Below are 57,142 nucleotides of genomic sequence, written 5' to 3'. Positions count from 1 at the left end.
TCGTGGCGAATGAACAGCAACTCATACACGGTAATCGGACGAGCTTCACGCGGAACCTCAATGCCCTGACGCGCATATTCGTAGAGCTTTTTGCCCTGATATTTCAGCGCCGAATACATCGACGGCACCTGTAGCGTATCACCACGGAAGCTGTCCAGCGCCGCATCAAGTTGCTCCGCGCTGAAGGTCACCGGGCGCTCTTCCACCACCAGGCCATCTGCATCAGAGGTATCCGTGCGCTGGCCCAGTTTGGCAATCACGCGGTAGCGCTTATCCGAATCCAGCAGGTACTGGGAAAACTTTGTCGCTTCCCCCAGGCAGATCGGCAGCATGCCGGTTGCCAGCGGATCCAGCGCGCCAGTGTGCCCTGCACGGTTGGCGTTATAAATACGCTTCACTTTTTGCAGTACGTCGTTGCTGGATGCGCCCTGTGGTTTATCCAGCAACAGCACGCCATGCACGTCACGACCGCGACGACGAGGACGACTCATCAGTCCTCCTTGCTGTCGTCCGCCGGGTTAACACGACGCTCATCGTCATGTTTCACCACGCTGGTCACCAGGTTGGACATACGCATACCTTCAACCAGCGAGTTGTCGTAGAAGAAGGTCAGCTCTGGCACGATACGCAGGCGCATTGCTTTGCCAAGCAGAGAGCGGATGAAACCAGAGGCTTCCTGCAACGCTTTAATGCCGTTCTTCACGGCGTCTTCATCCTGGTCATTCAGGAAAGTAACAAACACTTTGGCGTACGCCAGGTCGCGGGACATTTCCACGCCCGACACGGTGGTCATCATACCCACGCGTGGATCTTTGATTTCACGTTGCAGAATGAGAGCGATCTCTTTCTGCATCTCCTGCGCGACGCGCTGTGGGCGACCAAATTCTTTCGCCATAATAAATTCTCCAGACAAAAAAGGGGCTTAAGCCCCTTTTTAAAATTACTGCCGGGTGGCGCTTCGCTTACCCGGCCTACGCTAATTAATCTTCAGTTGACGAAGATTACGCGATGGTACGCTGAATTTCGATGATCTCGAACACTTCGATCATATCGCCAACGCGAACGTCGTTGTAGTTCTTCACGCCGATACCACATTCCATGCCGTTACGGACTTCGTTAACGTCATCTTTGAAGCGGCGCAGGGATTCCAGCTCACCTTCGTAGATAACCACGTTGTCACGCAGTACGCGGATTGGGTTGTGACGCTTGATGGTCCCTTCGGTAACCATACAGCCCGCGATCGCACCGAATTTCGGTGATTTGAACACGTCACGTACTTCAGCCAGACCGATGATCTGCTGTTTCAGCTCAGGAGACAGCATGCCGCTCATCGCTGCTTTCACTTCGTCAATCAGGTTATAGATGACGGAGTAGTAACGCAGATCCAGGCTTTCAGCATCAATCACTTTACGCGCAGATGCGTCAGCACGAACGTTGAAGCCAACCAGGATCGCGTTGGACGCTGCTGCCAGGGTTGCGTCGGTTTCGGTGATACCACCTACGCCAGAACCGATGATCTTCACTTTCACTTCGTCGGTAGACAGTTTCAGCAAGGAGTCGGAGATCGCTTCCACAGAACCCTGAACGTCCGCTTTCAGAACGATGTTCACTTCGTGAACTTCGCCTTCGGTCATGTTGGCGAACATGTTCTCGAGTTTAGATTTCTGCTGACGAGCCAGCTTCACTTCACGGAATTTACCCTGACGATACAGAGCGACTTCACGCGCTTTCTTCTCGTCACGTACCACGGTGACTTCGTCACCGGCAGCCGGAACACCGGACAGGCCGAGAATTTCCACTGGAATGGACGGACCCGCTTCCAGCACTTCCTGACCCAGTTCGTTACGCATCGCACGAACGCGACCGTATTCGAAACCACACAGAACGATGTCGCCCTTGTGCAGAGTACCTTCGCGAACCAGAACGGTTGCAACCGGACCACGACCTTTATCCAGGAAGGATTCGATTACCGCGCCGCTCGCCATACCTTTACGAACCGCTTTCAGCTCCAGAACTTCAGCCTGAAGCAGGATAGCGTTCAGCAGGTCGTCGATACCGGTACCTGCTTTTGCAGATACAGGGATGAACTGCGCTTCACCGCCCCACTCTTCCGGCATAACGCCGTACTGGGACAGTTCGTTCTTCACGCGATCCATATCGGCTTCTGGCTTATCGATTTTGTTAACTGCGACAACCAGAGGCACCTGCGCCGCTTTCGCGTGCTGGATAGCTTCAATGGTCTGTGGCATCACGCCATCGTCGGCAGCAACAACCAGAACAACGATATCCGTTGCCTGAGCACCACGAGCACGCATTGAGGTAAACGCTGCGTGGCCTGGGGTATCCAGGAAGGTGATCATGCCGTTTTCGGTTTCTACGTGGTAAGCACCGATGTGCTGGGTAATACCACCCGCTTCGCCGGAGGCAACCTTAGTAGAACGAATGTAGTCAAGCAGAGAGGTTTTACCGTGGTCAACGTGACCCATGATGGTCACGACCGGTGCGCGCGGTTCAGCCGCTGCGCCCGTATCACGGTCGCTCATTACTGCTTCTTCCAGCTCGTTTTCACGACGCAGGATAACTTTGTGGCCCATCTCTTCGGCAACCAGCTGTGCGGTTTCCTGGTCGATGACCTGGTTGATGGTGGCCATTGCGCCCAGTTTCATCATCGCTTTGATGACCTGAGAGCCTTTCACCGCCATCTTGTTAGCCAGTTCGCCAACGGTGATGGTTTCGCCGATCACAACGTCACGGTTAACGGCCTGAGCAGGCTTCTGGAAGCCCTGCTGGAGAGCGGAACCTTTACGCTTGCCGCCTTTACCGCCGCGAACCGCTGCACGCGCTTCTTCACGGTCAGCTTTTGATTCAGCGTGTTTGTTACCTTTTTTCGCAGGACGCGCAGCTTTTGCACTGCGAGTACGGCCACGACCACCTTCAACTTCGCGGTCGTTGTCGTCTTCTGCCTGACGCGCATGCTGAGACGTGGTGACGTGATAATCGCTGGTATCTTCAGTTGGTTCAGCGGTATTCACACCGTTCTTCTCGTTTTCTTCTGCCATGCGACGCGCTTCTTCGGCGACGCGGCGAGCTTCTTCTTCAAGCTTGCGGCGGGCTTCTTCTTCCGCTTTACGCTTCAGCTCGGCAGCTTCATTTTCACGGCGGGCTTTTTCAGCCTGGGCAGTTTTGGTCATTTCGTCGGTCTGTTGATTGCTCACTTTGTCTTTTTCCGCAGCGTCACGCTTCGCTTTTTCACCGGCGTCGCGTTTCGCTTTTTCTGCGGCCTCACGTTCAGCTTTTAATTCTGCTTCACGTTTGGCAGTGGCTTCTGCCTCACGCTGAGCTTGTTCTTCCGCTTCACGCTGTGCCTGCTCTTCCGCGGCAAGGCGTTCTGCCTCTTGCGGATCACGTTTTACAAAGGTGCGCGTCTTGCGGACTTCAATTTGTACCGACTTGCTTTTGCCACCGGTACCAGGGATGTTCAACGTGCTACGCGTTTTACGCTGTAGCGTTAACTTGTCAGGCGTAGAGCCGTGTTCACGGTTCAGGTGCGCTAACAAGGTTTGTTTTTCTTGCGCGGTCACCGAGTCATCAGCGGACTTCGGGATCCCTGCATCAGCAAATTGCTGTACCAGGCGGTCCACGGAGGTCTGAATCTCAGCAGCCAGCGATTTTACAGTTACATCAGTCATGCTGTTCCTTCCTGCTACAGTTTATTACGCTTCGTCGCCGAACCAGCAAATATTACGTGCGGCCATGATGAGTTCGCCGGCTTTCTCGTCGGTTAAACCTTCGATATCGGCCAGGTCATCAACGCCTTGCTCAGCGAGATCTTCCAGCGTACAAACACCACGGGCAGCCAGCTTGAACGCAATCGCACGATCAAGACCTTCCAGATTCAGCAGGTCATCAGCCGGCTTCTTATCGCCAAGGCTTTCTTCCTGAGCCAGCGCCAGGGTGGTCAGTGCGTTTTTAGCGCGTTCACGCAGGGCTTCAACGGTTGGTTCATCCAGACCGTCAATTTCCAGCAGCTCTTTCATTGGCACGTAGGCCAGTTCTTCCAGCGTAGAGAAACCTTCTTCAACCAGCACAGTGGCGAAGTCTTCGTCAATGTCCAGGTATTTGGTGAAGGTATCGATCGCCGCGTGGGCTTCAGCCTGATGCTTGGCCTGAAGGTCATCAACGGTCATCACGTTGAGTTCCCAGCCGCTCAGCTGTGACGCCAGACGTACGTTCTGACCGTTACGGCCAATCGCCTGCGCCAGGTTGCCCGCTTCTACAGCGATATCCATGGTGTGTTTGTCTTCGTCAACAACGATAGACGCCACATCAGCCGGTGCCATTGCGTTGATCACGAACTGCGCCGGGTTATCGTCCCACAGAACGATATCAATGCGCTCGCCGCCCAGTTCGGTAGAAACCGCCTGAACACGTGCGCCACGCATACCGACGCAAGCACCGACCGGGTCGATACGCTTGTCGTTGGTTTTCACCGCAATTTTCGCACGGGAACCCGGATCGCGGGCCGCCGCTTTGATTTCGATAACTTCTTCGCCGATTTCCGGCACTTCGATACGGAACAGTTCAACCAGCATTTCTGGTTTAGAACGCGTCACGAACAGCTGTGCACCACGCGCTTCAGGACGTACGGCATACAGCACACCACGAATACGGTCGCCTGGGCGGAAGTTTTCACGCGGCAGCATGTCTTCACGCAGGATCACGGCTTCAGCGTTACCCGGCAGCCCTTCGGATTTGATCTCCAGAGAGATGTTGTCGCGGTTCACTTTCTTCACCACACCAGTGATGATTTCGCCTTCCTGATCGCGGAACTGATCGACAACCAGCGCGCGCTCGGCTTCGCGCACTTTCTGCACAATAACCTGCTTCGCGGTCTGGGTGGTGATACGGTCGAAGGTAACAGATTCAATCTGATCTTCAACGTAGTCACCCACGTTCAGACTTTCGTCTTCAAAACGTGCCGCTTCCAGCGTGATCTCTTTGGTCGGTTGGGTCACTTCTTCAACGATTACCCAACGACGGAATGTATCGAAGTCACCGCTTTTACGATCGATTTCTACGCGAACATCGATCTCTTGTTCGTATTTTTTCTTGGTTGCTGTAGCCAGTGCACTTTCCAGCGCTTCGAAAATCTTCTCACGCGGCAGTGATTTCTCGTTGGAGACGGCTTCAACAACAGCCAAAATTTCTTTGTTCATCGCGGGCTTTTCACCTCAATCCAGACTGTTAAAAGTGGGGAACCAGGTTCGCCTTCTGGATATTACTCAGCGCGAACACTTCATCTTTGCCTTCGACTGTCACCGTGATCATTTCACCATCAACGGCTTTGATAATTCCCTGCCATTTACGGCGGTTCTGTACGGCCATACGCAGAACGAGAGCCACTTCTTCACCGGTAAAGCGCACGTAGTGCTCGGCCGTGAACATCGGACGATCGAGGCCAGGTGAGGAAACTTCCAGGTTGTACGCAACGGTAATCGGATCTTCAACATCAAGAACCGCACTCACCTGGTGGCTGACATCAGCACAATCATCAACATTGATGCCATCTTCACTATCAATATAGATGCGCAGTGTGGATGTACGGCCGCGAACGAATTCGATGCCGACCAGTTCGTAGCCCAGTGCTTCGACCGGCGCAGTAATCATCTCTGTTAATTTTTGCTCTAATGTGGACAAGCCCACCCCCAAGACATAAAAAAAGGGCGTAAAGCCCAGTTATTCTGTAGTCAGATAACAAAAAACCCCGATAAATCGGGGCTTTAGATAACTGAACCCTATAGCCACAACTGTGGCCTGGAGCACTCTCCGAAAGCATTTTTTCAAATCCAGCTACGAAGGCTCTAAGTCTTCACAGTATATTTGAAAAAGAACTTTATGGGAAAGTGGTTGCGGGGGCCGGATTTGAACCGACGACCTTCGGGTTATGAGCCCGACGAGCTACCAGGCTGCTCCACCCCGCGCCTGAAACGTGGCAAATTCTACGCGTTTTGGACAGAATTTGCAAATAATGCTGGGATTTGGTACCGAAGACGGGACGTAAAATCGGCGTTCAGTATATTGATAGTTGACCCCACCTGTCAACCCAACTTCAGCCAGGGCAATAAAAGGGAAATTTTTACAAAAAACGCACACGTCTCTTTCGGTCGTCGATAAAAGATGATTAAATGAATACTCACTTATTTTGCATAAACATGCATCGAGAGCGAAAGCGGTCTCTAATCAGTCAATCAAGCAGGGTTTTATTATATGACGACGATTCTCAAGCATCTCCCGGTAGGACAACGTATTGGCATCGCTTTTTCTGGCGGCCTGGATACCAGCGCTGCACTGCTGTGGATGCGCCAGAAGGGAGCGGTTCCTTATGCATATACTGCGAACCTGGGTCAGCCGGACGAGGAAGATTATGACGCGATCCCTCGTCGTGCCATGGAATATGGCGCAGAGAACGCACGTCTGATCGACTGCCGTAAGCAGCTGGTTGCCGAAGGGATTGCCGCAATCCAGTGCGGTGCTTTCCATAATACGACCGGCGGCCTGACCTATTTCAATACCACCCCGCTGGGTCGTGCCGTCACCGGCACTATGCTGGTTGCCGCCATGAAAGAAGATGGCGTGAACATCTGGGGGGACGGTAGCACCTATAAAGGCAACGATATTGAACGTTTCTATCGTTATGGCCTGCTGACCAACGCCGAGTTGCAGATCTACAAACCGTGGCTGGATACCGACTTCATCGACGAGCTGGGTGGCCGTCATGAAATGTCTGAGTTTATGATTGCCTGCGGCTTTGACTACAAGATGTCCGTTGAGAAAGCCTACTCAACCGACTCCAACATGCTGGGTGCGACGCACGAAGCGAAAGACCTGGAATTCCTGAACTCCAGCGTAAAAATTGTTAACCCGATCATGGGCGTGAAGTTCTGGGATGAGAACGTGAAGATCCCGGCGGAAGAAGTGACCGTGCGTTTCGAACGTGGTCATCCGGTTGCCCTGAACGGTAAAACCTTCTCCGACGATGTTGAACTGATGCTGGAAGCAAACCGCATCGGCGGTCGTCACGGGCTGGGTATGAGCGATCAGATCGAAAACCGTATCATCGAAGCGAAAAGCCGCGGCATTTACGAAGCTCCGGGGATGGCGCTGCTGCACATCGCTTACGAGCGTCTGCTGACCGGTATTCACAACGAAGACACCATTGAGCAGTATCACTCTCATGGCCGTCAGCTGGGCAAACTGCTGTATCAGGGTCGCTGGTTTGATCCACAGGCGCTGATGCTGCGTGACGCCCTGCAACGTTGGGTGGCAAGCGCAATCACCGGCGAAGTGACCCTGGAACTGCGTCGCGGCAATGATTACTCCATCCTCAATACCGTGTCTGACAACCTGACCTATAAAGCAGAGCGTCTGACCATGGAGAAAGGTGAGTCAGTGTTCTCTCCGGACGATCGTATTGGCCAGCTGACCATGCGTAACCTGGACATCACCGATACCCGTGAGAAGCTGTTCAACTATGTTGAGAATGGCCTGCTCTCCGCCAGTTCCGGTAATGGCCTCCCTCAGGTTGAGAACCTGGAACACAGCGATAAGAAATAATCGACAGCAAGTCATGCAAAAGGCGCCCATTGGGCGCCTTTTTTGTGGTCTTCGTAGGCCCGGTAAGCGCAGCGCCACCGGGCAAAACGGCGGGTGGCGCTGCGCTTACCCGCCCTACAAAAGATCGGATACACAGAATGTACAGACGAAAAAAAAGACGTCTTGCGACGTCTTTCTTCTGGAATATTGGTACCGAGGATGGGACTCGAACCCACAAGCCCGTTAGGGCACTACCACCTCAAGGTAGCGTGTCTACCAATTCCACCACCTCGGTACGGAATACTTACTGCGGGATATCGCTGGTTGGCTTAGCCGGTGCAGCTGGCTGAGTTTGCTCAGTTTTTGCTGGCGCGCTCAGATTTTCCCACTCGCTTCCTTTACTGGTCTTGTTGCTGTTGATATTGCCCAGCACCAGACTGATGATGAAGAACAGCGTAGCCAGAATCGCCGTCGTACGGGTCATGAAGTTCGCAGAACCACTTGAACCGAACAGCGTACCGGAAGCGCCTGCTCCGAAGGAGGCTCCCATATCAGCGCCTTTACCTTGCTGTAGCATAATCAGCGCTACGAGAGCGATGGCTACAATAAGGAAAATAACTAAAAGAGCTTCGTACATAATCAACCTGTTCCTTGCGGATTTGCCGCATACCAATGCTTCGACCAATTAGCAGGATTTTGTTTCCCACTGAAGCGGGTGTGAATACTAACCAAAGCGAATCACCTTCGCAAGGGCATTTTCGAGGCATTGTATCAACTGCGGAAAAAAACAGCAAAAAGCTATTCATTGCTTAAAACAAAGGCGGCAAACGCCGCCTTTTTAAACACTTATTCTGAAAGATTATGCAGCTTTGACTGCATCCGCAATGCGGTGCGCAAATTCAGTTACCTGCGCTTCGTCTTCGCCTTCCACCATCACGCGGATCAGCGGCTCGGTACCCGACTTACGCAGCAGGACGCGCCCACGGCTGCCAAGAGTCGCTTCCACCTCTGCCATCACCGCTTTCACGTTATCATTTTCCAGCGGGTCGCCTTTACCCGCGGTGAAACGCACATTGACCAGAATCTGCGGGAACATTTTCATGCCGCTGCACAGATCGTGCAGGCTCATATGGTTACGCGCCATCGCGGCAACAACCTGAAGCGCCGCCACAATACCGTCACCGGTGGTGGTTTTATCGAGCAGGATCACGTGGCCGGAGTTTTCCGCGCCAATACGCCAGCCTTTCTCCTGGAGTTTTTCCAACACGTAGCGGTCACCCACTTTCGCACGAACAAACGGGATGCCCAGCTGTTTCAACGCCAGTTCCAGGCCCATATTGCTCATCAGCGTGCCCACCGCGCCACCGCGCAGTTGCCCCTGACGCAGGCCTTCACGGGCAATGATGTAGAGGATCTGATCGCCATCGACCTTGTTACCTTCGTGGTCAACCATGATCACACGGTCACCATCGCCATCCAGGGCAATACCCAGATCGGCCTTTTCAGCCAGCACACGCGCCTGCAACGCACGCACGTCTGTCGCGCCGACTTCTTCGTTGATGTTCAGACCATCCGGCTCGCAGCCGATAGTGATCACTTTGGCACCCAGCTCGCGGAACACATTCGGCGCAATGTGGTAAGTCGCACCGTTGGCACAGTCCACCACAATTTTGAGGTGTGCCAGGCTCAGCTCATTCGGGAAAGTGCCTTTGCAGAATTCAATGTAGCGGCCTGCGGCATCGACAATACGGTTTGCTTTACCCAGCTCAGCGGAGTCAACACAGGTGATCTCTTTTTCCATTTCCGCTTCAATCGCCTCTTCCACGTCATCCGGCAGTTTGGTGCCGTCGATGGAGAAGAATTTGATACCGTTGTCATAGAACGGATTATGGGAAGCTGAAATGACGATGCCCGCTTCCGCACGGAAGGTGCGGGTCAGATAGGCAACAGCAGGGGTCGGCATTGGCCCCGTAAAGGAAGCTGAAAGCCCCGCCGCCGCCAGCCCGGCTTCCAGCGCGGACTCCAGCATATAACCCGAAATACGGGTATCTTTCCCAATAATGATCTTACGGGAGCCATGACGCGCCAGCACTTTCCCCGCTGCCCAGCCCAGCTTCAGGACAAAGTCAGGGGTAATTGGCGCATCGCCTACGCGCCCACGGATGCCATCGGTACCAAAATATTTACGATTACTCATAGCGTTTGTTTTCCTTCGCTGCCAGTGTGGCTTCCACCACACGCATGGCTTCTACTGTTTCTTTTACGTCATGGACGCGAATGATGTGTGCACCTTGCATCGCGGCAATCACCGCGCAGGCCAGACTGCCGCTCAGACGTTCGCTCGGCCCGACATTCAACAACTGACCAATCATCGATTTTCTCGACATTCCCACCAGCAGTGGCAGGCCGAACTGATGAAACTCTGATAAGCGCGCAAGCAACGCGTAATTGTGTGAGAGATTTTTACCGAAACCGAAGCCCGGGTCGAGCAGCAATTTCTCTTTTGCGATACCCGCACGTTCACAGCGTTCGATATGCTCAATAAAGAAGCGGGTGACGTCGGCAAACACATCTTCATATTTTGGCGCCTCCTGCATTGTCTTAGGCTGACCCTGCATATGCATCAGACACACCGGTAGCCCGGTTTCTGCGGCGGCTTCAATCGCGCCCGGCTCGGTCAGCGAGCGGATATCATTGATAATGTGAGCGCCCACTCTCGCCACTTCACGGATCACTTCGGGTTTGGAGGTATCAACGGAGATCCACACTTCAAAGCGCCGGGCGATAGCCTCCACCACCGGCACCACGCGCGCCAGCTCTTCTTCCACCGAAACCTCCGCCGCGCCAGGCCGCGTTGACTCCCCTCCAACGTCAATGATGGTGGCACCCGCGTTAATCATTAAATTCGCGTGTTTAACCGCGTCGATAAGCGAATTATGCGTGCCGCCGTCAGAGAAGGAATCAGGCGTGACATTCAGGATCCCCATCACATGGGGATGTGAAAGGTCGAGATGCGAGTCCTGGGCGAATAGTTTCATGGTGAAGTCCCTGGGGTTAATGTGGTTAAACAGATAAGAAAAACCCCGGAGCAAGCTCCAGGGTTTGAGATACAGACAAACGCTTCAACAGCAGTGACTTACTTGTCGCCCAACTGCTCTGACATGGTGTTGCCCGGGTTTGGCGTACGCGGTTCATCGACCGGACGCGGCGCACGCGGGGTGCCATTGTTGTCAGAATTGTTAGACGCGCCTGGGTCTTCCCAGCCTGCCGGCGGACGCACTTCGCGGCGCGCCATCAGGTCGTCAATCTGCGGTGCATCGATGGTCTCATATTTCATGAGCGCATCTTTCATCGAATGCAGGATGTCCATATTGTCGTTCAGGATCTGACGGGCGCGAGCGTAGTTACGTTCAATCAGCGCTTTCACTTCCTGGTCGATGATACGTGCCGTTTCATCGGACATATGTTTCGCTTTTGCCACAGAGCGGCCCAGGAATACTTCGCCCTCTTCCTCTGCATACAGCAGCGGACCGAGTTTGTCGGAGAAGCCCCACTGAGTCACCATGTTACGCGCCAGGTTTGTCGCCACTTTAATATCGTTCGACGCACCGGTGGAAACATGTTCCGCACCGTAGATAATCTCTTCAGCCAGACGACCGCCGTACAGGGTTGAAATCTGGCTTTCCAGCTTCTGACGGCTGGCGCTGATCGCGTCGCCTTCAGGCAGGAAGAAGGTCACACCCAGCGCACGACCGCGCGGAATAATCGTCACCTTGTGTACGGGATCGTGTTCCGGCACCAGACGACCGATAATCGCGTGGCCCGCTTCGTGATATGCCGTGGACTCTTTCTGCGCTTCCGTCATCACCATGGAGCGACGTTCCGCACCCATCATGATTTTGTCTTTCGCTTTCTCGAATTCCACCATGGACACCACGCGCTTGTTACCGCGAGCGGCAAACAGTGCTGCTTCGTTGACCAGGTTAGCCAGATCCGCACCGGAGAAGCCTGGAGTACCACGCGCGATGATTGCCGCGTCGATATCTGGCGCCAGCGGTACGCGTCGCATATGCACTTTCAGAATCTGTTCACGACCGCGAACATCCGGCAGACCGACCACAACCTGACGGTCAAAACGGCCTGGACGCAGCAGCGCAGGGTCGAGTACGTCCGGACGGTTAGTTGCCGCGATAACGATGATACCTTCGTTACCTTCGAAGCCGTCCATCTCAACCAGCATCTGGTTCAGCGTCTGCTCACGTTCATCGTGACCACCACCCAGGCCTGCGCCACGCTGGCGGCCTACGGCGTCGATTTCATCGATGAAGATGATGCACGGTGCTGCCTTCTTAGCCTGCTCGAACATGTCACGCACACGAGATGCACCGACACCCACGAACATTTCAACGAAGTCAGAACCTGAAATAGTAAAGAACGGCACCTTCGCTTCACCCGCGATGGCTTTTGCCAGCAGGGTTTTACCGGTACCCGGAGGGCCGACCATCAGGACGCCTTTCGGGATCTTACCGCCCAGTTTCTGGAAACGGCTCGGCTCGCGCAGGTATTCAACCAGTTCACCCACCTCTTCTTTTGCTTCGTCACAACCTGCTACGTCAGCAAACGTGGTCTTGATCTGGTCTTCCGTCAGCATACGCGCCTTGCTCTTACCGAACGACATGGCACCTTTGCCACCACCGCCCTGCATCTGGCGCATAAAGAAGATCCAGACGCCGATAAGAAGCAGCATCGGGAACCAGGAAATGAAGATAGAAGCCAGCAGGCTTGGTTCTTCCGGCGGCTCGCCTACCACTTTGACGTTTTTGGTCAGAAGGTTATCAAGCAGCTTAGGATCGTTCACCGGGATGTAAGTCGTGTAACGGTTACTATCTTTCTTGGTAACGTTGATCTCACGTCCGTTGATACGCGCTTCGCGAACCTGGTCCTGATTGACCTCTTGCAGGAAGGTAGAATAATCCACCTTGCGGCCATTCGACTCGCTGGGCCCAAAGCTCTGGAATACTGACATCAGCACAACGGCAATGACCAGCCAGAGTATTAGGTTTTTCGCCATGTCACTCAAGGGATTAACCTCATATTACAACTGTGTTAAAAACAGCGTCAGGATACTCTATATCCAGTTTCATTCAAACTTTCGCCTGAAATCTACCGGTTATCATTTTCGCCCGGTCGCTACAATATACACTTCACGGGAACGGGCCCGGGAAGAGTCCGGCTTACGAACTTTGACCTTCGCAAACAGGGAGCGAATTTCCTTAAGATACTCCTCGAAACCTTCGCCCTGAAACACCTTCACAACAAAACTACCACCAGGCGCTAGTACATCACGACACATTTCTAACGCTAGTTCCACCAGATACATGGCGCGGGGGATATCCACCGCCGGTGTTCCACACATATTTGGCGCCATATCCGACATGACAACCTGGACCTTACTGTCACCTACACGATCAAGTAGTGCTTTAAGCACTAATTCATCACGAAAGTCGCCCTGAAGGAAGTCGACACCGACGATGGGATCCATTGGTAAAAGATCGCATGCGATGATTCGGCCCGTTCCGCCGATCTGCGTAACCGCATACTGGGACCATCCGCCAGGTGCCGCACCGAGGTCGACAACCGTCATTCCCGGTTTAAAAAGTTTGTCACTTTGCTGTATTTCATCAAGTTTAAACCAGGCGCGGGAACGCAACCCCTTTTTCTGCGCCTGTTGAACATATTTATCGCTAAAGTGTTCCTGAAGCCAGCGGCTGGAGCTGGCAGAACGCTTTTTACCTGTCATTTAACATTTCCGTCCTGGTTCATCGTTGCTTGCCTGTGACGTAAATTTCTACGCAGCTATTTGGCGATATTAGGGAGATGGCGGTAGAATGAACCGTTTTCAATCCCAACGTAAGCAAAAATATACGATGAATCTGAGTACTAAACAAAAACAGCACCTTAAAGGTCTGGCACATCCGCTCAAGCCTGTAGTGATGCTTGGCAACAATGGTTTGACCGAAGGGGTGCTTGCCGAGATTGAACAAGCGCTGGAACACCACGAGCTGATCAAGGTGAAAATCGCCTCTGAAGACAGAGACACTAAAAACCTGATCGTGGAAGCCATCGTGCGCGAAACCGGCGCCTGTAATGTACAGGTCATCGGTAAAACGCTGGTGCTCTATCGCCCATCAAAAGAGCGCAAAATCTCGCTGCCACGTTAAGGATATCCTGAATCGAACACATTTTCTGTGTGAAACGAGGGATTTCTTTCAGCAGGCGAGCAAAATGCCATGCTCCTTGAGTTGATAAAAGGCCGCTATGCGGCCTTTTTCTTTTCTTTACAATGTATCAACATCTTAGTAGAGAAGCGAATTACAGGTATTCAACCTTAATAATTTCGTATTCCACTTCACCACCAGGGGTGCGGATGGTGACCACATCGTCCTGCTCTTTGCCAATCAGGCCACGAGCAATCGGCGAGTTCACCGAAATCAGGTTCTGTTTGAAGTCCGCTTCATCATCACCCACGATGCGATAGGTCTGCTCTTCGTCGTTGTCCAGATTCAGGACGCTGACGGTAGAGCCGAAGATCACACGGCCATTATTTGGCATTTTGGTGATATCGATAACCTGCGCGTTAGACAGTTTCGCCTCGATATCTTTAATGCGCCCCTCACAGAAACCCTGCTGCTCACGCGCCGCGTGGTATTCAGCATTCTCTTTCAGGTCGCCATGCTCACGCGCTTCCGCGATAGCGGCGATGATTTCAGGGCGACGCACGGATTTGAGAAAATCCAGCTCTTCGCGCAGTTTTTCGGCACCACGTAAGGTCATCGGAATAGCTTGCATTTGTTATACCTCTTAAACATTCCTGTTGGGAGCAGTGTTCCCTGCTCCAGCCCACCTGAACAGGCCAGAAGCAAAAAGAAAACCGACCCGGGAGCAACGCCCCAGGTCAGCAGCAATTTTTCAATTTGATACGCATTTTACCGCGAAGTTCACTATGGGTCATCGTTTACTTTACAGTGCCATGCACCGTAGTATGACGGTTTGTTTTCGGGTTGTTAGCGCGAGATTATGCGATTTTCCAGTTTTATCATCGGATTGACTACCAGTATAACGTTCACCGTTCAGGCCGCGAATGTTGATGAGTACATTAATCAACTGCCCGCCGGCGCGAACCTTGCCCTGATGGTGCAGAAGGTTGGCGCGCAGGCTCCCGAGATTGACTATCACAGTCAACAGATGGCGCTGCCTGCCAGTACCCAGAAGGTGATCACTGCCCTCGCCGCCCTGCTCCAGCTCGGGCCTGACTTCCGTTTTACTACCACCCTTGAAACCAGAGGTAACGTTGAGGGTGGCGAACTGAAAGGCGATCTTATCGCCCGTTTTGGTGGCGATCCCACCTTTAAGCGCCAGGATGTCCGCAATATGGTGGCGGTACTGAAAAAATCCGGCGTAACAAAAATTGATGGCAACGTGCTGATCGACACCTCCATTTTCGCCAGCCACGATAAAGCGCCTGGCTGGCCGTGGAACGACATGACGCAGTGCTTTAGCGCCCCGCCAGCCGCCGCCATCGTTGACCGTAACTGCTTCTCCGTATCGCTTTACAGCGCGCCAAAACCAAATGACTTAGCTTTTATCCGCGTGGCCTCATACTACCCGGTCACGATGTTCAGCCAGGTGCGGACGCTGGCGAAAGGCTCCCCGGAGGCGCAGTATTGCGAGCTGGACGTGGTACCGGGCGATCTCAATCGCTATACGCTCACCGGCTGCCTGACCCAGCGGTCCGATCCCCTCCCGCTGGCCTTCGCCATTCAGGATGGCGCGGGCTATGCCGGTGCCATTTTTAAAGATGAACTGAAGCAGGCGGGCATAACCTACACCGGAACGCTGCTGCGCCAGACGCAGGTGAATGAGCCAGGCACGGTGATCGCCAGCAAACAGTCCGCGCCACTGCATGATTTGCTTAAGATTATGCTGAAAAAGTCGGATAACATGATTGCCGACACGGTGTTCCGCATGATTGGGCACGCGCGATTTGGTGTGCCGGGCACCTGGCGGGCCGGTTCTGATGCCGTACGTCAGATCCTGCGCCAGCAGGCGGGTATCGATCTGGGCAATACGATCGCCGTTGATGGTTCCGGTTTATCGCGTCATAACCTGATCTCGCCGGCCACCATGATGCAGGTGTTGCAGTACATTGCTCAGCATGACGCTGAGCTAAACTTTATTACGATGCTGCCGCTTGCCGGACACGACGGCTCTCTTCAGTACCGCGCGGGCCTTCACGCTGCGGGCGTGGATGGCAAAGTGTCAGCCAAAACGGGTTCCCTGCAAGGCGTTTACAACCTTGCCGGTTTTATCACTACCGCCAGCGGACAACGCATGGCATTTGTGCAGTATCTTTCCGGCTATGCCGTCGAACCGGCTGACCAGCGCAATCGCCGTATTCCACTGGTGCGTTTCGAAAGCAGGCTCTATAAGGACATCTACCAGAATAACTAGCGATGAAACTACTGATAGTTGAAGACGATCTGTTATTGCAGGAAGGGTTAGCGCTGGCGCTGGGGAATGAAGGCTACGCCCTGGATTGTGCCACCACGGCCGCTGAAGCAGATGCCCTGATCCAGAGCGGTGAATACAGCCTCGTGATCCTGGATTTAGGGCTGCCGGATAAAGACGGCGCGACGCTGCTCTGCCAGTGGCGTCGTCGCGGGGTTGAGAATCCCGTCTTGATTCTCACCGCCCGCGATGCCATTGAAGACAGAATTAACGGGCTGGATTCTGGCGCTGACGATTATCTGGTAAAACCCTTCGCCCTTGCCGAGCTACAGGCTCGCGTACGGGCGTTGATCCGCCGCTATCAGGGCCACAGCGACAACCTGCTGACGGACGGAGATATCACCCTCAATCTGCAAACTCAGCAGGTGCTGCGCCAGTCTCAGCCTGTGGAAGTGACGCCAAAAGAGTTCGCTCTGCTGACGCGCCTGATCATGCGCAGCGGGCAGACCGTGCACCGTGAAACGCTGCAACAGGACATCTACTCCTGGCAGGACGATCCGGGATCAAACACGCTTGAAGTTCACATTCATAATCTGCGGCGCAAGCTCGGTAAAGATCGCATCAAAACCGTACGCGGCGTGGGTTACCGTCTGGAGAGCCAGAAATGAACAGTATGCGCCGGCGATTAATGGTGTTGCTGGCGGTTATTCTGCTATTTTTTCAACTCATTAGCGTAGTCTGGCTGTGGCATGAGAGCCGCGAGCAGATCGGTTTTCTGGTGAACGAAACATTGTCCGCCAAAGCGCGCAACAACCATGTCGAAAAAGAGATCCGCGAAGCCATTGCCTCCCTGTTGGTCCCTTCTCTGGTGATGGTCGGTTTTACCTTGCTCTTCTCATTCTGGGCAGTCACCTGGATCACCCGACCACTCAACAAACTTCGCGCCAGCCTTGCGAACCGTTCGGCGGATAATCTGACTCCCCTGCCGATGTATTCCGATATGGAAGAGATAGGCGCTGTGACCACCTCGCTCAATCAACTCCTCGCCCGGCTGGACCACACTATTCAACAGGAACGCCTGTTTACCGCCGATGCGGCACACGAGTTACGTACGCCGCTTGCGGGGATCAGGCTCCATCTGGAACTGATGGCTCAGTCCGGTTCCCCGCAGGCCACGCCACTGATAAGCCGTATCGATCAGTTGATGCACACGGTGGAACAGCTGCTGATGCTGGCGCGTGCCGGGCAGGCGATGGCCAGCGGCCATTACGATACCGTGAACTGGACGGAGACGATCATTGCTCCGCTCAGCCTGGAGCATGAAGCCAAAGAGCATACGGTAATATGGCCGGCCCACAGCGTGCTGACGGTTCAGGGGGACGCCGTCCTGTTACGTCTGATGCTAAGGAACCTTCTGGAGAATGCCGCCCGCTACAGCCCGGCAGGCACAACCATTGAAGTGGCATTAACAGCGACGGAGGGCGGTACCCGGGTGAGCGTTACCGATCAGGGGCCGGGTATTGATGAGGCGCACCGCCAGTCGATCACCGAACCTTTCCGACGTCTCGACCAGCGCTACGGCGGCAGCGGCCTTGGGCTGAGCATCGTACAGCGTATCGTACAGCTCCATCATGGCCATTTAACGCTGGAGAACGGCGCTGAGGGCGGCCTCATCGCCAGCTGTTGGTTACCGGCGAAAATAGGATAAAAAAAAGCCCCGTTAAGGGGCTTTATACAGGGGTTAGTGCTTGTAGATGAACTCGACGCCTTCTTCGTCGTCTTCATCCCAGTCATCGTCCCAGTCTTCATCATCTTCTTCCGCTTCCAGCTCTTCGAGCTGCTGGCGGTGGTAGTCATCCCACATGAATTCGACTTTTTCAGGCTGTTTCGCCTCTTCTGCCTGAACAACCGGATTCTCGATGATAAAGGTCATCACATCCCAGCAGAGATCTTTCACGCCAACCTGGCTGGCGGCAGAGATCAGATAGTACTTATCTTCCCAACCCATCGCGTCGGCAATCGCTTTAGCTTTCGCTTCAGCTTCCGCTTTATCCATCAGGTCGATCTTGTTAAATACCAGCCAGCGCGGTTTTTGCGCCAGTTTTTCACTGTATTTCTCCAGCTCGCCGATAATAATACGGGCGTTTTCAACCGGATCGGAACCGTCGATTGGATCGATGTCGATGAGGTGCAACAGTACGCGACAACGCTCAAGGTGCTTCAGGAAGCGAATACCCAGACCGGCGCCTTCTGCTGCCCCTTCAATCAGACCCGGGATGTCAGCGACCACAAAGCTCTTCTCGTTATCCATACGGACAACGCCCAGGCTCGGCACCAGCGTCGTAAACGGATAATCCGCTACTTTGGGTTTCGCCGCAGAGACCGCACGGATAAACGTCGATTTACCGGCGTTTGGCATACCCAGCATCCCCACATCCGCCAGCAGCATCAGTTCCAGTTGCAGGTCGCGCTTATCACCCGGGGTACCCATGGTTTTCTGACGCGGGGTACGGTTAACGGAAGATTTGAAACGGCTGTTACCCAGACCATGCCAGCCGCCTTTCGCCACCATCAGGCGCTGACCGTGTTTGGTCATATCACCCATGGTTTCGCCCGTGCCCTGATCGATGACACGCGTACCCACCGGCACTTTGATCGTCACGTCTTTACCGCGTTTACCGGTACAGTCGCGGCTCTGGCCGTTCTGGCCACGCTCGGCGCGGAAAGATTTTTCGAAACGGTAGTCGATCAGCGTGTTGAGGTTTTCATCCGCCTCCAGCCACACGTCGCCACCGTCCCCACCGTCACCGCCGTCAGGACCGCCACGAGGAATATATTTTTCACGGCGGAAGCTTACACAACCGTTACCGCCATCACCTGCCACGACCAGAATCGTCGCTTCATCAACAAACTTCATTTTACTCTCCGTAACTCATTCGCCTGAGCGGGGGACTATTACAACCGCTTCATTTTTGCGCCAACGCCCCCAGAGACGATGACCAATGGCGGAATACATCGCGCCCGCAACCACGACAAACGCACCGAGATAACCCAACAGGTTGAGCATCGGCTTGACGAAGACATCGGGCCAGGCCATTGATAACAAATCTGAAAATAACAGCGTAAACAGCGGGGTAAGCGTGATTAAGGCGCTCACCTGTGCTGCCTGCCAGCGCGCCATGGCTTCAGCCAGAGCGCCATAACCGACCAGCGTATTCAGCCCACAAAAAATGAGGCACGCCAGTTGCCAGTCGCTGAGCTGGGTAATTACGCCCGGCTTCGCTAAAGGCAATAATGCCAGTGTACACAAAGTGTACAGCAAAAAGAGGATCTGCTGTGAGGCAAGACGGCGCAATAACACCTTTTGCGCGACGCCATAACTCACCCAGACCGTTGCTGCGCCCACCCCAAAAATGACACCCCAGGTGTAATCCGTCAGGCGGGTAAAAATCTCAATCAGGCTGGTGTTAAAGAACATCACCAGCCCGCAAAGCAGCATGCTTGCCCCGATGATCTGCGTGCCGCGCATCTTCTCCTTGAGGATGAATACGCTGGCGACCATCATGCCGACCGGTGAAAGCTGACCAATCACCTGCGACGCTGTAGGGCTAAGATATTGCAGGGAAGAGCTGAACAGAATGAAGTTACCGAACAGACCGCCCGTCGCGATAGCCAGTAACACCAGCCAACGCGGTTTTCGGAAGATGCGCAGCGGTGGCAGCTGACCTTTGACGGCCAGAATGGCGCCCAGGCCTATGCTTGCCATCAGGAAGCGATAAAACACCACCGTCGGTGGCTCCATGACTTCCAGTACCTGCTTCATTGCAATTGGCAGCGCACCCCAGCACATTGCGGTAGTGAGCGCCAAAAGAATACCCATGCCGGCCTGCTGCTTCATGCCCGTTTTCCCTACAGAAAATTTTCCGGGTTTCCAATGTAAAAAGCCCCGCAACACGTTGCGGGGCTTTAATCCGTTACCGGACCGAGAAAACCTTACTCAGCAACGATGCTGATGTATTTACGGTTGTTCGGGCCTTTAACTTCAAATTTCACTTTACCGTCTGCTTTAGCAAACAGAGTGTGGTCACGACCGCAACCTACGTTGGTACCCGCGTGGAACTTGGTGCCACGCTGACGAACGATGATGCTACCCGCCAGAACGGATTCGCCACCGAAACGCTTAACGCCCAGGCGTTTAGCTTCTGAATCGCGACCGTTACGTGTGGAGCCGCCAGCCTTTTTATGTGCCATTTAAATCTCTCCTCAGGTCTTAGGCGCTGATGCCAGTAATTTTCACATCAGTGAACCACTGACGGTGGCCCTGCTGCTTACGATAGTGTTTACGACGACGAAACTTAACGATTTTAACTTTCTCGCCACGACCGTGAGCAACAACTTCAGCTTTGATAACGCCGCCATCAACGAAAGGAACGCCGATTTTGACTTCTTCACCGTTTGCGATCATCAGAACTTCAGCGAACTCAACAGATTCGCCAGTTGCGATGTCCAGCTTTTCCAGGCGAACGGTCTGACCTTCGCTTACTCGGTGTTGTTTACCACCACTTTGGAAAACCGCGTACATATAAACTCCGCTTCCGCGCACATCCTCGTATGATTCAGAGTGCGCTATAAATATTCACAATAGGGCGCGAATATTACGCAAAACGCGAGCCTTTGACAAGTGCTACCATCAATACATGAAGAAAAAAAACACAACACGTACGGTAACGTTTATCTGAGCCGTTTTTTCAGTACAATCAGCAATACTATTTATAAACCGAAACCCTTTGTGTACCCATCTCGTGTGGGATAAACAGGATAAAAAGCCCGGCTTTTGCGATGAATTTAGAAAAAATCAATGAGTTAACCGCGCAAGATATGGCGGGTGTGAATGCAGCAATCCTGGAGCAACTCAACTCTGACGTTCAGCTGATCAATCAGTTGGGCTATTACATCGTCAGCGGCGGCGGTAAACGTATTCGTCCGATGATTGCCATTCTGGCCGCACGCGCGGTTGGCTATCAGGGAAATGCCCACATCACGATCGCGGCGCTGATCGAATTTATCCACACCGCCACCCTGCTTCACGACGATGTTGTGGATGAATCAGACATGCGTCGTGGTAAAGCCACCGCCAACGCCGCGTTTGGTAATGCGGCAAGCGTTCTGGTAGGCGATTTTATCTATACCCGAGCCTTCCAGATGATGACCAGCCTTGGCTCGCTGAAGGTGCTGGAAGTGATGTCAGAAGCCGTGAACGTTATCGCTGAAGGTGAAGTCCTACAGCTGATGAACGTCAACGACCCGGACATCACCGAAGAAAACTATATGCGGGTGATTTACAGCAAGACCGCACGTCTGTTCGAAGCCGCCGCGCAATGCTCCGGCATTCTGGCAGGCTGTAGCGAAGCTCAGGAAAAGGGCCTTCAGGACTATGGCCGTTACCTCGGCACCGCGTTCCAGCTGATTGATGATTTGCTGGACTACAGCGCGGATGGCGAAACGCTCGGTAAAAACGTCGGCGATGACCTGAACGAAGGCAAGCCAACGCTGCCGCTGCTCCACGCGATGCGCAATGGCACACCAGAGCAGGCGAAAATGATCCGGGAGGCTATCGAGCAGGGAAATGGACGCCATCTTCTGGAACCGGTACTGGAAACAATGGCTATCTGCGGCTCCCTAGAATGGACGCGTCAGCGCGCTGAAGAAGAAGCGGACAAAGCCATCGCCGCCATTCAGGTCATTCCCGACAGCCCATGGCGTGATGCGCTAATCGGCCTCGCGCACATCGCCGTCCAGCGCGACCGATAATCCCCTCCTCATCTCCCTGCGCCCACGCAGGGAGATTCCAGTACACACCAATAAATTACATTTCCGCGTAAGCCCATCGGGTTACAGGCCGCATGTATAAAGCCGTGCCTTATTCTGAATATTGCTTCTCGTAACATGAACTTTTTAGAACACATGTTCGAAGTGAGTATAGTAATGCTGTCTTTTCACACGAAACGACGTGGACGATAACGAACACAAGGACAGCATTATGGATACAAAATTCATCGACTGGCATTCTGCTGACATTATTGCGGCACTGCGTAAAAAAGGAACATCGCTGGCTGCCGAATCACGTCGTCATGGGCTAAGCTCGTCGACGCTGGCAAACGCCCTGACCCGCCCATGGCCGAAGGGGGAACTGATTATCGCGACGGCGCTGGATACGCATCCGTGGGTGATATGGCCGTCACGCTACCACGATCCTATTACCCATGAATTTATCGACAGAACGCGCATGATGCGCCAGGGCAAAACGAAGAAAGCACATCAGGACTGATGCACCAGGATTGACAGGAACAGCAATCCCCCGGCCTGTTATGGCAGGGGGGTGCCGGAACGATTACTCGCCCTTCACACGCTCGATATTTGCACCCAGCGCGCGCAGTTTGTCCTCAATACGCTCGTAACCACGATCGATGTGGTAGATACGATCGACAACGGTAGTCCCTTCCGCAATACAACCTGCCAGCACGAGGCTCGCAGACGCGCGCAGATCGGTCGCCATCACCTGCGCACCGGACAGTTTTTCAACGCCGTGGCAAATTACCGTGTTGCTTTCAATCTCAGCATGCGCACCCATACGGATCAGTTCCGGTACGTGCATGAAACGGTTTTCGAAGATAGTTTCCGTGATGAAGCCCGTGCCTTCGGCCACCAGGTTCAACAGCGTGAACTGTGCCTGCATATCCGTCGGGAATGCCGGATGTGGCGCAGTACGCACGTTAACGGCTTTAGGACGCTGCCCGTGCATATCGAGGCTGATCCAGTCTTCACCGATTTCGATATCCGCACCCGCATCGCGCAGTTTCGCCAGCACCGCATCCAGGGTATCTGGCTGGGCGTTACGGCAGACAATCTTACCGCCAGAAATGGCCGCGGCCACCAGGAAAGTACCGGTTTCGATACGATCTGGCAGTACGCGATACACACCACCACCCAGACGTTCAACGCCTTCGATGGTGATACGGTCTGTGCCCTGCCCGCTGATCTTCGCCCCCAGCGCGACCAGGAAGTTCGCGGTATCCACGATCTCCGGCTCACGGGCGGCGTTTTCGATGATGGTAGTGCCTTCTGCCAGCGTAGCAGCCGACATGATGGTGACCGTTGCGCCCACGCTCACTTTGTCCATGACAATGTGCGCGCCTTTCAGACGACCATTGACGGACGCTTTAACGTAACCCTCTTCCAGCTTGATCTCCGCGCCGAGTTTTTCCAGGCCGAAGATATGCAGGTCAACGGGACGCGCGCCGATAGCGCATCCGCCCGGCAGTGAAACCTGTCCCTGACCGAAACGCGCCACCAGCGGACCAAGCGCCCAGATGGAAGCACGCATGGTTTTCACCAGCTCATACGGCGCTGAGAAGTTGTTCACGTTGCTGGCATCGATCCAGACGGAACCGTTACGCTCCACTTTGGTGCCCAACTGGCCGAGCAACTTCATGGTCGTGTCGATATCTTTCAGCTTCGGTACGTTCTGGATCTCTACCGGCTCTTCTGCGAGCAGCGCAGCGAAAAGAATGGGCAGCGCGGCGTTTTTAGCGCCAGAAATTGTGACTTCGCCCTGGAGACGCGTGGGTCCCTGTACACGAAATTTATCCATCGTTTGCTCTCTTATAAATTCAACCGTGCTGCGGGCGTTTCGCCCTCAGCTCAAAAACCGTTTAGTTTGCGATCGCGTGCCCACTCCTGTGGGGTGAACGCTTTAATCGACAGGGCGTGGATGCGGTTATCCGCAATGTATTCCATCAGCGGCGCGTACACAGCCTGCTGTTTCTTCACGCGACTCATTCCGTCGAACATCTCACCCACAGCAATAACCTGGAAGTGACTGCCATCGCCAGAGACGTGGGCTTCCTGAAGGGAGAGTGCATTCATCAGCACAGTCTGGATTTCATTATTTTCCATGGGGTCTACATCATCTGATAGTGAAAACAAGCTCAACATCTTAGAGCAAAGTGGCGCGGTCTTAAACAAGCAAAAAGCCCCGACGCGTAAACTGTCGGGGCTTTCAGAAGTAACGTACTGAAAAAATTAGCGAGGTAATACGTCTTCGGGCAAATTGTAAAGCTGTGCAAGGGTAATCACGTTATCGCTTACCCCCGTCAGGGTAACGCTGCTCCCCTGCTTTTTGCCCGTGGCCACCAGGTGCGCCAGCAGGGCGATACCGGCGGTATCTACCCGCGTAACGCCATGGAGATCAATCAGCGTCACGCCCTGCATCGCGTTATGGCGAGCGTCCCACAGCGGGTTAAGCAGATCCTGATCCAGCTCTCCCGTCAGCGTCAACGTCTCGCCGTCACGCGCCCAGCTAAGCTGCTGTGACATTACTTCTTCTCGTCCAGGGTAATTTTCTGACGAGAGATGGACTGAAGCTGAGCCGTCAGGCCATCGATGCCTTTAGTGCGCAGCAGATCGCTCCACTCGTTCTGTTTAGTGGTGATCATGCTGACGCCTTCAGCGATCATGTCGTACGCCTGCCAGTTTCCGGTCTGGCTGTTTTTACGCCACTGGAAGTCCAGACGAACCGGTGGACGACCGTTTGGATCGATAATCGTCACGCGAATAGGAATGATAGTGGCATCGCCCAGCGGCTGTTCAGGGGCAATCTGATAGGTCTGCCCGTGGTACATCGCCAGCGCCTGGCCGTAAGCCTGTTTCAGGTATTCACGGAACGCCGCAAAGTAAGCCTCGCGCTGTGCAGGGGTCGCATCTTTGTAGTAACGGCCCAGCACCAGTGCGCCCGCATACTTGATCTGCACATACGGCAGCAGTTCCTGATCCACCACATCACGCAGATAATCAGGGTTAGAACGGATTTTTGGCTGTTCGTTTTTAAGACGGTCGAAGGTTTTCTTCGCGGCCTCATCCATCAGTTTGTACGGGTTACTCTGATCCGCAGCGTGCGCCGCGGTAAGAGGGGCAATGACCAGCATGGCAACCATTAACAGTCGTTTAAACATGAATGACTTCTCCTGAAATTAATTCGTCGCGCCTGGCGTCGGTTCGACGTTGGTGTGGTCTTCACTCTGCGCAGGGGCATCGTCAGACTTTTTATCATCCCCTTTACTGTTGTAAAGGAACTGACCAATCATATCTTCCAGCACCATCGCTGACTTGGTATCCTGGATTACGCTACCGTCTTTAAGGATAGTCGTTCCCAGCTCAGGATCTTCAAAACCAACGTTAAGGGCCAGATATTGCTCCCCCAGCAGGCCAGAGGTGCGGATAGAAAGCGAGCTGGTGTCCGGAATGTGGTTATAGCGCTCTTCGATATCCATCGCGACGCGCGGCAGATAGGTTTTCTCATCAAGCGTAATGTCAGCGACACGTCCGATAACGACGCCACCAATACGCACCGGTGAGCGCGCTTTCAGGCCGCCGATGTTATCGAAAGTCGCGTAGACACGATACGTCGGCTCGGCGCGAACAGAGGTGATGTCCGCCGCTCGCAGGCAGATGAACAGCGCGGCCAGCAGCGCCAGAAGCAGAAACACGCCAACCCAAATTTCATTTTTTCTCGTTTGCATGAACTCAATTCCCAAACATCAGTGCGGTGAGCACAAAATCCAGACCTAAAACGGCCAGCGACGAATGTACGACAGTACGCGTCGTTGCACGGCTAATGCCCGCCGACGTCGGAATGGCATCGTAACCATTAAACAACGCAATCCAGGTAACCGTCACAGCGAAAACCACGCTCTTGATCAGACAGTTCACCAGATCCATCCGCAGATCGATGGCGTCCTGCATGGCAGACCAGAAGAATCCGGCATCAATGCCTTTCCAGTTAACGCCAACCAGCGCGCCTCCCCAGATACCTACCGCCACAAAGAGGATAGTCAGTAACGGCAAGGAGATAACCCCGGCCCAGAAGCGCGGCGAGATTACCCGGCGCAGCGGATCGACTGCCATCATCTCCATACTGGAGAGCTGCTCGGTGGCGCGCATCAGGCCAATTTCCGCCGTCAACGCTGACCCGGCACGCCCGGCGAACAGCAGCGCGGCAACCACCGGCCCGAGTTCACGCAGCAGCGAGAGCGCCACCAGCATGCCAAGGCTGGTTTCCGCGCTGTAGGTTGTCAGCACCAGATACCCCTGCAACCCCAGCACCATGCCAATAAACAGACCCGACACGATGATGATAAGCATCGACAGCACGCCGACGTTATAAAGCTGCCGTACCAGTAACGGCGCATGCTTGCGGAACTCCGGTTTGCCGACCAGCGCGTTGAACAACATTAATCCGGCACGCCCGAACGTACTGATGGTTTTTAGGCCACGGTGTCCAAGACCCGCCAACGCATTTAACAGCATGAGTGGCTTAACTCCCTATTCCGAGTAAATCGTCATGATAGTCGCCCGCCGGATAGCGGAAAGGCACCGGCCCATCTGCGATACCGTCCAGGAACTGCCGCACGCGCGGATCGCCATTCTCCTGCAACGCCTGCGCGCTGCCGTGGGCGACGATCTTTTTGTCAGCCACAATATAGGCGTAATCAGCGATACTCAGCACTTCCGGCACGTCGTGGGAAACCACCACGCAGGTGACGCCAAGGGCGCTGTTCAGCTCCGAAATTAACTTCACCAGCACGCCCATGGTGATGGGGTCCTGCCCGACGAACGGTTCATCGAACATGATTAAATCGGGTTCCAGGGCAATAGCACGCGCCAGCGCGGCGCGGCGCGCCATCCCACCCGAGAGTTCGGACGGCATGAGTTTCGCAGCCCCCCGCAGCCCCACGGCTTCAAGCTTCATCATCACCGTACTGTGCAACAGCTCAGGAGGAAGATGGGTGTGCTCACGCAACGGATAGGCCACGTTGTCAAAAACGTTCATATCCGTGAACAGCGCGCCCGACTGAAAGAGCATGCTCATCCGTTTGCGAACCGTGTAGAGGCGCGAGCGAGACATCGCCGGGACATTTTCGCCGTCGAAGAGAATTTCGCCGCTGTCAGGGGGGATTTGCCCGCCGATAAGACGCAGCAACGTGGTTTTACCGATCCCTGACGGCCCCATGATGGCGGTGATTTTACCGCGCGGCACGGTCAGCGAAATATCATCAAATATTAACCGGTTGCCGCGAGAAAAACTGACGCCCCGGACATCGACTATATTCGCCATCGTTTGGCTCATTTATGGTTCCTTACTTACCTTGCTTCACGGCTGGCATGAAGCGTAAATCAGCCCTAAACCCCGCATTTTTACAGAATATTCACTATTGGGGTTAGCGAAAGCTGGCATTTGTTTTACTTTTCCGGCGCATAAAGTCAAAATTAGGAATTCGTTACGTCTCAGACTTCATCTGGCGCCAACATTCGTGCGCAGTGGACCAGCGAGTATACCTGAAGAAAGGACTTTTGATGCTTTTAGCAACAGCACTGTTAATAATTGGTTTACTGTTGGTGGTCTACAGTGCTGACCGTTTGGTCTTTGCCGCATCCATTCTCTGTCGACTCATTGGCATGCCGCCCATCATTATCGGCATGACGGTGGTCAGTGTAGGCACATCGCTTCCTGAAATCATCGTTTCTGTTTCAGCCTCGCTGCATGGGCAGGTCGACCTCGCTATCGGCACCGCGATTGGCTCTAACATCGTCAATATCTTACTGATTTTAGGCTTAGCCGCATTACTGCATCCATTTCGCGTGCATTCTGATGTTTTGCGCCGGGAATTGCCGTTAATGTTAGTCGTCAGTCTGCTGGCAGGCTACGTACTTTATGACGGGGTGCTGAGCGTCGGTGACGGTATATTCCTGCTCGCCCTGGCCGTGATCTGGTTGCTTTACAGCGTGAAGATCGCACGTCTGGCGGAAAAACAGGGTAACGATAGCCTTACGCGTGAGCATCTCGCCGAGCTGCCCCGGGAAGGGACCTTACCCGTCGCCCTGCTGTGGCTGGGCGTCGCGCTGATCATCATGCCAATGGCCACGCGGATGGTGGTCGATAACGCGACGGTGCTGGCGAACGCGTTTGCGATGAGCGAACTGACAATCGGTCTGACGGTAATCGCCATCGGCACCAGCCTGCCAGAGCTGGCCACCGCCATCGCCGGGGCGCGTAAAGGGGAAGATGATATCGCCATCGGCAATATCATCGGCTCGAATATTTTCAATATCGCGATCGTGACAGGGCTGCCGGCGCTAATCTCGCCGGGGCCGTTTAACCCTATGGTTTTCACGCGCGATTACGGTGTGATGCTGCTGGTCAGCGTGATTTTCGCCCTGCTCTGCTGGCGGCGAAAAGAGCAGATCGGCAAAGGCGCAGGCGCGCTGCTGACGGGTGGATTTATCGTATGGCTGGCGATGCTGTACTGGCTTTCGCCTCTTCTCTCTGGGTAAACGGAAACGCATTATGTCGCAAATAGAATTGCAGCCGGGTTTTGACTTTCAGAAAGCAGGCAAAGACGTTCTGGAGATTGAACGTGAAGGTCTGGCGCAGTTAGATCAGTACATTAATCAGGATTTTAGTCTGGCCTGTGAGAAGATGTTCTACTGTGCCGGCAAAGTCGTGGTGATGGGGATGGGCAAATCCGGCCATATCGGACGCAAAATGGCGGCGACCTTTGCCAGTACCGGCACGTCGTCATTCTTCGTTCATCCCGGTGAAGCCGCGCACGGTGACCTCGGCATGGTTACGCCGCAGGACGTGGTTATTGCGCTGTCCAACTCCGGGGAATCGAATGAAATCCTGGCGTTGATCCCGGTGCTGAAGCGTCTGCACGTACCGCTGATTTGCATGACCAGCCGACCGGAAAGCAGCATGGCGCGTGCGGCGGATATTCACCTGTGCGTGAAAGTGCCTAAAGAAGCCTGTCCGCTGGGGCTGGCGCCGACCTCCAGCACAACCGCCGCGCTGGTGATGGGCGATGCCCTTGCCGTTGCGCTGCTGGAAGCCCGCGGTTTTACGCCTGAAGATTTTGCCCTGTCTCATCCCGGCGGCGCGCTCGGGCGCAAACTGCTGCTGCGGGTTAACGATATTATGCACACCGGAGATGAGATCCCGCACGTGAGCAAAGAGGCCTCTTTGCGCGACGCGTTACTGGAGATCACCCGTAAAAACCTGGGCATGACGGTTATCTGCGACGATCTGATGAAGATTCAGGGCATTTTCACCGACGGCGACCTGCGCCGGGTATTCGATATGGGTGTGGATGTCCGAACGCTGGGCATTGCTGATGTGATGACGCCAGGCGGGATCCGCGTCCGTCCCGGCACGCTGGCGGTAGATGTGCTGAACCTGATGCAGTCCCGTCATATTACCTCAGTGATGGTTGCCGATGGCGACCAACTGCTGGGTGTGGTACATATGCATGATCTGCTGCGCGCTGGCGTAGTGTAATGAAGGATAAGACAATGAGTAATGCGGGTGCATCCCTTGCAACCTGTTATGGCCCGGTGAGCGCCCACATGATGGCAAAGGCGGAAAATATCCGCCTGTTGATCCTCGATGTGGATGGTGTGCTCTCCGACGGTCTGATTTATATGGGCAATAACGGCGAAGAGCTGAAAGCCTTTAACGTTCGCGACGGTTACGGTATCCGCTGTGCGCTCACGTCCGGAATTGAAGTTGCAATCATCACCGGGCGGAAAGCTAAACTGGTAGAAGATCGGTGTGAAACGCTGGGCATTACCCATCTCTATCAGGGGCAGTCTGATAAGATGGTAGCTTTCCGGGATCTGCTGGGAAAACTGGCCATTGCACCAGAGAATGTGGCATACGTCGGGGATGATTTGATCGACTGGCCAGTGATGGCGGAGGTGGGTCTGAGCATCGCGGTGGCTGACGCGCACCCGCTGCTGATCCCGCGTGCTGATTACGTTACCCATATTCACGGTGGCCGCGGCGCCGTCCGTGAAGTCTGCGATCTGCTTCTGCTGTCGCAGGGCAAGCTTGATGAGGCGAAAGGGCAATCGATATGAGTAAAACCAGACGTTGGGTTATCATTCTGCTTGCGCTTGTCGCCCTGGTACTGATTGGCGTCAACCTCGCTGACCGCGATGATACGCAAGCGGAAGTGGTTAACACGAGCGACCCGACCTATAAAAGCGATCACAGCGACACCGTGGTCTATAGCCCGGAAGGCGCGCTGAACTATCGCCTCGTTGCTCAGCATGTAGAATATTTTTCAGATGACGGTACCTCGTGGTTTACCCAACCGGTCATGACCACCTTTGATACGGACAAAGTGCCGACGTGGTCTATCAAGTCTGACCGGGCAAAACTGACAAATGACCGTATGCTTTACCTGTATGGTCACGTTGAAGTCAACGCCCTGACCGCTGACGCGCAACTGCGAAAAATTACGACGGATAACGCCCAGATCAACCTGGTCACCCAGGATGTCACGTCGCAGGATTTAGTCACCCTGTATGGCACAACATTTAATTCCAGCGGTTTAAGAATGCGCGGGAACTTACGCAGCAAAAACGCCGAGCTGATTGAAAAGGTTAGAACCTCCTATGAAATTCAAAACAAACAAACTCAGCCTTAAAGTTGTTATCGCCAGCGCGCTGCTGGCGGCCAGTCTTCCCGCGCTTGCTGTGACTGGCGACACCGAACAGCCGATTCATATTGAATCCGATACCCAGTCTCTGGATATGCAGGGTAACGTCGTCACCTTTACCGGCAACGTCGTCATGACCCAGGGCACCATTAAAATCAACGCCGACAAAGTGGTCGTTACCCGTCCGGGCGGCGAGCAGGGCAAAGAGATTATCGATGGTTATGGCAACCCGGCCACCTTCTACCAGATGCAGGACAACGGCAAGCCGGTGAAAGGCCATGCCTCGCATATGCACTATGAACTGGCGAAGGATCTGGTCATCCTGACCGGTAATGCTTACCTGGAACAGCTGGACAGCAATATCAAAGGCGACAAGATCACCTATCTGGTGAAAGAGCAGAAAATGCAGGCCTCCAGCGAAAAAGGCAAACGCGTCACGACCGTGCTTGTGCCTTCGCAGTTGCAGGACAAGAACAACGGTCAGGCTCCGGCACAGAAAAAGAGTAACTAATTCGTTATGGCAACTTTAACTGCAAAAAACCTCGCGAAAGCGTATAAGGGCCGCCGCGTCGTCGAAGATGTCAGTCTGACCGTCAACTCCGGCGAAATCGTGGGTTTGCTTGGCCCTAACGGGGCGGGTAAAACCACGACCTTCTACATGGTGGTGGGCATCGTCCCGCGTGACGCCGGCAACATCATCATCGATGATGAAGATATCAGCCTGCTGCCGCTTCATGCCCGCGCGCGTCGTGGCATCGGCTATCTGCCGCAGGAAGCGTCTATCTTCCGCCGCTTAAGCGTGTTCGACAACCTGATGGCCGTGCTCCAGATCCGTGACGATCTGACCAGCGAGCAGCGCACTGACCGTGCGAACGAGCTGATGGAAGAGTTTCATATCGAGCATCTGCGTGACAGCCTCGGCCAGGCGCTGTCCGGTGGTGAACGCCGCCGCGTTGAGATTGCGCGCGCGCTGGCAGCAAACCCAAAATTCATCCTGCTGGATGAACCGTTTGCGGGCGTTGACCCCATCTCCGTTATCGATATCAAACGTATCATTGAGCACCTGCGCGACAGCGGGCTTGGCGTACTGATCACGGACCACAACGTTCGTGAAACGCTGGCCGTGTGTGAGCGCGCCTACATAGTGAGCCAGGGCCATCTGATTGCCCACGGTACGCCGCAGCAAATCCTCGAAGATGAGCATGTTAAGCGCGTGTACCTTGGGGAAGACTTCAGACTCTGATAGGGTAGAGGTTAAGTCACGCCGAACCGGAGAAAAACGCTCTGAACATGAAGCAAGGTTTGCAATTACGGCTCAGCCAGCAACTGGCCATGACGCCGCAGCTACAGCAGGCAATCCGTCTGTTGCAGCTGTCCACGTTAGAACTCCAGCAGGAGCTCCAGCAGGCGCTGGACAGCAATCCGCTGCTGGAGCAAACCGATCTTCATGACGAGGTAGACGCCCAGCAGACGCAGGACACAGAAACGCTCGACTCCGTAGATGCGCTCGAACAGAAAGAGATGCCGGACGAACTGCCGCTGGATGCCAGCTGGGATGAAATCTACACCGCGGGTACCCCTTCCGGGACGCGCGCAGACTACCAGGACGATGAACTCCCGGTCTACCAGGGCGAAACCACCCAGTCGCTTCAGGACTACCTGATGTGGCAGGTAGAGCTGACCCCTTTCTCCGATACCGATCGCGCCATTGCCACCTCGATTGTCGATGCCGTTGACGACACGGGCTATTTGACCGTGACGCTGAACGAGATTCTGGAAAGCATCGGCAATGACGAGATTGAACTGGAAGAGATTGAAGCCGTCCTGAAACGCGTTCAGCGTTTCGACCCGATAGGTGTCGCCGCGAAAGATCTGCGCGACTGCCTTCTGATCCAGCTTTCGCAGTTTGCCAAAGAGACACCGTGGATTGACGAAGCCCGGCTCATCATCAGCGATCATCTGGATCTGCTGGCGAATCACGACTTCCGCACCCTGATGCGCGTCACACGCCTGAAAGAAGAGGTGCTGAAGGAAGCGGTGAATCTGATCCAGTCGCTCGATCCGCGTCCGGGGCAGTCGATCCAGACCAGCGAACCGGAATATGTCATCCCCGATGTGCTGGTGAGAAAACACAATGGCCGCTGGGTCGTTGAACTGAACGCCGACAGCATTCCTCGCCTGCAAATCAACCAGCAATACGCCTCCATGTGCACCAGCGCACGTAATGACGCTGATAATCAATACATTCGCAGCAACCTTCAGGAAGCACGCTGGTTGATCAAGAGCCTGGAGAGCCGTAATGACACGCTGCTGCGCGTCAGCCGCTGTATTGTCGAACAGCAGCAGGCGTTCTTTGAGCAGGGCGAAGAGTTTATGAAACCGATGGTGCTGGCAGACATCGCCCAGGCCGTCGAGATGCATGAATCAACCATTTCCCGCGTGACCACGCAGAAATATCTGCACAGCCCACGCGGTATTTTTGAGCTTAAGTATTTCTTCTCCAGCCACGTGAACACCGAAGGCGGCGGCGAAGCCTCGTCAACGGCTATTCGCGCACTGGTGAAGAAGTTGATCGCCGCGGAGAACCCCGCGAAGCCACTCAGTGACAGTAAGTTAACCACCATGCTGTCCGATCAGGGTATTATGGTGGCACGTCGTACTGTCGCGAAGTATCGAGAGTCTTTATCCATTCCGCCGTCTAACCAGCGTAAACAACTGGTTTGACACAACCGATAAGGAAGACACTATGCAGCTCAATATCACCGGACATAACGTCGAGATTACTGAGGCTTTACGCGATTTTGTAAACACTAAGTTTGCGAAACTCGAGCAGTATTTCGAGAGGATCAACCAGGTCTATGTTGTGTTGAAAGTGGAGAAAGTGACGCATATCTCGGATGCGACCCTACACGTCAACGGAGGGGAACTCCATGCCAGTGCGGAAGGGCAAGACATGTACGCGGCTATCGACGGCTTGATTGATAAGCTTGCGAGACAGCTCAATAAACATAAAGATAAACTGAAACAACACTAATTGTCCGGGCAGTTAACGGGTGCAGGACGGCCTGTTGTGAAACACAACAGGCCATTTGTACAGTTAGCGCTTAGGTGAAATTATGATAAACAACGATTCCGCTCTTCAACTGAGCAATGTCCTTAACCAGGATTGTACCCGCAGTGGCGTTCACTGCCAGAGCAAAAAACGTGCGCTGGAAATCATCAGTGAACTGGCCGCAAAACAGCTGGGTCTGCCGCCGCAGATCGTGTTTGAAGCCATTCTGACCCGTGAAAAAATGGGCAGTACCGGCATCGGCAATGGCATTGCGATCCCGCATGGCAAGCTGGAAGAAGATACGCTGCGTGCCGTGGGGGTGTTTGTGCAACTGGAAACGCCTATCGCTTTTGACGCCATCGATAACCAGCCTGTGGATCTGCTTTTCGCGCTGCTGGTTCCTGCCGATCAGACCAAAACCCACCTGCACACGCTGTCGCTGGTTGCCAAACGTCTGGCGGATAAAACCATTTGTCGTCGACTGCGCTCAGCCCAAAGTGATGAAGAGCTTTATCAAATTATCACTGAAGCAGAAGGCAATCAGGATGAGGCATAATCGGGAAAGGGCCTTCAGAACGGCTGCCCTGAGGAGAAACGGAACATGGTGCTGATGATCGTCAGCGGTCGTTCGGGGTCCGGGAAGTCCGTGGCCCTGCGCGCGCTGGAAGACATGGGATTTTACTGTGTAGATAACCTGCCGGTAGTGTTGTTACCCGATCTGGCGCGGACGCTGGCGGACAGGCAAATCTCTGCCGCCGTCAGTATTGACGTGCGTAACATGCCGGAATCGCCGGAAATCTTCGAGCAGGCAATGAACAGCCTGCCGGAATGCTTCTCGCCTCAGCTCTTGTTCCTGGACGCTGACCGCAACACGCTGATCCGTCGCTACAGCGATACACGTCGTTTGCATCCGCTCTCCAGTAAAAATCTTTCGCTGGAAAGCGCCATCGATAAAGAGAGCGATCTGCTTGAGCCGCTGCGTTCCCGGGCCGACCTGATTGTCGACACCTCCGAAATGTCCGTCCACGAGCTGGCGGAAATGCTGCGTACGCGCTTACTCGGCAAGCGCGAGCGCGAACTGACGATGGTGTTTGAATCCTTCGGCTTTAAGCACGGCATACCTATCGATGCGGATTACGTTTTTGATGTGCGTTTCCTGCCGAACCCACACTGGGATCCGAAACTGCGTCCGATGACCGGTCTGGATAAGCCGGTGGCAGCGTTCCTCGATCGACACACAGAAGTACACAATTTTATCTACCAGACGCGAAGCTACCTTGAGCTATGGTTACCTATGCTGGAAACAAACAATCGCAGCTACCTGACGGTGGCGATTGGCTGTACCGGCGGTAAACATCGTTCGGTCTACATTGCCGAACAGCTGGCCGATTACTTCCGCTCACGCGGGAAGAACGTTCAGTCCCGTCATCGCACGCTGGAAAAACGCAAAACATGACCGTAAAACAGACCGTCGAAATCACCAACAAGCTGGGCATGCATGCGCGCCCGGCGATGAAGCTGTTTGAACTGATGCAGGGTTTTGATGCTGAGGTGCTGCTGCGCAACGACGAGGGAACCGAGGCAGAAGCCAACAGCGTGATTGCGCTACTGATGCTGGATTCTGCCAAAGGCCGTCAGATTGAAGTTGAAGCCACCGGCCCGCAGGAAGAAGAAGCGCTGGCGGCAGTGATTGCCCTGTTCAACGCCGGGTTTGACGAAGACTAACGTTCGCCATGTCGGCGGGTAGCGCTGCGCTTACCCGCCCTACCTAAGATTATTTCGCTCCATAAACCCTTCCCCACCCAGCTGACGCATCTGGCGCATAATCCACGCCTGGCGGCTTCGCACATAGCCTGACGGGGCGCTGGCCTTAAAACGCAGCGGGTTCGGCAGCACGGCGGCAAGCAGTGCCGCTTCGGACATAGTCAGCCTGCTGGCGGGCTTGCCAAAATAGCGCTGCGATGCCGCTTCGACACCAAATACGCCGTCACCAAATTCCGCGATATTCAGGTAGACGGTTAAAATGCGTTTTTTGCTCCACACCGTCTCGACGCCCAGCGTCAGCCCGGCCTCCAGCCCTTTTCTCACCCAGCTGCGACCGTCCCATAAGAACAGGTTTTTTACCGTCTGCTGAGAAAGCGTCGATGCGCCGCGGACGCGGTTTTCATGACGTTCATTATGATCCAGCGCCTTCTCGATAGCCGCCACGTCAAAACCCCAGTGCTCCGGGAATTTCTGATCTTCTGCCGCAATGACCGCCAGCCCCATCCACGGCGAGATTGCATCCATGCTGACCCAGTCAGAATGGGCAACATAGCCAAAATCACCTGAGAGCCAGGCGCTAATCTGCCGCTCTGCCATCACGGCCGAGAACGGGACGGGCAGGATGCTGAACAGCGCAATACCGCCGCCCCAGAACACGGCCAGGACCAGCACAATACGCAGCAGGATCCGTTTTAACCACCCGCCGGGGGAGAATTTACGACTCATTCGGTCAGGACCAGCACTCTGTCCACCAGCTTTTCAATGCCTGCGGCAGCCTCGGCGATGTTCTGCGCCAGCATATACGCTGGCGTGGTGATGATCTTGTTGTCCTCGTCCACCACAATGTCGTCTACCGGACATGGCACGTGTTCGCCGCCCATATCCTCGACAATCTCAGCGGTATCAATGTCGGTTCCGATCGTGAGCCGCAGCGGGAAATCAAAAATTTTCGGCAGCATGGCCGGCGCAATGCAGATAAAGCCCTGCGGCTTACCTGCCGCATGCATCGCCAGCGATAGCGCTTTCAAATCGGGATCGACATGACACGCCGTGCCTTCCGTTGCAAACGTGCTCAGGTTTTTCGCCGCGCCAAAACCGCCCGGCACGATGAGCGCATCAAGCTCAGCGGCATCGGCCTGTGCCAGCGGGTGAATATCGCCGCGCACAATACGCGCCGCTTCAATCAGCACGTTACGGCTTTCCGCCATTGGCTCGCCGGTGAGATGATTAATCACGTCTGCCTGGGTTTTATCCGGGGCGAAGCAGATAACGTCTGCCCCCTGGCGCGATAATGCCAGCAGCGTTAATACGGTTTCATGTATCTCTGAACCATCGTAAACACCACATCCGCTCAGCACGACACCAATCTTTTTCATTCTGACGATCCTTCTATGCAACTCGCTGAAGCACATTAAAAATTCTGATTAAAACGCTATGCTTCACACATTTCACTGATTCATGTAACAAACTGTTTAAGATTTGCTATCTTATCTGCGTGCGGCCTCAATTTTCAGGCGGCGTCCATGCGAAAACAACCCATAAAAATCAGGCGCAGCCACGATTTCCCTGGTGTTGGCGCAGTATTCGCGCACCCCGGTATAGCCGGGGTCATTTTTTTCTGGCATCCACCCAGGCTTTCAGCACTGCCACATCGTTTTGCCACTCTTGTTTCATCTCTTCGACCCAATCACCTACGTTATCTTCCCAGGCAGGTAAATCAGGAGACTGAATCTGTTGGCCCAGCTGCTGGAGATGGCGTAACCCGACAGATCCTGCCGCGCCTTTGATTTTATGCCCCTCTTCGACGATGCCCTTCTGGTCACGCGCCGTCAGGTTGGATTCGAGCACGTTCAGATAGCCCGGCATCATTTTTTCGAACACGGCGAGGCCATCGGTGATCAGTTTTGGTCCCACCAGATCGATATACTGCTCCAGCATGGCGGTATCCAGTATCGTTTGGGCTTTAGCGCTATCAACAGACGTCATGGTGCTCTCCTCTTCATCACAGGTATCCCAGAACTTCTTGATCATCGCCGTCAGGGCGGGTACCGCCAGCGGCTTGCTGAGCACATCGTCCATACCGGCCTCGAGATACTCTTTTTTATCTTTCAACACGTTTGCGGTCAACGCCACCAGCGGCGGCAGCTCGTCAGGAGCATATTTGCGCGTCAGCTCGCGGGAGATATCCAGCCCGGTCATGTCCGGTAGCTGAATATCGAGCAGCACCAGGTCATACTCGCCCGGCGTGAACATCTCCAGCGCGGCTTTCCCGGTCATCGCCACATCCACGCTGTTACCGAGTTTTTCCAGTACCGACCGGGCGACAATGACGTTCAGCTCAATATCTTCCACCAGCAGGACGTGCAGGGCTGGCAGCGGCATATCGTCGTTCTCAAACGTATCTTCCACCTCTTCCGCCACGGCAGGCGCGTGGATGGTAAGCGTAAAGGTGGAGCCTTTACCCGGCTGGCTGGCAACGGTGATATCCCCGCCCATACTTTTCGCCAGACGTTTCGACACCGCCAGTCCAATGCCCGTACCGGTCGCCGGTTTACCGCCGTGGCTGTCTTTAACCTGATAATACATGGCGAAGATCTTATCCTGCTCCTCCTGAGGAATGCCGATACCCGAGTCCTCAACTTCAAAGTGCAGCATGTCGCCTTCGTCATAGCGAATGCGCACCGCAACCTGCCCCTTCTGGGTAAACTTCACGGCGTTGCTGATGAGGTTCCACAGGATCTGCCGCAGACGTGTGCCGTCCGTCACCACTTTATGCGGCAACGGCAGCGTTGGCTCCATCACAAAGCTCAACCCTTTTTGCTGAGCCTGTAAACCTGACAGGTTTTCCAGGTCCGCGAGGAAACCGGTAAAATCAACCGGCTGGTTGTCGAGCTGAACTTTACGGCGTTCCATCTTATCCATGTCGATAATATCATTGAAGATATTGCCCAGCGTGACCGCCGAGACGTGGATCGTTTTCAGGTATTTTTCCTGCTCGCTAGTCAGCTCGGTATCCAGCAGAATGCGGCTCAGCCCCACAATGCCATTCAGCGGGGTGCGCAGTTCATGGCTGATGGTGGAGATGAAGGTTGTTTTATCCCGGCTGGCGCGCTCCAGCGCATCCTGATAGCGCTTACGCTCGGTGATATCGCGGCCAAAGCCCATCAGACCATGACGTTTCCCCACCCGGTCGTAATAAGGCACTTTGCGGATCTCAAAGCAGGCTTTGCGCCCGTCAGGATAGTCCAGCCACTGCTCATAGGTCAGCGAAACGTTATGGCGGAAGACCTTTTCATCCGTCTCCATCACTTTTGCTGCCGCCTCTTCGGAATAGACATCCTGAGGTTTCAGGTGGATCAGCTGCTTTTCGCTTTTCCCGGTCAACAGTTCCATGGCCCGGTTACAGCCGGAGAACTCTTTATCTTCATTACGGTAGAACACCAGATCCGGCGACGCATCGAGGAACGAGCGCAGGAAAGAGGATTGCTGTTCAAGCTGGATCTGCGTCACTTCACGCTCTTTCATCTCAACTTTTAGCTGCTCAAGCGTGGTCTGACGCTCGGCTTCCGCCTTCTCACGGTCTGAAATTTCCTGATTCAGCTGGGCAATGTTGTCCTTGAGCTGGACGTTGAGTTTGAGATCGCGCTCGCGCATCTCTTCCAGCTTATCCACCAGTTTCGATAAACGCTGTCGGGACTCTTCCAGTTGCTCAACCACCACGGAGAGAAAATAGACCGCCCATGGGGTAATCAGCAGGCCAAAGAAAATAGAGCGGATCACGTCGATGCTCTCGACCTGACCATGCAGAACCATGGTCACGGCCATTTGCACGACGATGGCCAGAACGACCAGCGCCAGCGCCAGCAGCATGGAAAAACGCACCAGCCCGAGCTTCATCATCAGGTCGACGTAGTACTGGGCCAGCATTCGAATTTGCTTCATAGAGGATCCCTTCACGACTTTATCGCTCAATAATACTCAAATTCACGGCGAGGCGTTGAAGGTTGTGAGAAAAAGTGCGGGGTGAAACAGGAGATTAGCCTCGCCCCCGGGCAACCGGGAGCGAGGAAGAAGGTTTATCAGGAGCGTTTTAGCAGCATCCAGAGGCTGATCAGGAAGAAACTGGCGCTCGGCAACAGTGCGCCGATAATTGGCGGAATGCCATACACCAGCGTCAGCGGACCGAAAATCTGATCGAGGACGTAGAACACAAAACCAAAGCTGATACCGGTTACCACGCGAACCCCCATCGGCACGCTACGCAGCGGTCCAAAGATGAACGATAGCGCCATCAGCATCATCACGGCCACGGACAGCGGCTGGAAGATTTTGCTCCACATGTTGAGCTGGTAACGCCCCGCATCCTGTCCGCTCGATTTCAGATACTTCACGTAATTATGCAGACCGCTGATGGAGAGCGCATCGGGATCGAGCGCTACCACCCCAAGCTTGTCCGGCGTCAGGTTGGTTTTCCAGGTACCGCTAACGGTCTGCGAACCGGTGATCTGTTTCGGGTTCGTCAGGTCAGATTCATCAACCTGGGATAACCGCCAAAGCTTGTTGTTCGCATCAAATTTAGCGGAGGCGGCATAACGCACCGACTGTAAACGACGATCGTTATTGAAGGCATAGATACTCACGCCGCCCAGTTCATCGTCCCCTTTCACGCGTTCGATATAGACAAAGTTCTGACCATCTTTCGCCCATAATCCCTGCTGCGTGGAGAGCAGTGAACCGCCGTACATAGCCTGAGCACGGTAGTTACGCGCCATCTGTTCGCCCTGCGGCGCGACCCATTCGCCAATCGCCATGGTCAACAGCACCAGCGGGATCGCGGTTTTCATCACCGACAGCGCAACCTGCATACGGGTAAAACCCGATGCCTGCATCACCACCAGCTCGCTACGCTGAGCCAGCATCCCCAGGCCCAGCAGCGCCCCCAGCAGGGCCGCCATCGGGAAGAAGATCTGCACATCTTTTGGTACGCTGAGCAGGGTATACATCCCGGCGCCCAACGCGTCGTAACTCCCCTGCCCGGCTTTTTTCAGCTGGTCGACAAATTTGATAATGCCCGAGAGCGACACCAGCATGAACAGGGTCATCATGATGGTGGTGAAAATCGTTTTACCGATATAGCGGTCAAGTACGCCAAACGCCTGCATTAGATGGCTCCTTTACGCGTAAACCGGGCACGAAGACGACGCACAGGCACCGTGTCCCACAAGTTGAGTCCGACTGCCAGCAGCAGATACAAACCATTCACGACCCAGGTCCAGATCATCGGGTCAATTTTTCCTTTCCCGCCGTTAGACTTGATTGAGGTTTGCAGCAGGAAGAACACCAGATACAGCAGCATCGCTGGCAGCATCGACAGCACGCGGCCCTGGCGCGGGTTTACCACGCTCAGCGGAACCACCATCAGCGCCATCATAAATACGGTGAAGACCAGCGTGATACGCCAGTGCAGTTCAGCACGCGCACGATCGGTATCGGTATTCATTAAGGTGCGCATATCCATCTGCTCAGTATCCGTGGGATCGAGCGCGACGGCCTGATGGCCAATGATGGCCTGGTAGTTCTGAAAATCGGTAATACGGAAGTCGCGCAGCATAGCCGTGCCTTCGAAACGCGTTCCTTTGTTCAGCGTGACAACCTGAGAGCCGTCTTTACGCTGAGACAGCTGACCGGAGTCCGCCACCACCACAGAAGGCCGGGCGTTACCTTTCGGGCGCAGTTGAGCAAGAAACACGTCATTGAAGCGGTTGCCATCGACGCTTTCGATAAACAGCACGGAGTTACCGTCGGTCGCCTGCTGGAACTGCCCCTGCGCCAGCGCCGCCAGCCCCGGGTTAGCTTTTGCTTCCGCCAGCACCTCATCCTGATGACGAGAGGAGGTCGGCCCCGCCCACATGACGTTAACCGCGGCAACAATGCCCGTAAACAGCGCCAGCACCATGGCTGCTTTTACCAGTACGGCTTTACTGAGGCCGCAGGCATGCATCACGGTGATTTCACTTTCGGTATAGAGCTTACCCAGGGTCATCAGCAGACCAAGGAACAGGCTTAACGGCAGGATAAGCTGCGCCATTTCCGGCACGCCAAGCCCGAGCAGGGAAAGCACCAGATTCGTTGGGATTTCGCCATCAACCGCCGCGCCGAGGATCCTGACCAGCTTCTGACAGAAAAAGATCAGAAGGAGGATAAAGAGGATCGCCAGTTGGCTCTTCAGCGTCTCCCGAACCAGATATCTTATGATTATCACTTTAAATACGCCCGTTAAAACTCGTCTTATGCAGGAATTTAGCTTGTTTCATGGCTTAAACGTCATTTATTCTCTTGAGTCGTCGAAATCATCGCTAAGATTAAAAAACCCGGCGGATTCGCGCTTCATGACATTTATTGACGTGTCGAAACCGTAGTAACGTAAGATTAACACGAAGTCACCACAACGGCGGACATGAGTTACGAAAGGTTTCAATTCTATCCGTAGCCGCCGCCGTTGTCTTTAAGATTCAGGAGCGTAGTGCATGGAGTTCAGTGTAAAAAGCGGTAGCCCGGAGAAACAGCGGAGTGCCTGCATCGTTGTGGGCGTCTTTGAACCACGCCGACTCTCCCCGATCGCCGAGCAACTCGATAAAATCAGCGACGGCTATATCAGCGCCCTGCTGCGCCGTGGCGAACTGGAAGGCAAACCAGGGCAGACCCTGTTGCTGCACCATGTTCCGAACGTCCTGTCCGAGCGTATTCTGCTGATTGGCTGTGGTAAAGAACGTGAGCTTGATGAGCGCCAGTACAAGCAGGTTATTCAGAAAACCATTAATACACTGAATGATACTGGTTCGATGGAAGCCGTCTGCTTCCTGACGGAACTGCACGTTAAGGGCCGCAACACGTACTGGAAAGTGCGTCAGGCCGTCGAAACCGCAAAAGAGAGCCTCTACAGCTTTGATCAGCTGAAGACCACCAAAAGCGAGCCGCGTCGCCCGCTGCGTAAAATGGTCTTTAACGTGCCAACCCGTCGCGAGCTGACCAGCGGCGAGCGCGCCATTCAGCACGGTCTGGCCATTGCCGCCGGTATTAAAGCGGCAAAAGATCTTGGCAATATGCCGCCAAACATCTGTAACGCCGCGTACCTGGCGTCTCAGGCGCGCCAGCTGGCTGACGCGTACAGCAAGAACGTCATCACCCGCGTTATCGGCGAACAGCAGATGAAAGAGCTGGGGATGCACTCTTATCTGGCGGTCGGTAACGGTTCCCAGAACGAATCCCTGATGTCGGTCATTGAGTACAAGGGCAATCCGTCAGAAGATGCGCGACCCATCGTGCTCGTCGGTAAAGGGCTGACCTTCGACTCCGGCGGTATCTCCATCAAGCCTTCAGAAGGCATGGATGAGATGAAGTACGACATGTGCGGCGCGGCGGCGGTTTACGGCGTCATGCGCATGGTCGCGGAACTTCAGTTGCCCATCAACGTGATCGGCGTGCTGGCGGGCTGCGAAAACATGCCTGGCGGCCGCGCTTATCGTCCGGGTGATGTGCTGACCACCATGTCCGGCCAGACCGTTGAGGTGCTGAACACCGACGCCGAAGGCCGTCTGGTGCTGTGCGACGTGCTGACCTACGTTGAGCGTTTCGAACCTGAAGCGGTTATCGACGTGGCTACCCTGACCGGCGCCTGCGTGATCGCGCTGGGGCACCACATCACCGGCCTGATGTCGAACCACAACCCGCTGGCGCATGAGCTGATCGGCGCGTCCGAACAGGCTGGCGACCGCGCGTGGCGTCTGCCGCTGGGGGACGAGTTCCAGGAACAGCTGGAGTCTAATTTCGCAGACATGGCGAACATCGGCGGTCGTCCTGGCGGAGCAATCACCGCAGGCTGCTTCCTGGCGCGTTTCACCCGCAAGTACAACTGGGCGCACCTGGACATCGCGGGGACCGCATGGCGCTCCGGTAAAGCCAAAGGCGCGACCGGACGTCCGGTGGCACTGCTGTCGCAGTTCCTGCTCAATCGTGCGGGTTTTAACGGCGACGAGTGATGTAAAACGCCGGGTGGCGGCTACGCCTTACCCGGCCTACACGCCACTCAACCGTAGGCCGGGTAAGCGAAGCGCCACCCGGCTTTGCATTTAAATCCACGACAAGAAGCCCCATATATGAAGAATGCAACGTTCTACCTTCTGGACAATGACACCCATCAGGATGGCCTCAGCGCCGTTGAACAGCTGGTGTGTGAAATTGCCGCAGAACGTTGGCGCGCAGGTAAACGCGTCCTGATTGCCTGTGAAGATGAGCAGCAGGCGATTCGCCTGGATGAAGCGCTATGGGCGCGCCCGCCGGAGAGTTTTGTTCCGCATAACCTGTCGGGCGAAGGTCCACGCGGCGGGGCACCGGTGGAGATTGCCTGGCCGCAAAAACGCAACAGCAGCGCGCGCGACATTCTCATTAGCCTGCGGACAGACTTTGCAGATTTTGCCACCGCTTTCACAGAAGTGGTAGACTTTGTCCCTTACGAAGAATCCTTGAAACAACTGGCGCGCGAACGCTACAAAGCGTACCGCCTGGCCGGTTTTAACCTGAATACGGCAACCTGGAAATAATGGAAAAGACATATAACCCACGCGATATCGAACAGCCGCTTTACGAGCACTGGGAACAGCAGGGCTATTTCAAGCCTAACGGCGACGAAAGCAAAGAGTCCTTCTGCATCATGATCCCGCCGCCGAACGTCACCGGCAGTTTGCATATGGGGCATGCTTTCCAGCAGACCATCATGGATACCATGATCCGCTACCAGCGCATGCAGGGCAAAAATACCCTGTGGCAGGCGGGGACTGACCACGCGGGTATCGCGACCCAGATGGTGGTTGAGCGTAAAATTGCCGCTGAAGAGGGTAAAACCCGCCACGACTACGGTCGCGACGCGTTCATCGACAAAATCTGGCAGTGGAAGGCAGAATCCGGCGGCACCATTACCCGTCAGATGCGCCGTCTCGGCAACTCCGTAGACTGGGAGCGCGAGCGCTTCACCATGGATGAAGGCCTGTCCAACGCCGTGAAAGAAGTCTTTGTGCGCCTGTACAAAGAAGACCTGATTTATCGTGGCAAGCGCCTGGTCAACTGGGACCCGAAACTGCGCACCGCCATCTCTGACCTGGAAGTGGAAAACCGCGAGTCTAAAGGCTCCATGTGGCACATCCGCTATCCGCTGGCCGACGGCGCAAAAACCGCCGACGGTAAAGATTACCTGGTGGTGGCGACCACCCGTCCGGAAACCCTGCTGGGCGATACCGGCGTGGCCGTTAACCCGGAAGATCCGCGTTATAAAGATCTGATCGGCAAATTCGTGGTGCTGCCGCTGGTGAACCGCCGTATTCCGATTGTGGGCGACGAACACGCCGACATGGAAAAAGGCACCGGCTGCGTGAAAATCACCCCGGCGCATGACTTCAACGACTATGAAGTCGGTCGTCGTCATCAACTTCCGATGATCAACATTCTGACCTTCGACGGCGATATCCGCGAAAGCGCAGAAGTGTATGACACCAAAGGCAACGAATCCGACGTTTATTCCAGCGACATCCCGGCTGAGTTCCAGAAGCTGGAGCGCTTTGCCGCGCGTAAAGCCATCGTAGCCGCCGTTGACGCACTCGGCCTGCTGGAAGAGATTAAACCTCACGATCTGACCGTGCCGTACGGCGACCGTGGCGGCGTGGTTATCGAGCCAATGCTGACCGACCAGTGGTACGTGCGTGCCGACGTGCTGGCGAAACCGGCTGTTGAAGCGGTTGAGAACGGCAGCATCCAGTTCGTGCCGAAGCAGTACGAAAACATGTACTTCTCCTGGATGCGCGATATTCAGGACTGGTGTATTTCCCGTCAGCTGTGGTGGGGTCACCGTATCCCGGCGTGGTACGACAACGAAGGCAATGTCTACGTTGGCCGCACCGAAGAGGAAGTGCGTCAGGAAAACAACCTGGGCGCTGACGTTGCCCTGCGCCAGGACGAAGACGTGCTGGATACCTGGTTCTCCTCCGCACTGTGGACCTTCTCTACCCTCGGCTGGCCGGAAAACACCGACGCGCTGCGTCAGTTCCATCCAACCAGCGTGATGGTATCCGGCTTCGACATCATCTTCTTCTGGATCGCCCGCATGATCATGATGACCATGCACTTCATCAAAGACGAAGACGGCAAGCCGCAGGTTCCGTTCCATACCGTCTACATGACCGGCCTGATCCGCGACGACGAAGGCCAGAAGATGTCCAAATCCAAGGGTAACGTTATCGACCCGCTGGATATGGTGGACGGTATCTCTCTGGAAGAGCTGCTGGAAAAACGTACCGGCAACATGATGCAGCCGCAGCTGGCAGAGAAAATCCGCAAGCGTACCGAGAAGCAGTTCCCGAACGGGATCGAATCTCACGGTACCGACGCCCTGCGCTTCACCCTGGCGGCGCTGGCCTCCACCGGTCGTGACATCAACTGGGATATGAAGCGTCTGGAAGGTTACCGTAACTTCTGTAACAAGCTGTGGAACGCCAGCCGCTTCGTGCTGATGAACACCGAAGATCAGGATTGCGGCTTTAACGGCGGCGAAATGACCCTGTCTCTGGCAGACCGCTGGATCCTGGCGGAATTTAACCAGACGGTGAAAGCATTCCGCGACGCGCTGGACAGCTACCGCTTCGACATCGCGGCAGGCATCCTGTACGAATTCACCTGGAACCAGTTCTGCGACTGGTACCTGGAGCTGGCGAAGCCGGTCATGAACGGCGGTTCTGAAGCGGAACTGCGCGGCACGCGTAATACGCTGATTACCGTTCTGGAAGGTCTGCTGCGCCTTGCGCACCCGATCATTCCATTCATCACCGAAACCATCTGGCAGCGCGTGAAGGTGATTGCCGGTATTAATGCCGATACCATCATGCTCCAGCCGTTCCCGGCATTCGACGCCGCGAAAGTGGATGAAGCCGCATCTGCGGATACCGAGTGGCTGAAACAGGCGATCGTTGCGGTACGTAACATCCGCGCGGAAATGAACATCGCTCCGGGTAAACCACTGGAGCTGCTGCTGCGCGGTTGCAGCGAAGCTGCCGTTCGTCGCGTCACCGAGAACAACACCTTCCTGAAAACCATGGCGCGTCTGGAAAGCATCACCGTGCTGCCTGCCGATGACAAAGGTCCGGTTTCCGTGACCAAAATCATCGACGGCGCGGAGCTGCTGATCCCGATGGCGGGCCTGATCGACAAAGATGCGGAGCTGGCGCGTCTGGCGAAAGAAGTGGCGAAAGTCGACGTGGAAATTGGCAAAATCGAAAGCAAACTGGCGAACGAGGGCTTTGTGGCCCGCGCGCCGGAAGCGGTCATCGCCAAAGAGCGTGAGCGTCTGGTTGCCTTCGCCGATGCGAAGACCAAACTGATCGAGCAGCAGGCGGTTATCGCGGCGCTGTAATGCTTTTACCCCTTACGCTTCAGGGCGTAAGGGGTATCCTTCCTGAAAACTCCTCGCTTGCACTCCCCTTTCTGCGGTGCTATTAACAGCAGTTGTGTGTCAATTTTTGTCATGAGTAATGCTATGAGCGTGATTACCCCCGTCGCGACGACAATGCGTCGGATCACTGAGCAGGACAACCCGGCTATCGCCGCCGTTATCCGCACGGTTTCTGCCGAATATGGCCTGACCGCCGACAAAGGCTACACCGTGGCCGACCCAAATCTGGACGAACTTTTTCAGCTGTACAGCCAGCCGGGTCATGCCTACTGGGTCATCGAGCAGGACGGCCAGGTCGTGGGCGGCGGCGGCATTGCCCCACTGCTTTGCAGCGAGCCGGATATCTGTGAACTTCAGAAAATGTATTTCCTGCCAACGATACGCGGACAAGGCCTGGCGAAAAAGCTGGCGCTGGTCGCCCTGGAACATGCACGCTCACAGGGCTTTAAACGTTGCTACCTTGAAACCACCGCTTTCCTTAAAGAGGCCATTGGCCTGTATGAACATCTCGGCTTTGAGCATATCGATGCGCCACTGGGCTGCACGGGCCACGTGGACTGCGAAGTCAGGATGCTGAAAAGTCTGTAAGTTTTGTTCCTGCCGTCTTCTGTTAAGCGTCTGTAAACTGAATGCTCTACACTCACAGTTCACACCAAAACAGGGGAAATGCGATGTCGAAGATAAAAAGCTACGCCGCACCGCAGGCGGGTGCAGAACTTGAGCTGTACGAGTACGATGCGGGCGAACTAAAAGCGGAAGACGTCGAAGTACAGGTTGATTACTGCGGGATCTGCCACTCAGATCTCTCGATGATCGACAATGAATGGGGCTTCTCCAGCTATCCGCTGGTGGCCGGGCACGAAGTCATTGGCCGCGTCGTGGCGCTCGGCAGCGCCGCGCAGGACAAAGGGCTGAAAGTGGGCCAGCGCGTGGGTATCGGCTGGACGGCACGCAGCTGCGGCCACTGCGACGCCTGTATCAGCGGCAATCAGATCAACTGCCTTGAGGGCGCTACGCCGACCATCCTGAACAAGGGCGGTTTCGCCGATAAGCTGCGCGCCGACTGGCAATGGGTTATCCCGCTGCCGGACAGCATTGATATCGAATCCGCCGGTCCGCTGCTGTGTGGCGGTATCACCGTCTTTAAACCGCTGCTGATGCATCACGTCACCGCCACCAGCCGCGTGGGCGTGATCGGGATTGGCGGTCTGGGCCATATCGCCATCAAGCTGCTGCACGCGATGGGCTGTGAGGTGACGGCGTTCAGCTCTAACCCGGCGAAAGAGCAGGAAGTGCTGGCCATGGGTGCGGATAAAGTGGTGAACAGTCGCGATCCCCAGGCGCTCACCGCTCTGGCAGGCCAGTTTGACCTGATCATCAACACCGTCAACGTCGATCTCGACTGGCAGCCGTACTTTGAAGCCCTGGCCTACGGCGGTAACTTCCACACCGTGGGTGCGGTGATGAAGCCGCTGCCGGTTCCGGCGTTTACCCTGATCGGCGGCGATCGCAGCATATCCGGCTCTGCTACCGGCACACCATATGAGTTACGCAAGCTGATGAAGTTTGCCGGACGCACAAAAGTGGCACCAACCACCGAGCTGTATCCGATGTCAAAAATCAACGAAGCGATCCAGCACGTGCGCGACGGCAAAGCCCGCTACCGCGTGGTGTTGAAAGCGGATTTCTGATGTGAGATTGCCGGGGAATGTGCGGCCTGATGCCCTCACCCCAACCCTCTCCCACAGGGAGAGGGCGCAAACACTAAAAACGGTAACGGTTGTTACCGTTTTGCATCTACCATGGTCTTAAACACTTCCGCCACCGCGACCGCCCCCGGATCCATCACCCCGTCCAGATTCTCTTTATTCACGTACGACGAGCGTCCCGCGCCGGCTTTCGCCATTTTCGCCGTTGCTTCAGCCCCTTGCTGCGCGGCCTGCGCTGCCGCCTGAATATTGCCTTTCTGTAACGCCTCCAGCGCCGGTTGCAGGGCATCGATCAGCGTACGATCGCCGAGATCTGCACCGCCATACTGCTTCATCTGCGCCAGTCCGCTCAGCAATGCTTCAGGTAGCGACTGTCCATCGTGAAGCTTTTGTCCTGCCGCAGTGAAGAAGATCGACATCAATACGCCGCTCGATCCGCCCATTACCGTTGCCAGCCGCTCGCCAACCAGCAGGAGTAATGTCGGCACGTCGTTAAGGGGCAGGTTGTTCTCCTCAAGTCGCTGCGCAATATCCCGCGCCCCTTGCGCAAAGGTGGAGCCCGTATCGCCATCGCCTACTTTGGCATCCAGCGCGTTAAGGCGATTTTCCAGCTGGATCAATGTTTTCGTTACCGAGGCGACGGCCTCGCTCACCTGCGGATTGTCCGACGGGGTATATTCCACGCGATCATGAAGGGCGCTATGGGGGACGGTACGCAGGGGCGCGAACGCGACGGGCTTCTGCCAGCCCAGCGTCTCGACCTCGGCGTGAATCGCCTTCTCGAAGAAATCGTTGAGCTTTAACAGCGTTAGCGAAAAGCCTTTCATATCCAGAGCACTCACCAGCGGCGCCGGGCCAATCAGATACGCAATGTTCTCTTTCAACGCCGAATGCGCCAGCTCTTTGGTGAGCAGAGCCATCTCCAGCGCTGACACGCCGCCGAGGTTGTTGATCAGCACCGCAAAGCGCCCGTCACCCGCCTGGGCTTTTAGCGGCATCACCAGCGTATCGATAATCGCCCTGCTGTTCTGCGTATCCACCACCGATGCCCCCGGCTCGCCGTGAATCCCCAGCCCCAGCTCCACGTGGCCTTGCCTGATGCGCCCTTCTTCATCATCGCTACCCGGCAGGTTACAGGTTTGCATCGCAACCCCCAGGCTCCAGAGGTTATCGCAGGCCTGTTGCGCAATATCCCGCACGTCGTTCAGCGATTTCCCCTGTTCTGCCGCATATCCCGCAATCTTATGCACCAGCGCCGTTCCCGCGATACCACGCGGCTGCTTGTTATCCGGTAGGGCGATATCATCCGCCACGATAACCATCTCGACCTTCAGGCCGTAGCGTTTGGCTTTTTCCGCCGCCAGGCCAAAGTTAAGCCGGTCACCGGTGTAGTTTTTCACAATCAGCAGGCAGCCACGATCGCCCGTCACCGCCACAATGGCATTGAGGACCGCATCCACGCTTGGGGAAGCGAACAGATCGCCACACACCGCTGCGGTAAGCATGCCTTTACCGACGAACCCGGCATGTGCCGGTTCATGGCCGGAGCCGCCACCGGAGATCACCGCCACGCGGCTTTTATCCCAGTCGCCGCGAGCCACCACGCGGATGGCCGGATCGATATCCAGTTTGACGAGATTACCGTGCGGCGCGGAGAGAAGTATGCCTTCAATGGCATCGTTGACAAGCTGTTTGCGGTCGTTAAAAAAGAATCTGGACATAGTTTCCCAAAATTTTGTTTACCGTATGCAAAAGCATAGTCCGCACTGGATAATGCGCCGCAAAGTGAGGAATTTACGCAGACATTTTGCCGTCAGGTTGCCTATACTCCACCCAGGACTACGAGAGGACGTGCATCATGAGTACACCATTGTTAATCGCCAGGACGCTGGAAAAAGAGCTGTTTTTACTGCCCGCGATGGCGAACCGTCATGGCCTGATCACCGGCGCGACCGGGACGGGAAAAACCGTCACCCTGCAAAAGCTGGCTGAGTCGTTGTCAGAGACTGGCGTGCCGGTATTTATGGCTGACGTGAAGGGCGATTTAACCGGGGTGGCTCAGGAAGGTGCAGCGTCAGAAAAACTCCTCGAGCGCCTGAAAAATATCGGCATCACGGACTGGACGCCGCACGGTAATCCGGTGGTGGCCTGGGATATCTTCGGCGAAAAAGGCCATCCGGTGCGCGCCACCGTCTCCGACCTCGGCCCGCTGCTGCTGGCCCGTCTGCTTAACCTCAACGACGTGCAGTCCGGGGTACTGAACATTATCTTCCGTATCGCCGACGATCAGGGGCTACTGCTGCTCGACTTCAAAGATCTGCGCGCCATCACCCAGTACATTGGCGATAACGCCAAATCCTTCCAGAACCAGTACGGCAATATCAGCAGCGCCTCGGTAGGCGCCATTCAGCGCGGGCTCCTGACGCTGGAGCAACAGGGTGCCGAACACTTCTTCGGCGAGCCAATGCTGGATATCAAAGACTGGATGCGTACCGACAGCAGCGGCAAAGGCATCATCAACATTCTGAGCGCAGAGAAGCTCTACCAGATGCCGAAGCTTTACGCCGCCAGCCTGCTGTGGATGCTCTCTGAACTGTACGAACAACTGCCGGAAGCAGGCGATCTGGAAAAACCCAAACTGGTGTTCTTCTTTGACGAAGCGCACCTGTTGTTTAACGACGCGCCGCAGGTGCTGCTGGATAAAATTGAACAGGTTATCCGCCTGATCCGCTCCAAAGGCGTCGGGGTCTGGTTTGTGTCGCAAAACCCGTCGGATATTCCGGACAACGTACTGGGGCAGTTGGGTAACCGCGTGCAGCACGCCCTGCGCGCCTTTACGCCGAAAGATCAGAAAGCGGTGAAAGCCGCGGCGCAAACCATGCGTGCCAATCCGGCCTTTGATACCGAAACCGCCATTCAGGCGCTGGGTACCGGTGAAGCGCTGATTTCGTTCCTCGATGCAAAAGGCAGCCCGACAGTTGTCGAGCGTGCGATGGTGATTGCGCCCTGCTCGCGCATGGGTCCGGTAACGGACGATGAACGCAACGCCCTGATTAATCACTCCCCGGTGTACGGGAAGTATGAAGACGAGGTGGATCGCGAATCCGCGTTCGAGATGCTGCAAAAAGGGGTGCAGGCGACTGCCGAATCGCAGGATGCCCCTGCCGCAAAAGGGCAATCTGTTGCCGTGGACGACGGCATTCTCGGCGGGCTGAAAGATATTCTGTTCGGCAGCACCGGGCCACGCGGCGGCAAACGCGATGGCGTGGTTCAGACCATGGCAAAAAGTGCGACGCGTCAGATTACCAACCAGATAGTACGCGGCATGCTGGGAAGTCTGCTAGGCGGCCGTCGCCGGTAGCGGGGGAACCCACGGGCGGCCAAGCGCCGACCCCTGTACGCCGTTCTCCTGTAGATAGCGGTCGATTTCCAGCATCCCCGTCCAGCGGTTCTCACACCAGAGCGGTGCCAGAAGCGTTGGGCGGCGGGCGCTGGCCGAGATGCGGTGGTAAACAATCTCCGGAGGCGTGTGGCGAATCATCTCCCCCGCCGTCACCGTATAGTCGTCGAGTTCGATACCACTTAACCGCCCCGCTTCCCATGCTTTCGCCATTATGCTGCCCTTCACGATATGCAGCGGATGCAGCTTAATGCCATCCACGCCGGTCTCGACGACTTTTTCCAGCGTTTCCAGCCCGTGCTGCTGCCCTTCTCCTGGCAAGCCGACAATCAGATGCGAGCAGACTTTTAATCCACGCTCACGGGCGAGACGCGTGGTGCGCTGGTAGCAGGCGAAATCATGCCCGCGATTGATACGGTGCAGGGTTTTGTCATGCGCGGTCTGCAAGCCCAGCTCCAGCCAGATCTCGTAGCCCTTCTCTTTGTACTCACTAAGTAAATCCAGCACGGCCTCCGGCACGCAGTCCGGACGCGTCCCCACGCACAGCCCGACAATGTTCGCTTGAGCAACCGCCTGCTGATACATCGAGCGCAGCACCTGCACCTCAGCCCACGTGCTGGTGTAGGCCTGGAAATAGGCCAGATACTGCTTCGCGCGATTCACCAGACTCGCCTGATGGGCGAGCTGTTCAGCGATAGATTTATGCTGCTGGGCCTCGTCAGCAAACGAGGCCACGTTACAGAAAGTGCAGCCACCACGCCCGATGGTGCCATCGCGATTCGGGCAGCTAAAGCCGCCGTGCAGCGTCAGTTTGTGAACCTTTTGCCCATAGCGCTGCAAAAGATCCCCACCAAACATATTGACTAATTTCTGTAACTGCATAATCTGATAGACCGTCCCGAAGAAAGGGGACAAGCCTGCCATTTTTAGCCTCTGTCGGCGATGACCTGGATCAATCGCCCTGGACGGCCTTTATCTGTTTGAATAAATAATCACGATTACCGAGATTTCATTCACCCTGTACGTAATTACTTTTCCTTATGTTCTGATGGTTTTTTTCATTTATAGCGCCAGGACTGAAAAACAGTGATTTTATGCGGGTTTGAATGCAACACCAGATTAATATTCTGCTATAAATCTGCATTTCAGCACGCTGCATCGATAATACCGCTTTCATATAGTGAGTCAGATCACACTCCCCTGCACCTCCCCGGTGCTTTAAGTGGTTGTAAAAATAGTTAAATACATATTAAAAACAAAAAGATAACTACGCTTTAGCACATTTTTGTATAAATAAGATTGCCATTTGACCTGTGTACCAATTCCCGATAAGTTGGAAATCCGCTGGAAGCTTTCTGGATGAGCGGCCTGCTCATCATATTTATGCAGTAATTGAGATTCCCTCTGAAGCAAGTCCTCAAACTTGTTTACCTGCGCGAAAGGATGAAAAAGAGGGCGAATGCGAGGTCCGCGTATGAAACGCTAACCCCGTCGCCATGCTCTTTCTGCGCCTGTGCGCCACGGTAAAGTTCAGTGGGAAGCCCGACGAGCCTGGGGAGGTTCACTGATATGTTGTACGATAAATCCCTTGAGAAGGATAACTGTGGTTTCGGCCTGATCGCCCACATAGAAGGCGAACCTAGCCACAAGGTAGTGCGTACTGCTATTCACGCACTGGCCCGTATGCAGCACCGTGGCGCCATCCTTGCCGATGGTAAAACCGGCGACGGTTGCGGCCTGCTGCTGCAAAAACCGGATCGTTTCTTCCGTATCGTAGCGGAAGAGCGCGGCTGGCGTTTAGCCAAAAACTACGCTGTCGGTATGCTGTTCCTGAATCAGGATCCTGAAAAAGCTGCCGCCTCACGCCGCATCGTTGAAGAAGAACTTCAGCGTGAAACCCTGTCGATCGTCGGCTGGCGCGATGTGCCAACCAACGAAGGGGTGCTCGGTGAAATCGCCCTCTCCTCGCTGCCTCGTATTGAACAGATTTTTGTCAATGCGCCTGCGGGCTGGCGTCCGCGTGATATGGAACGCCGTCTGTTTATCGCCCGCCGCCGCATTGAAAAACGTCTTCTGGATGATAAAGAGTTCTACGTCTGTAGCCTCTCTAACCTTGTGAACATCTATAAAGGTCTGTGTATGCCGGCTGACCTGCCGCGCTTCTACCTGGACCTGGCGGACCTGCGTCTGGAATCGGCCATTTGCCTGTTCCACCAGCGCTTCTCCACCAACACCGTTCCACGCTGGCCGCTGGCGCAGCCGTTCCGCTACCTGGCGCATAACGGCGAGATCAACACCATCACCGGCAACCGCCAGTGGGCCCGCGCCCGTACCTATAAATTCCAGACGCCGCTGATCCCGGACCTGCACGATGCCGCGCCGTTCGTGAACGAAACCGGCTCGGACTCCAGCTCCATGGATAACATGCTGGAACTGCTGCTGGCGGGCGGGATGGACATCGTGCGCGCCATGCGTCTGCTCGTGCCACCGGCCTGGCAGAACAACCCGGATATGGACCCTGAGCTGCGCGCGTTCTTCGACTTTAACTCCATGCACATGGAGCCGTGGGACGGCCCGGCGGGCATCGTTATGTCCGACGGTCGTTTTGCCGCCTGTAACCTGGACCGTAATGGTCTGCGTCCGGCGCGCTACGTTATTACCAAAGACAAGCTCATCACCTGTGCCTCTGAAGTCGGGATCTGGGATTACCAGCCAGACGAAGTGGTCGAGAAAGGCCGCGTCGGACCGGGCGAGCTGATGGTGATCGACACCCGCGGTGGGCGTATTCTGCATTCCGCCGAAACAGACAACGATCTGAAGAGCCGCCATCCGTACAAAGAGTGGATGGAGAAAAACGTGCGTCGTCTGGTGCCGTTTGAAGATCTGTCGGACGAAGAAGTGGGCAGCCGCGAGCTGGACGATGACACCCTCGCGAGCTTCCAGAAGCAGTTTAACTACAGCGCGGAAGAGCTGGACTCGGTTATCCGCGTGCTCGGTGAAAACGGCCAGGAAGCGGTCGGCTCAATGGGTGACGATACCCCGTTTGCCGTGCTCTCCAGCCAGCCACGCATTATTTATGACTACTTCCGTCAGCAGTTTGCGCAGGTCACTAACCCGCCAATCGATCCGCTGCGCGAAGCCCACGTCATGTCGCTGGCCACCAGCATCGGCCGTGAGATGAACGTCTTCTGTGAAGCTGAAGGCCAGGCGCACCGTCTGACCTTTAAATCACCGATCCTGCTGTACTCCGATTTCAAACAGCTCACCACCATGACCGAGGAGCACTATCGCGCCGACACGCTCGATATCACCTTCGACGTGACCGAAACGAGCCTCGAAGAGACGGTGAACGCGCTGTGCGATAAAGCCGAGCAGATGGTGCGTAACGGCACCGTTCTGCTGGTGCTGTCTGACCGCAACATCGCGAAAAACCGTCTGCCGGTGCCTGCACCCATGGCGGTGGGGGCTATCCAGACGCGTCTGGTGGACAAGAGCCTGCGCTGCGATGCCAACATCATCGTTGAAACCGCGAGCGCGCGCGACCCGCACCACTTTGCGGTGCTGTTAGGCTTTGGCGCCACGGCAATCTACCCGTATCTGGCCTACGAAACGCTGGCCCGCCTGGTAGATACCCGCGCGATCGACAAAGACTACCGTGCTGTGATGCTGAACTACCGTAACGGCATCAACAAAGGTCTGTACAAGATCATGTCCAAAATGGGCATCTCGACCATCGCCTCTTACCGTTGCTCGAAGCTGTTTGAAGCGGTCGGCCTGCATGACGAGGTCGCTAACCTCTGCTTCCAGGGCGTGGTCAGCCGTATCGGCGGCGCCGGTTTTGCTGACTTCCAGCAGGATCTGGTGAACCTGTCGAAACGCGCCTGGCTGGCACGTAAGCCGCTGGAACAGGGCGGCCTGCTGAAATATGTCCACGGGGGCGAGTATCACGCTTATAACCCGGACGTGGTGCGCACGCTGCAACAGGCGGTGCAGAGCGGCGAGTACAGCGATTATCAGCAGTATGCAGAGCTGGTGAACAACCGTCCGGCAGCGACGCTGCGCGATCTCATTGCCCTCAATCCGGGTGATGAAGCGGTCAGCATTGACGAGGTTGAGCCCGCGTCTGAGCTGTTCAAACGTTTCGACACCGCTGCGATGTCCATCGGCGCGCTGAGCCCGGAAGCCCACGAAGCGCTGGCGGAAGCCATGAACAGCATCGGCGGCAACTCCAACTCCGGCGAAGGCGGTGAAGATCCGGCCCGCTACGGCACCAATAAAGTGTCCCGTATTAAGCAGGTGGCGTCTGGTCGCTTTGGCGTAACGCCTGCGTACCTGGTTAACGCCGACGTGATTCAGATTAAAGTCGCGCAGGGTGCGAAACCGGGTGAAGGCGGTCAGCTGCCGGGTGATAAAGTCACCCCATACATCGCTAAGCTTCGCTATTCAGTGCCGGGCGTGACGCTGATCTCCCCGCCGCCGCACCACGATATCTACTCTATCGAGGATCTGGCGCAGCTGATTTTCGACCTGAAACAGGTCAACCCGAAAGCGATGATCTCCGTGAAGCTGGTTTCCGAACCGGGCGTTGGCACCATTGCCACCGGCGTGGCGAAAGCCTATGCGGATCTGATCACCATCGCCGGTTACGACGGCGGCACCGGCGCAAGCCCGCTCTCCTCCGTGAAATACGCGGGTTGTCCGTGGGAGCTTGGCCTGGTGGAAACCCAGCAGGCGCTGGTCGCTAACGGCCTGCGTCACAAGATCCGTTTGCAGGTGGACGGCGGACTGAAAACCGGCCTCGACATCATCAAAGCGGCGATTCTGGGAGCGGAAAGCTTCGGCTTTGGTACCGGCCCAATGGTTGCGCTCGGCTGTAAATACCTGCGTATTTGCCACCTGAACAACTGTGCAACGGGCGTTGCTACCCAGGACGAAAAGCTGCGTAAAAATCACTACCACGGCCTGCCGTTCAAAGTGACCAACTACTTTGACTTCATCGCCCGTGAAACCCGCGAGCTGATGGCGCAGCTGGGCGTGAAGCGTCTGGTAGACCTGATTGGCCGTACC

Annotated in this window: 54 protein-coding genes and 2 tRNA genes (2 of these 56 only partly in view); 25 read left to right on the top strand and 31 right to left on the bottom strand. The window is 55.2% G+C overall.

Annotated features, from left to right (window positions below; all coding sequences use genetic code 11):
- The 6 genes from truB to ACOTX5_RS00525 form a co-directional block, all read right to left on the bottom strand.
- Positions 1-491, bottom strand: the 5' portion of a protein-coding gene (gene truB / locus ACOTX5_RS00550; RefSeq protein WP_017693918.1) for a tRNA pseudouridine(55) synthase TruB. Its footprint begins 460 nt before the window's first position; only the first 491 of its 951 coding nucleotides appear in the window; its start codon is at positions 489-491; the stop codon falls past the left edge of the window.
- The gene (gene rbfA, locus ACOTX5_RS00545; RefSeq protein ID WP_003861793.1) at positions 491-895 is read right to left on the bottom strand and encodes a 30S ribosome-binding factor RbfA; all 405 of its coding nucleotides are present in this window, start codon (positions 893-895) and stop codon (positions 491-493) included. Before rbfA ends, truB begins: the two co-directional genes overlap by 1 nt.
- Positions 896-1,001: 106 nt before the next feature.
- Positions 1,002-3,689 (bottom strand): translation initiation factor IF-2, encoded by a 2,688-nt coding sequence (infB, locus tag ACOTX5_RS00540; RefSeq protein WP_006812117.1) that lies wholly within the window; start codon positions 3,687-3,689, stop codon positions 1,002-1,004.
- 24 nt (positions 3,690-3,713) lie between these two features.
- Positions 3,714-5,216, bottom strand: coding sequence for a transcription termination factor NusA (gene nusA, locus ACOTX5_RS00535; protein ID WP_003861798.1), 1,503 nt, complete (start codon positions 5,214-5,216; stop codon positions 3,714-3,716).
- A 28-nt stretch (positions 5,217-5,244) separates the two neighbouring features.
- Positions 5,245-5,697, bottom strand: a complete 453-nt coding sequence (rimP, locus tag ACOTX5_RS00530; RefSeq protein ID WP_014833432.1) for a ribosome maturation factor RimP — start codon at positions 5,695-5,697, stop codon at positions 5,245-5,247.
- Between the two features lie 207 nt (positions 5,698-5,904).
- Positions 5,905-5,981, bottom strand: a tRNA-Met gene (locus ACOTX5_RS00525).
- A gap of 286 nt (positions 5,982-6,267) precedes the next feature.
- On the opposite strand from ACOTX5_RS00525, the gene argG reads away from it, so the two are divergent.
- Positions 6,268-7,614: an argininosuccinate synthase gene (argG, locus tag ACOTX5_RS00520; RefSeq protein ID WP_015571974.1), complete on the top strand. Its 1,347-nt coding sequence runs from the start codon at positions 6,268-6,270 to the stop codon at positions 7,612-7,614.
- A gap of 187 nt (positions 7,615-7,801) precedes the next feature.
- Here argG and ACOTX5_RS00515 read toward each other — a convergent pair.
- From ACOTX5_RS00515 to rlmE, 6 genes are all read right to left on the bottom strand, one after another.
- Positions 7,802-7,888: transfer RNA gene (locus ACOTX5_RS00515), tRNA-Leu, on the bottom strand.
- Positions 7,889-7,897: 9 nt separating this feature from the next.
- Positions 7,898-8,230 carry a preprotein translocase subunit SecG gene (secG, locus tag ACOTX5_RS00510; protein WP_003861803.1) on the bottom strand — a complete coding sequence of 111 codons (333 nt, stop codon included), beginning with the start codon at positions 8,228-8,230 and terminating at the stop codon, positions 7,898-7,900.
- A 222-nt stretch (positions 8,231-8,452) separates the two neighbouring features.
- Positions 8,453-9,790, bottom strand: a complete 1,338-nt coding sequence (gene glmM / locus ACOTX5_RS00505; RefSeq protein ID WP_003861804.1) for a phosphoglucosamine mutase — start codon at positions 9,788-9,790, stop codon at positions 8,453-8,455.
- Positions 9,783-10,631 carry a dihydropteroate synthase gene (gene folP / locus ACOTX5_RS00500; protein ID WP_003861807.1) on the bottom strand — a complete coding sequence of 283 codons (849 nt, stop codon included), beginning with the start codon at positions 10,629-10,631 and terminating at the stop codon, positions 9,783-9,785. The genes glmM and folP overlap by 8 nt, the downstream gene beginning before the upstream one ends.
- A 98-nt stretch (positions 10,632-10,729) precedes the next feature.
- A complete protein-coding gene (gene ftsH / locus ACOTX5_RS00495; RefSeq protein ID WP_003861810.1) occupies positions 10,730-12,664 on the bottom strand; it encodes an ATP-dependent zinc metalloprotease FtsH in 1,935 nt (644 codons plus the stop codon).
- A gap of 102 nt (positions 12,665-12,766) precedes the next feature.
- On the bottom strand, positions 12,767-13,393 hold the full coding sequence (gene rlmE, locus ACOTX5_RS00490) for a 23S rRNA (uridine(2552)-2'-O)-methyltransferase RlmE (RefSeq protein ID WP_003861812.1): 627 nt from the start codon (positions 13,391-13,393) through the stop codon (positions 12,767-12,769).
- Between the two features lie 127 nt (positions 13,394-13,520).
- Between rlmE and yhbY the strand changes: the two genes are divergently transcribed.
- Entirely contained in the window at positions 13,521-13,814 is a 294-nt protein-coding gene (gene yhbY, locus ACOTX5_RS00485) for a ribosome assembly RNA-binding protein YhbY (RefSeq protein ID WP_003861814.1), read from the top strand.
- Between the two features lie 151 nt (positions 13,815-13,965).
- Here the strand turns inward: yhbY and greA are convergent, their stop codons facing one another.
- On the bottom strand, positions 13,966-14,442 hold the full coding sequence (greA, locus tag ACOTX5_RS00480) for a transcription elongation factor GreA (RefSeq protein ID WP_006812122.1): 477 nt from the start codon (positions 14,440-14,442) through the stop codon (positions 13,966-13,968).
- Between the two features lie 228 nt (positions 14,443-14,670).
- Between greA and dacB the strand changes: the two genes are divergently transcribed.
- From dacB to pmrB, 3 genes are read left to right on the top strand one after another with little or no spacing between them, the layout of a single operon-like run.
- Entirely contained in the window at positions 14,671-16,104 is a 1,434-nt protein-coding gene (gene dacB / locus ACOTX5_RS00475; protein WP_015571976.1) for a serine-type D-Ala-D-Ala carboxypeptidase, read from the top strand.
- 2 nt (positions 16,105-16,106) lie between these two features.
- Positions 16,107-16,769, top strand: coding sequence for a two-component system response regulator PmrA (pmrA, locus tag ACOTX5_RS00470; protein ID WP_015571977.1), 663 nt, complete (start codon positions 16,107-16,109; stop codon positions 16,767-16,769).
- Positions 16,766-17,809, top strand: a complete 1,044-nt coding sequence (pmrB, locus tag ACOTX5_RS00465) for a two-component system sensor histidine kinase PmrB (protein WP_017693913.1) — start codon at positions 16,766-16,768, stop codon at positions 17,807-17,809. Before pmrA ends, pmrB begins: the two co-directional genes overlap by 4 nt.
- A 33-nt stretch (positions 17,810-17,842) precedes the next feature.
- Here pmrB and cgtA read toward each other — a convergent pair whose 3' ends face one another.
- The 4 genes from cgtA to rplU form a co-directional block, all read right to left on the bottom strand.
- Positions 17,843-19,018, bottom strand: a complete 1,176-nt coding sequence (cgtA, locus tag ACOTX5_RS00460; protein ID WP_006812124.1) for an Obg family GTPase CgtA — start codon at positions 19,016-19,018, stop codon at positions 17,843-17,845.
- Positions 19,019-19,033: 15 nt separating this feature from the next.
- A complete protein-coding gene (locus tag ACOTX5_RS00455; RefSeq protein ID WP_045911911.1) occupies positions 19,034-19,999 on the bottom strand; it encodes a DMT family transporter in 966 nt (321 codons plus the stop codon).
- Positions 20,000-20,094: 95 nt separating this feature from the next.
- On the bottom strand, positions 20,095-20,352 hold the full coding sequence (gene rpmA / locus ACOTX5_RS00450) for a 50S ribosomal protein L27 (protein ID WP_003861831.1): 258 nt from the start codon (positions 20,350-20,352) through the stop codon (positions 20,095-20,097).
- Positions 20,353-20,371: 19 nt separating this feature from the next.
- Positions 20,372-20,683: a 50S ribosomal protein L21 gene (gene rplU, locus ACOTX5_RS00445; RefSeq protein ID WP_003025032.1), complete on the bottom strand. Its 312-nt coding sequence runs from the start codon at positions 20,681-20,683 to the stop codon at positions 20,372-20,374.
- 257 nt (positions 20,684-20,940) lie between these two features.
- Between rplU and ispB the strand changes: the two genes are divergently transcribed.
- Positions 20,941-21,912 carry an octaprenyl diphosphate synthase gene (ispB, locus tag ACOTX5_RS00440; RefSeq protein ID WP_045911912.1) on the top strand — a complete coding sequence of 324 codons (972 nt, stop codon included), beginning with the start codon at positions 20,941-20,943 and terminating at the stop codon, positions 21,910-21,912.
- Between the two features lie 229 nt (positions 21,913-22,141).
- The gene (gene sfsB, locus ACOTX5_RS00435) at positions 22,142-22,429 is read left to right on the top strand and encodes a DNA-binding transcriptional regulator SfsB (RefSeq protein ID WP_020480545.1); all 288 of its coding nucleotides are present in this window, start codon (positions 22,142-22,144) and stop codon (positions 22,427-22,429) included.
- Between the two features lie 63 nt (positions 22,430-22,492).
- On the opposite strand, the gene murA is transcribed toward sfsB, so the two are convergent.
- The 7 genes from murA to mlaF form a co-directional block, all read right to left on the bottom strand.
- Positions 22,493-23,752 (bottom strand): UDP-N-acetylglucosamine 1-carboxyvinyltransferase, encoded by a 1,260-nt coding sequence (gene murA / locus ACOTX5_RS00430; protein WP_006812128.1) that lies wholly within the window; start codon positions 23,750-23,752, stop codon positions 22,493-22,495.
- Positions 23,753-23,802: 50 nt separating this feature from the next.
- Positions 23,803-24,057, bottom strand: a complete 255-nt coding sequence (gene ibaG, locus ACOTX5_RS00425; RefSeq protein WP_003861840.1) for a BolA family iron metabolism protein IbaG — start codon at positions 24,055-24,057, stop codon at positions 23,803-23,805.
- Between the two features lie 126 nt (positions 24,058-24,183).
- Positions 24,184-24,477, bottom strand: coding sequence for a lipid asymmetry maintenance protein MlaB (gene mlaB / locus ACOTX5_RS00420; protein ID WP_003861843.1), 294 nt, complete (start codon positions 24,475-24,477; stop codon positions 24,184-24,186).
- Complete coding sequence (gene mlaC / locus ACOTX5_RS00415) at positions 24,477-25,112, bottom strand: phospholipid-binding protein MlaC (protein WP_006812130.1); 636 nt, start codon at positions 25,110-25,112, stop codon at positions 24,477-24,479. Before mlaC ends, mlaB begins: the two co-directional genes overlap by 1 nt.
- Before the next feature lie 18 nt (positions 25,113-25,130).
- Positions 25,131-25,679 (bottom strand): outer membrane lipid asymmetry maintenance protein MlaD, encoded by a 549-nt coding sequence (gene mlaD, locus ACOTX5_RS00410; RefSeq protein WP_006812131.1) that lies wholly within the window; start codon positions 25,677-25,679, stop codon positions 25,131-25,133.
- A 4-nt stretch (positions 25,680-25,683) separates the two neighbouring features.
- Positions 25,684-26,466 (bottom strand): lipid asymmetry maintenance ABC transporter permease subunit MlaE, encoded by a 783-nt coding sequence (gene mlaE, locus ACOTX5_RS00405; RefSeq protein WP_003861848.1) that lies wholly within the window; start codon positions 26,464-26,466, stop codon positions 25,684-25,686.
- A 7-nt stretch (positions 26,467-26,473) separates the two neighbouring features.
- A complete protein-coding gene (gene mlaF, locus ACOTX5_RS00400) occupies positions 26,474-27,286 on the bottom strand; it encodes a phospholipid ABC transporter ATP-binding protein MlaF (RefSeq protein WP_017382730.1) in 813 nt (270 codons plus the stop codon).
- 227 nt (positions 27,287-27,513) lie between these two features.
- On the opposite strand from mlaF, the gene ACOTX5_RS00395 reads away from it, so the two are divergent.
- The 11 genes from ACOTX5_RS00395 (at position 27,514) to npr (ending at position 35,433) form a co-directional block, all read left to right on the top strand.
- The gene (locus ACOTX5_RS00395) at positions 27,514-28,491 is read left to right on the top strand and encodes a calcium/sodium antiporter (RefSeq protein ID WP_003861852.1); all 978 of its coding nucleotides are present in this window, start codon (positions 27,514-27,516) and stop codon (positions 28,489-28,491) included.
- Between the two features lie 13 nt (positions 28,492-28,504).
- Positions 28,505-29,491 carry an arabinose-5-phosphate isomerase KdsD gene (kdsD, locus tag ACOTX5_RS00390; protein ID WP_003861853.1) on the top strand — a complete coding sequence of 329 codons (987 nt, stop codon included), beginning with the start codon at positions 28,505-28,507 and terminating at the stop codon, positions 29,489-29,491.
- Between the two features lie 14 nt (positions 29,492-29,505).
- Positions 29,506-30,072: a 3-deoxy-manno-octulosonate-8-phosphatase KdsC gene (kdsC, locus tag ACOTX5_RS00385; RefSeq protein WP_017693909.1), complete on the top strand. Its 567-nt coding sequence runs from the start codon at positions 29,506-29,508 to the stop codon at positions 30,070-30,072.
- Positions 30,069-30,644: an LPS export ABC transporter periplasmic protein LptC gene (lptC, locus tag ACOTX5_RS00380; RefSeq protein ID WP_015571983.1), complete on the top strand. Its 576-nt coding sequence runs from the start codon at positions 30,069-30,071 to the stop codon at positions 30,642-30,644. The genes kdsC and lptC overlap by 4 nt, the downstream gene beginning before the upstream one ends.
- Positions 30,613-31,167, top strand: coding sequence for a lipopolysaccharide ABC transporter substrate-binding protein LptA (gene lptA / locus ACOTX5_RS00375; protein WP_006812136.1), 555 nt, complete (start codon positions 30,613-30,615; stop codon positions 31,165-31,167). Before lptC ends, lptA begins: the two co-directional genes overlap by 32 nt.
- A gap of 6 nt (positions 31,168-31,173) precedes the next feature.
- On the top strand, positions 31,174-31,899 hold the full coding sequence (lptB, locus tag ACOTX5_RS00370; protein WP_003861862.1) for an LPS export ABC transporter ATP-binding protein: 726 nt from the start codon (positions 31,174-31,176) through the stop codon (positions 31,897-31,899).
- Positions 31,900-31,946: 47 nt separating this feature from the next.
- A complete protein-coding gene (gene rpoN, locus ACOTX5_RS00365) occupies positions 31,947-33,380 on the top strand; it encodes an RNA polymerase factor sigma-54 (protein ID WP_045907663.1) in 1,434 nt (477 codons plus the stop codon).
- Positions 33,381-33,402: 22 nt separating this feature from the next.
- A complete protein-coding gene (hpf, locus tag ACOTX5_RS00360) occupies positions 33,403-33,690 on the top strand; it encodes a ribosome hibernation promoting factor (protein ID WP_003861866.1) in 288 nt (95 codons plus the stop codon).
- A gap of 82 nt (positions 33,691-33,772) precedes the next feature.
- Positions 33,773-34,264, top strand: coding sequence for a PTS IIA-like nitrogen regulatory protein PtsN (gene ptsN, locus ACOTX5_RS00355; protein WP_003861869.1), 492 nt, complete (start codon positions 33,773-33,775; stop codon positions 34,262-34,264).
- Between the two features lie 45 nt (positions 34,265-34,309).
- Positions 34,310-35,164 (top strand): RNase adapter RapZ, encoded by an 855-nt coding sequence (gene rapZ / locus ACOTX5_RS00350; RefSeq protein ID WP_003861870.1) that lies wholly within the window; start codon positions 34,310-34,312, stop codon positions 35,162-35,164.
- A complete protein-coding gene (npr, locus tag ACOTX5_RS00345) occupies positions 35,161-35,433 on the top strand; it encodes a PTS phosphocarrier protein NPr (protein WP_003861872.1) in 273 nt (90 codons plus the stop codon). Before rapZ ends, npr begins: the two co-directional genes overlap by 4 nt.
- A 39-nt stretch (positions 35,434-35,472) precedes the next feature.
- Here the strand turns inward: npr and mtgA are convergent, their stop codons facing one another.
- The 5 genes from mtgA to lptF form a co-directional block, all read right to left on the bottom strand.
- Entirely contained in the window at positions 35,473-36,198 is a 726-nt protein-coding gene (mtgA, locus tag ACOTX5_RS00340; protein WP_015571986.1) for a monofunctional biosynthetic peptidoglycan transglycosylase, read from the bottom strand.
- Positions 36,195-36,848, bottom strand: coding sequence for an isoprenoid biosynthesis glyoxalase ElbB (elbB, locus tag ACOTX5_RS00335; protein ID WP_015571987.1), 654 nt, complete (start codon positions 36,846-36,848; stop codon positions 36,195-36,197). Before elbB ends, mtgA begins: the two co-directional genes overlap by 4 nt.
- Before the next feature lie 232 nt (positions 36,849-37,080).
- A complete protein-coding gene (gene arcB, locus ACOTX5_RS00330) occupies positions 37,081-39,414 on the bottom strand; it encodes an aerobic respiration two-component sensor histidine kinase ArcB (protein ID WP_045911914.1) in 2,334 nt (777 codons plus the stop codon).
- 137 nt (positions 39,415-39,551) lie between these two features.
- Positions 39,552-40,634, bottom strand: coding sequence for an LPS export ABC transporter permease LptG (gene lptG / locus ACOTX5_RS00325; RefSeq protein ID WP_001147540.1), 1,083 nt, complete (start codon positions 40,632-40,634; stop codon positions 39,552-39,554).
- On the bottom strand, positions 40,634-41,734 hold the full coding sequence (gene lptF / locus ACOTX5_RS00320; RefSeq protein WP_003861881.1) for an LPS export ABC transporter permease LptF: 1,101 nt from the start codon (positions 41,732-41,734) through the stop codon (positions 40,634-40,636). The genes lptG and lptF overlap by 1 nt, the downstream gene beginning before the upstream one ends.
- 265 nt (positions 41,735-41,999) lie before the next feature.
- Here lptF and pepA point away from each other — a divergent pair, with 265 nt between their 5' ends.
- The 5 genes from pepA to ahr all read left to right on the top strand — a co-directional run bounded on the left by pepA (position 42,000) and on the right by ahr (position 48,657).
- Entirely contained in the window at positions 42,000-43,511 is a 1,512-nt protein-coding gene (pepA, locus tag ACOTX5_RS00315) for a leucyl aminopeptidase (protein WP_003861882.1), read from the top strand.
- A gap of 117 nt (positions 43,512-43,628) precedes the next feature.
- Positions 43,629-44,072 carry a DNA polymerase III subunit chi gene (holC, locus tag ACOTX5_RS00310; RefSeq protein WP_003861884.1) on the top strand — a complete coding sequence of 148 codons (444 nt, stop codon included), beginning with the start codon at positions 43,629-43,631 and terminating at the stop codon, positions 44,070-44,072.
- A complete protein-coding gene (locus ACOTX5_RS00305) occupies positions 44,072-46,927 on the top strand; it encodes a valine--tRNA ligase (RefSeq protein ID WP_017382726.1) in 2,856 nt (951 codons plus the stop codon). The genes holC and ACOTX5_RS00305 overlap by 1 nt, the downstream gene beginning before the upstream one ends.
- A gap of 123 nt (positions 46,928-47,050) precedes the next feature.
- Positions 47,051-47,554, top strand: coding sequence for a GNAT family N-acetyltransferase (locus ACOTX5_RS00300; protein ID WP_003861887.1), 504 nt, complete (start codon positions 47,051-47,053; stop codon positions 47,552-47,554).
- A gap of 83 nt (positions 47,555-47,637) precedes the next feature.
- Complete coding sequence (gene ahr, locus ACOTX5_RS00295; protein ID WP_015571992.1) at positions 47,638-48,657, top strand: NADPH-dependent aldehyde reductase Ahr; 1,020 nt, start codon at positions 47,638-47,640, stop codon at positions 48,655-48,657.
- A gap of 92 nt (positions 48,658-48,749) precedes the next feature.
- Here ahr and ACOTX5_RS00290 read toward each other — a convergent pair whose 3' ends face one another.
- Complete coding sequence (locus tag ACOTX5_RS00290) at positions 48,750-50,396, bottom strand: dihydroxyacetone kinase subunit DhaK (protein WP_023304495.1); 1,647 nt, start codon at positions 50,394-50,396, stop codon at positions 48,750-48,752.
- A gap of 137 nt (positions 50,397-50,533) precedes the next feature.
- Here ACOTX5_RS00290 and ACOTX5_RS00285 point away from each other — a divergent pair, with 137 nt between their 5' ends.
- Entirely contained in the window at positions 50,534-52,036 is a 1,503-nt protein-coding gene (locus tag ACOTX5_RS00285; protein WP_023304496.1) for a helicase HerA-like C-terminal domain-containing protein, read from the top strand.
- On the opposite strand, the gene ACOTX5_RS00280 is transcribed toward ACOTX5_RS00285, so the two are convergent.
- The gene (locus ACOTX5_RS00280) at positions 52,016-52,957 is read right to left on the bottom strand and encodes a TIGR01212 family radical SAM protein (protein WP_096152317.1); all 942 of its coding nucleotides are present in this window, start codon (positions 52,955-52,957) and stop codon (positions 52,016-52,018) included. The genes ACOTX5_RS00285 and ACOTX5_RS00280 overlap by 21 nt on opposite strands.
- Positions 52,958-53,644: 687 nt before the next feature.
- Between ACOTX5_RS00280 and gltB the strand changes: the two genes are divergently transcribed.
- On the top strand, positions 53,645-57,142 hold the 5' portion of the coding sequence (gene gltB, locus ACOTX5_RS00275) for a glutamate synthase large subunit (RefSeq protein WP_045911915.1). 963 nt of this gene lie beyond the right edge of the window; 3,498 of the gene's 4,461 nt are visible here — the first part of the coding sequence; the start codon lies at positions 53,645-53,647; the stop codon falls past the right edge of the window.

The organism is Enterobacter cloacae complex sp. IR5441 (assembly GCF_049238215.1).
Taxonomy (GTDB): domain Bacteria; phylum Pseudomonadota; class Gammaproteobacteria; order Enterobacterales; family Enterobacteriaceae; genus Enterobacter; species Enterobacter hormaechei_C.
Note: the sequence above shows the minus strand (reverse complement) of the source record. Positions and strands in the feature narration are given on the sequence as shown.

Bases quoted from the DNA above. Each gene is read 5' to 3' on its own strand.
- rbfA (WP_003861793.1), bottom strand. From the start codon at position 895: ATGGCGAAAGAATTTGGTCGCCCACAGCGCGTCGCGCAGGAGATGCAG.
- infB (WP_006812117.1), bottom strand. From the start codon at position 3,689: ATGACTGATGTAACTGTAAAATCGCTGGCTGCTGAGATTCAGACCTCC.
- nusA (WP_003861798.1), bottom strand. From the start codon at position 5,216: ATGAACAAAGAAATTTTGGCTGTTGTTGAAGCCGTCTCCAACGAGAAA.
- argG (WP_015571974.1), top strand. From the start codon at position 6,268: ATGACGACGATTCTCAAGCATCTCCCGGTAGGACAACGTATTGGCATC.
- secG (WP_003861803.1), bottom strand. From the start codon at position 8,230: ATGTACGAAGCTCTTTTAGTTATTTTCCTTATTGTAGCCATCGCTCTC.
- glmM (WP_003861804.1), bottom strand. From the start codon at position 9,790: ATGAGTAATCGTAAATATTTTGGTACCGATGGCATCCGTGGGCGCGTA.
- folP (WP_003861807.1), bottom strand. From the start codon at position 10,631: ATGAAACTATTCGCCCAGGACTCGCATCTCGACCTTTCACATCCCCAT.
- ftsH (WP_003861810.1), bottom strand. From the start codon at position 12,664: ATGGCGAAAAACCTAATACTCTGGCTGGTCATTGCCGTTGTGCTGATG.
- rlmE (WP_003861812.1), bottom strand. From the start codon at position 13,393: ATGACAGGTAAAAAGCGTTCTGCCAGCTCCAGCCGCTGGCTTCAGGAA.
- yhbY (WP_003861814.1), top strand. From the start codon at position 13,521: ATGAATCTGAGTACTAAACAAAAACAGCACCTTAAAGGTCTGGCACAT.
- greA (WP_006812122.1), bottom strand. From the start codon at position 14,442: ATGCAAGCTATTCCGATGACCTTACGTGGTGCCGAAAAACTGCGCGAA.
- dacB (WP_015571976.1), top strand. From the start codon at position 14,671: ATGCGATTTTCCAGTTTTATCATCGGATTGACTACCAGTATAACGTTC.
- pmrA (WP_015571977.1), top strand. From the start codon at position 16,107: ATGAAACTACTGATAGTTGAAGACGATCTGTTATTGCAGGAAGGGTTA.
- pmrB (WP_017693913.1), top strand. From the start codon at position 16,766: ATGAACAGTATGCGCCGGCGATTAATGGTGTTGCTGGCGGTTATTCTG.
- cgtA (WP_006812124.1), bottom strand. From the start codon at position 19,018: ATGAAGTTTGTTGATGAAGCGACGATTCTGGTCGTGGCAGGTGATGGC.
- ACOTX5_RS00455 (WP_045911911.1), bottom strand. From the start codon at position 19,999: ATGAAGCAGCAGGCCGGCATGGGTATTCTTTTGGCGCTCACTACCGCA.
- rpmA (WP_003861831.1), bottom strand. From the start codon at position 20,352: ATGGCACATAAAAAGGCTGGCGGCTCCACACGTAACGGTCGCGATTCA.
- rplU (WP_003025032.1), bottom strand. From the start codon at position 20,683: ATGTACGCGGTTTTCCAAAGTGGTGGTAAACAACACCGAGTAAGCGAA.
- ispB (WP_045911912.1), top strand. From the start codon at position 20,941: ATGAATTTAGAAAAAATCAATGAGTTAACCGCGCAAGATATGGCGGGT.
- sfsB (WP_020480545.1), top strand. From the start codon at position 22,142: ATGGATACAAAATTCATCGACTGGCATTCTGCTGACATTATTGCGGCA.
- murA (WP_006812128.1), bottom strand. From the start codon at position 23,752: ATGGATAAATTTCGTGTACAGGGACCCACGCGTCTCCAGGGCGAAGTC.
- ibaG (WP_003861840.1), bottom strand. From the start codon at position 24,057: ATGGAAAATAATGAAATCCAGACTGTGCTGATGAATGCACTCTCCCTT.
- mlaB (WP_003861843.1), bottom strand. From the start codon at position 24,477: ATGTCACAGCAGCTTAGCTGGGCGCGTGACGGCGAGACGTTGACGCTG.
- mlaC (WP_006812130.1), bottom strand. From the start codon at position 25,112: ATGTTTAAACGACTGTTAATGGTTGCCATGCTGGTCATTGCCCCTCTT.
- mlaD (WP_006812131.1), bottom strand. From the start codon at position 25,679: ATGCAAACGAGAAAAAATGAAATTTGGGTTGGCGTGTTTCTGCTTCTG.
- mlaE (WP_003861848.1), bottom strand. From the start codon at position 26,466: ATGCTGTTAAATGCGTTGGCGGGTCTTGGACACCGTGGCCTAAAAACC.
- mlaF (WP_017382730.1), bottom strand. From the start codon at position 27,286: ATGAGCCAAACGATGGCGAATATAGTCGATGTCCGGGGCGTCAGTTTT.
- ACOTX5_RS00395 (WP_003861852.1), top strand. From the start codon at position 27,514: ATGCTTTTAGCAACAGCACTGTTAATAATTGGTTTACTGTTGGTGGTC.
- kdsD (WP_003861853.1), top strand. From the start codon at position 28,505: ATGTCGCAAATAGAATTGCAGCCGGGTTTTGACTTTCAGAAAGCAGGC.
- kdsC (WP_017693909.1), top strand. From the start codon at position 29,506: ATGAGTAATGCGGGTGCATCCCTTGCAACCTGTTATGGCCCGGTGAGC.
- lptC (WP_015571983.1), top strand. From the start codon at position 30,069: ATGAGTAAAACCAGACGTTGGGTTATCATTCTGCTTGCGCTTGTCGCC.
- lptA (WP_006812136.1), top strand. From the start codon at position 30,613: ATGAAATTCAAAACAAACAAACTCAGCCTTAAAGTTGTTATCGCCAGC.
- lptB (WP_003861862.1), top strand. From the start codon at position 31,174: ATGGCAACTTTAACTGCAAAAAACCTCGCGAAAGCGTATAAGGGCCGC.
- rpoN (WP_045907663.1), top strand. From the start codon at position 31,947: ATGAAGCAAGGTTTGCAATTACGGCTCAGCCAGCAACTGGCCATGACG.
- hpf (WP_003861866.1), top strand. From the start codon at position 33,403: ATGCAGCTCAATATCACCGGACATAACGTCGAGATTACTGAGGCTTTA.
- ptsN (WP_003861869.1), top strand. From the start codon at position 33,773: ATGATAAACAACGATTCCGCTCTTCAACTGAGCAATGTCCTTAACCAG.
- rapZ (WP_003861870.1), top strand. From the start codon at position 34,310: ATGGTGCTGATGATCGTCAGCGGTCGTTCGGGGTCCGGGAAGTCCGTG.
- npr (WP_003861872.1), top strand. From the start codon at position 35,161: ATGACCGTAAAACAGACCGTCGAAATCACCAACAAGCTGGGCATGCAT.
- mtgA (WP_015571986.1), bottom strand. From the start codon at position 36,198: ATGAGTCGTAAATTCTCCCCCGGCGGGTGGTTAAAACGGATCCTGCTG.
- elbB (WP_015571987.1), bottom strand. From the start codon at position 36,848: ATGAAAAAGATTGGTGTCGTGCTGAGCGGATGTGGTGTTTACGATGGT.
- arcB (WP_045911914.1), bottom strand. From the start codon at position 39,414: ATGAAGCAAATTCGAATGCTGGCCCAGTACTACGTCGACCTGATGATG.
- lptG (WP_001147540.1), bottom strand. From the start codon at position 40,634: ATGCAGGCGTTTGGCGTACTTGACCGCTATATCGGTAAAACGATTTTC.
- pepA (WP_003861882.1), top strand. From the start codon at position 42,000: ATGGAGTTCAGTGTAAAAAGCGGTAGCCCGGAGAAACAGCGGAGTGCC.
- holC (WP_003861884.1), top strand. From the start codon at position 43,629: ATGAAGAATGCAACGTTCTACCTTCTGGACAATGACACCCATCAGGAT.
- ACOTX5_RS00305 (WP_017382726.1), top strand. From the start codon at position 44,072: ATGGAAAAGACATATAACCCACGCGATATCGAACAGCCGCTTTACGAG.
- ACOTX5_RS00300 (WP_003861887.1), top strand. From the start codon at position 47,051: ATGAGCGTGATTACCCCCGTCGCGACGACAATGCGTCGGATCACTGAG.
- ahr (WP_015571992.1), top strand. From the start codon at position 47,638: ATGTCGAAGATAAAAAGCTACGCCGCACCGCAGGCGGGTGCAGAACTT.
- ACOTX5_RS00290 (WP_023304495.1), bottom strand. From the start codon at position 50,396: ATGTCCAGATTCTTTTTTAACGACCGCAAACAGCTTGTCAACGATGCC.
- ACOTX5_RS00285 (WP_023304496.1), top strand. From the start codon at position 50,534: ATGAGTACACCATTGTTAATCGCCAGGACGCTGGAAAAAGAGCTGTTT.
- ACOTX5_RS00280 (WP_096152317.1), bottom strand. From the start codon at position 52,957: ATGCAGTTACAGAAATTAGTCAATATGTTTGGTGGGGATCTTTTGCAG.